This window comes from Clostridium sp. E02 (assembly GCF_003833015.1).
In the GTDB taxonomy this organism is placed as follows: Bacteria; Bacillota; Clostridia; order Lachnospirales; family Lachnospiraceae; genus Lacrimispora.
Window position 1 is genome coordinate 56,283 of the sequence record NZ_RJLQ01000009.1, and the last position, 57,671, is coordinate 113,953.

51 protein-coding genes and 1 pseudogene (2 of these 52 cut by a window edge) are annotated in these 57,671 nt (G+C 39.0%); 8 read left to right on the forward strand and 44 right to left on the reverse strand.

The annotated features are described in order from the left end of the window. Positions 1 to 133, reverse strand: partial view of a tyrosine-type recombinase/integrase gene (locus EFT72_RS08260; RefSeq protein ID WP_124066443.1) — the start only. 923 nt of this gene lie to the left of the window's left edge; only the first 133 of its 1,056 coding nucleotides appear in the window; it begins with the start codon at positions 131 to 133; the stop codon falls past the left edge of the window. A 980-nt stretch (positions 134 to 1,113) separates the two neighbouring features. Between EFT72_RS08260 and EFT72_RS08265 the strand changes: the two genes are divergently transcribed. Further along, positions 1,114 to 1,629 (forward strand): GNAT family N-acetyltransferase, encoded by a 516-nt coding sequence (locus tag EFT72_RS08265; RefSeq protein WP_124066444.1) that lies wholly within the window; start codon positions 1,114 to 1,116, stop codon positions 1,627 to 1,629. Positions 1,630 to 2,294: 665 nt separating this feature from the next. After that, positions 2,295 to 3,083 (forward strand): methyltransferase domain-containing protein, encoded by a 789-nt coding sequence (locus tag EFT72_RS08275; RefSeq protein ID WP_124066445.1) that lies wholly within the window; start codon positions 2,295 to 2,297, stop codon positions 3,081 to 3,083. Here the strand turns inward: EFT72_RS08275 and EFT72_RS08280 are convergent. From EFT72_RS08280 to EFT72_RS08300, 6 genes and pseudogenes are all read right to left on the reverse strand, one after another. Then, complete coding sequence (locus tag EFT72_RS08280) at positions 3,074 to 3,274, reverse strand: HAD hydrolase family protein (protein ID WP_124066446.1); 201 nt, start codon at positions 3,272 to 3,274, stop codon at positions 3,074 to 3,076. The two genes, EFT72_RS08275 and EFT72_RS08280, sit on opposite strands and share 10 nt — an antisense overlap. 64 nt (positions 3,275 to 3,338) lie before the next feature. Beyond that, positions 3,339 to 3,764, reverse strand: a complete 426-nt coding sequence (locus EFT72_RS08285) for a VOC family protein (RefSeq protein WP_124066447.1) — start codon at positions 3,762 to 3,764, stop codon at positions 3,339 to 3,341. 135 nt (positions 3,765 to 3,899) lie between these two features. Beyond that, positions 3,900 to 4,502, reverse strand: a complete 603-nt coding sequence (locus EFT72_RS19655) for a YHYH domain-containing protein (protein WP_243109974.1) — start codon at positions 4,500 to 4,502, stop codon at positions 3,900 to 3,902. 201 nt (positions 4,503 to 4,703) lie between these two features. Further along, positions 4,704 to 6,560, reverse strand: a complete 1,857-nt coding sequence (locus tag EFT72_RS08295) for a glycoside hydrolase family 9 protein (RefSeq protein ID WP_124066448.1) — start codon at positions 6,558 to 6,560, stop codon at positions 4,704 to 4,706. Positions 6,561 to 6,594: 34 nt separating this feature from the next. Further along, on the reverse strand, positions 6,595 to 7,374 hold the full coding sequence (locus EFT72_RS19905) for a X2-like carbohydrate binding domain-containing protein (RefSeq protein WP_347561861.1): 780 nt from the start codon (positions 7,372 to 7,374) through the stop codon (positions 6,595 to 6,597). Continuing rightward, positions 7,360 to 9,237 (reverse strand): annotated as a pseudogene (locus tag EFT72_RS08300) (glycoside hydrolase family 48 protein); the annotation flags it as partial. The gene EFT72_RS19905 and the pseudogene EFT72_RS08300, both read right to left, overlap by 15 nt. 513 nt (positions 9,238 to 9,750) lie before the next feature. Between EFT72_RS08300 and EFT72_RS08305 the strand changes: the two are divergent. Further along, positions 9,751 to 12,036: a xyloglucanase gene (locus tag EFT72_RS08305; protein WP_124066450.1), complete on the forward strand. Its 2,286-nt coding sequence runs from the start codon at positions 9,751 to 9,753 to the stop codon at positions 12,034 to 12,036. 27 nt (positions 12,037 to 12,063) lie between these two features. Next, a complete protein-coding gene (locus EFT72_RS08310) occupies positions 12,064 to 13,500 on the forward strand; it encodes a glycosyl hydrolase (protein ID WP_124066451.1) in 1,437 nt (478 codons plus the stop codon). Between the two features lie 71 nt (positions 13,501 to 13,571). On the opposite strand, the gene EFT72_RS08315 is transcribed toward EFT72_RS08310, so the two are convergent. The 7 genes from EFT72_RS08315 to ugpC form a co-directional block, all read right to left on the reverse strand. Then, entirely contained in the window at positions 13,572 to 14,978 is a 1,407-nt protein-coding gene (locus tag EFT72_RS08315; RefSeq protein ID WP_124066452.1) for an LCP family protein, read from the reverse strand. A 248-nt stretch (positions 14,979 to 15,226) separates the two neighbouring features. Then, a complete protein-coding gene (locus tag EFT72_RS08320; protein ID WP_124066453.1) occupies positions 15,227 to 16,081 on the reverse strand; it encodes an HAD family hydrolase in 855 nt (284 codons plus the stop codon). Further along, positions 16,081 to 16,821, reverse strand: coding sequence for a glycerophosphodiester phosphodiesterase (locus EFT72_RS08325; RefSeq protein ID WP_124066454.1), 741 nt, complete (start codon positions 16,819 to 16,821; stop codon positions 16,081 to 16,083). The genes EFT72_RS08320 and EFT72_RS08325 overlap by 1 nt, the downstream gene beginning before the upstream one ends. A gap of 24 nt (positions 16,822 to 16,845) precedes the next feature. Then, positions 16,846 to 18,237: an ABC transporter substrate-binding protein gene (locus EFT72_RS08330; protein WP_124066455.1), complete on the reverse strand. Its 1,392-nt coding sequence runs from the start codon at positions 18,235 to 18,237 to the stop codon at positions 16,846 to 16,848. Between the two features lie 43 nt (positions 18,238 to 18,280). Continuing rightward, on the reverse strand, positions 18,281 to 19,189 hold the full coding sequence (locus tag EFT72_RS08335) for a carbohydrate ABC transporter permease (protein ID WP_124066456.1): 909 nt from the start codon (positions 19,187 to 19,189) through the stop codon (positions 18,281 to 18,283). Next, positions 19,189 to 20,055 carry a sugar ABC transporter permease gene (locus tag EFT72_RS08340; RefSeq protein WP_124066457.1) on the reverse strand — a complete coding sequence of 289 codons (867 nt, stop codon included), beginning with the start codon at positions 20,053 to 20,055 and terminating at the stop codon, positions 19,189 to 19,191. Before EFT72_RS08340 ends, EFT72_RS08335 begins: the two co-directional genes overlap by 1 nt. Positions 20,056 to 20,065: 10 nt before the next feature. Then, on the reverse strand, positions 20,066 to 21,166 hold the full coding sequence (gene ugpC / locus EFT72_RS08345; protein WP_124066458.1) for a sn-glycerol-3-phosphate ABC transporter ATP-binding protein UgpC: 1,101 nt from the start codon (positions 21,164 to 21,166) through the stop codon (positions 20,066 to 20,068). 453 nt (positions 21,167 to 21,619) lie between these two features. Between ugpC and glmS the strand changes: the two genes are divergently transcribed. The 4 genes from glmS (at position 21,620) to wecB (ending at position 27,808) form a co-directional block, all read left to right on the forward strand. Continuing rightward, positions 21,620 to 23,437 (forward strand): glutamine--fructose-6-phosphate transaminase (isomerizing), encoded by a 1,818-nt coding sequence (glmS, locus tag EFT72_RS08350; protein WP_124066459.1) that lies wholly within the window; start codon positions 21,620 to 21,622, stop codon positions 23,435 to 23,437. Between the two features lie 335 nt (positions 23,438 to 23,772). Beyond that, positions 23,773 to 25,389, forward strand: coding sequence for a glycosyltransferase (locus EFT72_RS08355; protein WP_347561857.1), 1,617 nt, complete (start codon positions 23,773 to 23,775; stop codon positions 25,387 to 25,389). Further along, entirely contained in the window at positions 25,386 to 26,639 is a 1,254-nt protein-coding gene (locus EFT72_RS08360) for a hypothetical protein (RefSeq protein WP_124066461.1), read from the forward strand. Before EFT72_RS08355 ends, EFT72_RS08360 begins: the two co-directional genes overlap by 4 nt. Positions 26,640 to 26,701: 62 nt before the next feature. Next, complete coding sequence (gene wecB / locus EFT72_RS08365; RefSeq protein ID WP_124066462.1) at positions 26,702 to 27,808, forward strand: UDP-N-acetylglucosamine 2-epimerase (non-hydrolyzing); 1,107 nt, start codon at positions 26,702 to 26,704, stop codon at positions 27,806 to 27,808. 83 nt (positions 27,809 to 27,891) lie between these two features. On the opposite strand, the gene EFT72_RS08370 is transcribed toward wecB, so the two are convergent. The 30 genes from EFT72_RS08370 to EFT72_RS08515 all read right to left on the reverse strand — a co-directional run. Next, on the reverse strand, positions 27,892 to 28,530 hold the full coding sequence (locus EFT72_RS08370; RefSeq protein ID WP_124066463.1) for a cytidylate kinase-like family protein: 639 nt from the start codon (positions 28,528 to 28,530) through the stop codon (positions 27,892 to 27,894). A 93-nt stretch (positions 28,531 to 28,623) separates the two neighbouring features. Continuing rightward, a complete protein-coding gene (locus EFT72_RS08375) occupies positions 28,624 to 29,538 on the reverse strand; it encodes an RluA family pseudouridine synthase (RefSeq protein WP_124066464.1) in 915 nt (304 codons plus the stop codon). Next, positions 29,535 to 30,053, reverse strand: coding sequence for a signal peptidase II (gene lspA / locus EFT72_RS08380; RefSeq protein WP_124066465.1), 519 nt, complete (start codon positions 30,051 to 30,053; stop codon positions 29,535 to 29,537). Before lspA ends, EFT72_RS08375 begins: the two co-directional genes overlap by 4 nt. A 10-nt stretch (positions 30,054 to 30,063) precedes the next feature. Continuing rightward, positions 30,064 to 31,152 (reverse strand): 3-dehydroquinate synthase, encoded by a 1,089-nt coding sequence (gene aroB / locus EFT72_RS08385; RefSeq protein WP_124066466.1) that lies wholly within the window; start codon positions 31,150 to 31,152, stop codon positions 30,064 to 30,066. Positions 31,153 to 31,309: 157 nt separating this feature from the next. Continuing rightward, on the reverse strand, positions 31,310 to 31,831 hold the full coding sequence (locus EFT72_RS08390; protein ID WP_124066467.1) for a cell division protein SepF: 522 nt from the start codon (positions 31,829 to 31,831) through the stop codon (positions 31,310 to 31,312). Next, positions 31,828 to 32,532 carry a YggS family pyridoxal phosphate-dependent enzyme gene (locus EFT72_RS08395; protein WP_124066468.1) on the reverse strand — a complete coding sequence of 235 codons (705 nt, stop codon included), beginning with the start codon at positions 32,530 to 32,532 and terminating at the stop codon, positions 31,828 to 31,830. The genes EFT72_RS08390 and EFT72_RS08395 overlap by 4 nt, the downstream gene beginning before the upstream one ends. A 12-nt stretch (positions 32,533 to 32,544) precedes the next feature. Continuing rightward, complete coding sequence (locus EFT72_RS08400) at positions 32,545 to 33,984, reverse strand: HlyD family efflux transporter periplasmic adaptor subunit (RefSeq protein ID WP_124066469.1); 1,440 nt, start codon at positions 33,982 to 33,984, stop codon at positions 32,545 to 32,547. A gap of 179 nt (positions 33,985 to 34,163) precedes the next feature. Then, positions 34,164 to 34,583 (reverse strand): twitching motility protein PilT, encoded by a 420-nt coding sequence (locus EFT72_RS08405; RefSeq protein ID WP_124066470.1) that lies wholly within the window; start codon positions 34,581 to 34,583, stop codon positions 34,164 to 34,166. A gap of 89 nt (positions 34,584 to 34,672) precedes the next feature. Next, positions 34,673 to 35,638, reverse strand: coding sequence for a D-alanyl-D-alanine carboxypeptidase (locus EFT72_RS08410; protein WP_124066541.1), 966 nt, complete (start codon positions 35,636 to 35,638; stop codon positions 34,673 to 34,675). Between the two features lie 17 nt (positions 35,639 to 35,655). Continuing rightward, entirely contained in the window at positions 35,656 to 36,051 is a 396-nt protein-coding gene (locus tag EFT72_RS08415) for a methylglyoxal synthase (RefSeq protein WP_124066471.1), read from the reverse strand. Positions 36,052 to 36,067: 16 nt separating this feature from the next. Then, positions 36,068 to 37,192, reverse strand: coding sequence for an FtsW/RodA/SpoVE family cell cycle protein (locus tag EFT72_RS08420; protein WP_124066472.1), 1,125 nt, complete (start codon positions 37,190 to 37,192; stop codon positions 36,068 to 36,070). 2 nt (positions 37,193 to 37,194) lie between these two features. After that, positions 37,195 to 37,473 (reverse strand): cell division topological specificity factor MinE, encoded by a 279-nt coding sequence (gene minE / locus EFT72_RS08425; protein WP_124066473.1) that lies wholly within the window; start codon positions 37,471 to 37,473, stop codon positions 37,195 to 37,197. Between the two features lie 11 nt (positions 37,474 to 37,484). Then, entirely contained in the window at positions 37,485 to 38,276 is a 792-nt protein-coding gene (gene minD / locus EFT72_RS08430; protein WP_124066474.1) for a septum site-determining protein MinD, read from the reverse strand. Between the two features lie 35 nt (positions 38,277 to 38,311). Next, entirely contained in the window at positions 38,312 to 38,980 is a 669-nt protein-coding gene (locus tag EFT72_RS08435; RefSeq protein WP_347561858.1) for a septum site-determining protein MinC, read from the reverse strand. A gap of 17 nt (positions 38,981 to 38,997) precedes the next feature. Next, a complete protein-coding gene (locus EFT72_RS08440) occupies positions 38,998 to 41,874 on the reverse strand; it encodes a penicillin-binding transpeptidase domain-containing protein (protein ID WP_347561859.1) in 2,877 nt (958 codons plus the stop codon). Continuing rightward, positions 41,855 to 42,373, reverse strand: a complete 519-nt coding sequence (mreD, locus tag EFT72_RS08445; protein ID WP_124066475.1) for a rod shape-determining protein MreD — start codon at positions 42,371 to 42,373, stop codon at positions 41,855 to 41,857. The genes EFT72_RS08440 and mreD overlap by 20 nt, the downstream gene beginning before the upstream one ends. A gap of 14 nt (positions 42,374 to 42,387) precedes the next feature. Next, positions 42,388 to 43,293, reverse strand: coding sequence for a rod shape-determining protein MreC (mreC, locus tag EFT72_RS08450; protein ID WP_124066476.1), 906 nt, complete (start codon positions 43,291 to 43,293; stop codon positions 42,388 to 42,390). Next, positions 43,294 to 43,989, reverse strand: coding sequence for a DNA repair protein RadC (gene radC, locus EFT72_RS08455; protein ID WP_124066477.1), 696 nt, complete (start codon positions 43,987 to 43,989; stop codon positions 43,294 to 43,296). Positions 43,990 to 44,038: 49 nt separating this feature from the next. Next, positions 44,039 to 44,290, reverse strand: coding sequence for a DUF4321 domain-containing protein (locus EFT72_RS08460; RefSeq protein WP_124066478.1), 252 nt, complete (start codon positions 44,288 to 44,290; stop codon positions 44,039 to 44,041). Between the two features lie 89 nt (positions 44,291 to 44,379). Next, positions 44,380 to 45,660: a methionine gamma-lyase family protein gene (locus tag EFT72_RS08465; RefSeq protein WP_124066479.1), complete on the reverse strand. Its 1,281-nt coding sequence runs from the start codon at positions 45,658 to 45,660 to the stop codon at positions 44,380 to 44,382. Continuing rightward, positions 45,651 to 46,613, reverse strand: a complete 963-nt coding sequence (gene miaA, locus EFT72_RS08470; RefSeq protein WP_124066480.1) for a tRNA (adenosine(37)-N6)-dimethylallyltransferase MiaA — start codon at positions 46,611 to 46,613, stop codon at positions 45,651 to 45,653. The genes EFT72_RS08465 and miaA overlap by 10 nt, the downstream gene beginning before the upstream one ends. Continuing rightward, positions 46,610 to 48,538 (reverse strand): DNA mismatch repair endonuclease MutL, encoded by a 1,929-nt coding sequence (gene mutL, locus EFT72_RS08475; protein ID WP_124066481.1) that lies wholly within the window; start codon positions 48,536 to 48,538, stop codon positions 46,610 to 46,612. Before mutL ends, miaA begins: the two co-directional genes overlap by 4 nt. A gap of 18 nt (positions 48,539 to 48,556) precedes the next feature. Further along, positions 48,557 to 51,211 carry a DNA mismatch repair protein MutS gene (gene mutS / locus EFT72_RS08480; RefSeq protein ID WP_124066482.1) on the reverse strand — a complete coding sequence of 885 codons (2,655 nt, stop codon included), beginning with the start codon at positions 51,209 to 51,211 and terminating at the stop codon, positions 48,557 to 48,559. 29 nt (positions 51,212 to 51,240) lie between these two features. Next, complete coding sequence (miaB, locus tag EFT72_RS08485; protein WP_124066483.1) at positions 51,241 to 52,686, reverse strand: tRNA (N6-isopentenyl adenosine(37)-C2)-methylthiotransferase MiaB; 1,446 nt, start codon at positions 52,684 to 52,686, stop codon at positions 51,241 to 51,243. A gap of 39 nt (positions 52,687 to 52,725) precedes the next feature. Then, the gene (gene abc-f / locus EFT72_RS08490) at positions 52,726 to 54,264 is read right to left on the reverse strand and encodes a ribosomal protection-like ABC-F family protein (protein WP_124066484.1); all 1,539 of its coding nucleotides are present in this window, start codon (positions 54,262 to 54,264) and stop codon (positions 52,726 to 52,728) included. A gap of 327 nt (positions 54,265 to 54,591) precedes the next feature. Next, positions 54,592 to 55,836 carry a glutamate-5-semialdehyde dehydrogenase gene (locus EFT72_RS08495; protein ID WP_124066485.1) on the reverse strand — a complete coding sequence of 415 codons (1,245 nt, stop codon included), beginning with the start codon at positions 55,834 to 55,836 and terminating at the stop codon, positions 54,592 to 54,594. 20 nt (positions 55,837 to 55,856) lie between these two features. Beyond that, positions 55,857 to 56,399: a 5-formyltetrahydrofolate cyclo-ligase gene (locus tag EFT72_RS08500; protein ID WP_124066486.1), complete on the reverse strand. Its 543-nt coding sequence runs from the start codon at positions 56,397 to 56,399 to the stop codon at positions 55,857 to 55,859. Beyond that, entirely contained in the window at positions 56,377 to 56,598 is a 222-nt protein-coding gene (locus EFT72_RS08505; RefSeq protein WP_124066487.1) for a DUF896 domain-containing protein, read from the reverse strand. The genes EFT72_RS08500 and EFT72_RS08505 overlap by 23 nt, the downstream gene beginning before the upstream one ends. Before the next feature lie 10 nt (positions 56,599 to 56,608). Then, on the reverse strand, positions 56,609 to 57,472 hold the full coding sequence (gene proB / locus EFT72_RS08510; protein ID WP_124066544.1) for a glutamate 5-kinase: 864 nt from the start codon (positions 57,470 to 57,472) through the stop codon (positions 56,609 to 56,611). Positions 57,473 to 57,542: 70 nt separating this feature from the next. Then, positions 57,543 to 57,671: the end of an FAD-dependent protein gene (locus tag EFT72_RS08515; protein ID WP_124066488.1), read on the reverse strand. It continues 1,461 nt past the right edge of the window; only the last 129 of its 1,590 coding nucleotides appear in the window; its start codon lies off the right edge, out of view; the stop codon is at positions 57,543 to 57,545.

Genomic DNA, 57,671 nt, shown 5'->3' on the forward strand with positions numbered 1-57,671 from the left:
TGCGAGAGGAGGTTCTAGGTTCAATCCCTCTGAAAAAATCACCACAAAAGCGGGGAAGCTCATGTACGAGTTGACGAAGATGTTTTACGTTTTCTATGTCTTTTTGTTGATGGTAGGAGAGTGACGTTCCCATAATAATACCTCATTTCTATTCTTAATCTATTAATTTCAGGATATATATGATCCCAAGGTTCGTTCTGAATACGTTCATATGTGAAATTGGAATTATTAATCTAAATTTTGTTATATATTTAACATATAAAGGGGAGAGATTAATGTACGGAACTGTATGCATAGTATATTTTACCAAAATACAATCGATATCACAAGACTTAGCATTTTTATCATATTTAGGCATCGTTAAAGGAATCAACAACGAATGGACCAAAGAGACAAGTTATAGCAAGGCATACATAGAGTAAGCTAGAAAGGAAAATGAGAGGTTCATAACGCATGGTAAATCCATTTAGCTTGTAAATAGTTTTTTCTTTGTGTAACTATTCGTTAAACTAGACTTTCGCGAATAGTTAAAACCGTCACTTACTTTTAAACCGCCATACATAATTATATCACAATTCCAACAACTTGTAAAAGATGTTGGAATTGTGATATTCGGGAGGAAATTTATATGCAGTCTTATATCGCTACTGCTTCGGACGCAGACTCTTTTGGTCTTGAATTTGAATCAATTTATGCGGATTAGGAAGTGTTGCCGGCTCTGATCTCCTGCTCGTATTCGCCACCTGCGTTTTCACCTGGACAACGGTTAATCTGGCGGTTACTACCCTTTACTTAATGACTTAGGGGGCGTTTGTTAAGATCATTATTGCTCTTTATATATCTACATTTACACATGCTTTATGTATTTATAGTGATTACTTGGAGTATAAAAAATTAGGGTGTGACAGAGAAAATAACCCGTTTTATGTTCCATGGATTCTTGTATTTATTTGTTGATTGTTACATTTGGGGTTTTATTTTCAGTTTTTTGGTATTAGTTAAATTAGAATTTAACGTATTAGAGCACATTGGAAACTTAATATTGATAGTTAGCGAAATAAAGAGTATTCTATTAATTATAATTATTTATAAAAACTTAGGAGAGACATAAAAATGAGATTATTCTTTAGACAATGCACACAAGAAGATATTTGTACGCTTCGAGAGTTTTCTTACAAGACATATAATGAAACCTTTGAAGAAACGAATACTCCTTCCAATATGAAAGCTTATCTGGATAAGTCATTTGATATAGAAAGACTACGTGTGGAATTATTAAATGGTAATTCAATGTTTTACTTTCTGTATTCAGATGGGGAATTGTCCGGCTATTTAAAGCTAAATGAGGCTCCTGCTCAAACAGATATTAACGATGGGCGGTCATTGGAAATTGAAAGAATATACATAGCAAAAGAATTTCAAGGTAAAGGCTTAGGCACCGAATTAATGGATAGAGCAATCGATTTAGCAAATATGCGAAAGAAACTATATGTTTGGCTTGGTGTCTGGGAAGAAAATGAAAAGGCCGTACTTTTTTATAAAAAGAATGGATTTTATCAAATAGGATCGCATTCTTTTTTCATGGGAGATGATGAACAAACGGATTATATTATGCGTAAAAATTTATAGCTATTGCGCTACTATCAGTATTGATATGATACCTCTTAAGTTAATTCGTAAAACTAAAAAAATGAGGTGTTGTGGTCTTCCGCACATTTGGAAAAAGTCTACCAAACATTACCCAAATAATCTTCTATAATATTATCGGGATCAATAAAGAGCCAGTTACCAATATCCACTCCTTCATCATGTCAACATGCAATACTTTAAAAGAGGTTTTTCCCCGTATAGCTTCTCTTCCATTACAATAGGGACAGATCGCGTTCCCATCTATTCGATCTTTTATTATTTTGAATAGGACTTATTATATTTTTATCATTTCCTTCTTCCAGAATAAATGCATTACCAGTTTTATCAGCAATAATAGTATGTATCTCTAAATAAAACTTGTACACATTTTAGTACCTCCTCTTCCATATTGCTTCTTTTTAATTTTATGGGTTTTGTTTATTTTTGAAATATTTGCAATAAAACCCGCGTCAGATAATGATCTGCTCTTCTACTCTTCCGGATAACTGTCTGCGCATTTATGGATATAGATCTAAGCATATACACATTGAAGACTTAATATTGATAGTAGGGAAAATATAGGCTATAATAAAATTATTATTAATAAATAGGTAAAATACAGGAAATTATCTCATATAAATTTCTTGAAAACAAAGGAGAGAGATATGAACTTTATATCAAAAAACAAAGAAGCTTGGGAAGAGGCTTTTGATCACAAACATTCGAATTGGGGAGAAGATAATTATAAGCGACTCCTTAATGAACATCTTCCGTTTTTCTGTTCTGATTTGGCATTCGAATTAACTAATATTGATTTTAAAGGAAAAGAAGTGGCGCAATTTTGCTGTAATAATGGCCGGGAGCTTTTATCTCTCATGCAATTAGGCGCTAAATCAGGGATTGGCTTTGATATTGCTGAAAATATTGTGAAGCAAGCAGAAGATACTGCTCAAAAAGCGGGTATTGATAATTGTAAATTTGTTGCAAGTAATATTTTAGAAATTCCTAAAGAATACCATAATTCTTTTGATTTTATTATGTTCACTGTTGGTGCAATTACTTGGTTTGAGGATTTGAATACTCTATTTCGTAAAGTATCAGATTGCTTAAAGCCAGGAGGAATCATTTTGATCCACGATTCTCATCCCTTTATGAATATGCTACCGATGCCAGGAGAACCTTATTATGATGGGCAACATTTAGACAGGGTAACGTATTCTTACTTTCGAAAGGAACCATGGATTGAAAATGAGGGTATGGAGTATATATCAGGACAATATAGCTCAAAAACTTTTACAAGTTTTTCACATACAATATCTGATATCATTAATTCAATTATTCAAACTCCTATGAGATTGAGTAAAATAAAAGAATTTAATTATGATGTGGGTTTATCTGATATATATAATGAAAAAGGATTCCCATTATCTTATATACTCATAGCTCATAAATAGTAATCAATTAAAATAATAACTTTTCTGCCAGCAGGTAATCTGCTGGCGGTTACGAATGAACGTGCGGTTGCATAGGTAAAGTTCATTCCTTTTTCAACTAGATTATTCATGATTTCAATACTATTCTTGTTTATTGTATCTTGCTTATTTAATAATGTCCCGTCTAAGTCTGTGACATATAGTGTCTTCATCTGATTTACCTCCAGAATGTTAGATTAAAAACCACACGGCTCCCTGCCTTAAGTAAATCAGATACTATAATAACCCCAAATGGTCACTCTCGATAATTGATTTCATTTGACATAAGCAAAAAGGATGTCCAGCGGGGTCAAACATAACTCTCCAATTATCGGAAAATTGCTTATTTGCGATGGTTGCACCACATTGCATTGCATATTGAACTGATTTTTCTAAATCATTAACGGCAAAATCCAAATGTGCCATTTGCTGTTGAGCTTCCGATTCTTCTGGCCACACAGGCGGTTTATACGCAGGGTTTTGTTGAAACAAGATACAAGGATAAGATCCCTGATTGGTTCCCGTAGCGTATACACATGCCCAGCCTTCATCGACGGACATTATTTCCCATTTGAGTAAAGCTGCATAAAATTTTGCTAATTCATATGGGTCGATACAATCCACCGTAAATGAGTACATTTTAATTTTCAATTCATACTCCATATTGCGAATACCTCCTAAATTAAACAATTGTTCTAGTTCTCTCTCATCATAAGAATAGAATCATCTGATTTACTAAGATAAGCGCAAGAATTAACCTCAGTATAAGATTAAAGACTTGCGCTTTATTACTACTTTTTAATTATGTATTCGATTTTCATTATATCCGCTGTTCCTATAATGTTCATAATATTTTTTCAAATCATCTCCATACGCTGTTTCCAAATCTGTGTTACTGCTTTTATATATCATTACATCAAAGTCACTGCAGCCTTTACGTCCCTCTGCCATACCAAAATTGACAAAATGATCAAGTAATCTTTGTTCGTCGTTTCCCACCGTTGACTGCAGATCTTCATTATTGGTGTAATAGAATGTTGAATCAAAAATCAATTTAAAATCTTCTGCTTTTAGAGCAGGCGCTTCTATCTTATCGGATGTTGAACTTGATGTCTGCTCAGAAGAAGATCCACCGTACCCATAAGGACATACTCCATTTGGATGTAAATGAGCTTTTTGACCATGATGGTAATGATAACTGCCCAAACCACTTTTGTTTTTATAATCATGATGTCCGCCTTGAGAATCGGTTCGTCCCGAATGCGCCTCAACAACCAAAACACCACCAAGATGACTTGTCCCCATAGACCCAATGATCAGAATCGCTACAACAAATATTGCAATCTTTTTAATCCTTTTTGTTAAAAAATCCGACTTTTTGCTTATCGCTTTTTTATTCATAGATTCCTCCCCCATATATTTAATTTAAAGACATAATACCATAATATAGTTTATATTACAATTATTGGTTACAACTTTTCTTCTCTCTTTTCTTATGCTTGTATGGGGAGGGATTTTCTCTAATTTGCATCAAAATAGCCCCCTCTTAAGTACAAGTAAGTAATAAAACTTGATTTAAGAGGGGGTTGAAAGAAGTGCTATTTAGGATTTCTCTGGCTCATGGCCAAATACTTTTACCCCTGCGTCGTACACCGGAATATAGGTCGTCTTAACAAGATTTCCGGAAGTTGTGCCGTTTAATTCAGTAAAAGAATAATCATTGGAGCTATCAAAGGAGTTTTGATTCGCCGGCCCGGCAATCCGAAACTGTATTTCTTTTTTGTATGCGGATTGACCTCCTGGATATATCTTGGTTCCTGTAAAATCAACATTTATATAATAAATATTGTTTGCTTCATCCCATGGGATAAGTTTCGATACCGTCGCTCCTTGATTGTAATTGGTAGTTATTGTGAAATCGTTGGCGGAATACCCTGCATTTACAGCTTCTTTTATATTTATGAAATATCGAAAAGATAACTGATCCCCTATTTTAGCAGGCCATCCAGAACAATTATTTAGTAATGCTTTAATTTCTGTAAAATTATTGCCCGAGGCGTTAATTCCTGCCTCTACAAAGAATTCATCGTTTGTTACTTCTTCGATTGCCTTAAATCCTGGAATCGGATCTCCACCATATTCTCCATACAGTTTTGCAAGAGCTCCAACAAAGCCAGCATTGTAATCACAGGCAACCTCATTATTAACATAATTGTTAATATCATCTGTGTAATTATCGTTTCTATCCGGTCCACCTACCAAAGCCCCATAAAGGATGTGCCTGTGGTATGCTGGTACGGTCATACTGTTAGCCCAGGAACTGTGTGCGGTTCGATGGTGCGGTTTTTTGGGAGAATTCGTTCCAAACCCAACCAGAAAACTACGCCCGCTGCTTCCCAGCGCATAATCGATCTGTTGCTTCGCAAATGCCCTGTAGGTTTTGACTTTTCCCTTACTGCATCCCGTCCAGTCTGCATAAACACTGGCTAAAAAGGCTGTAGTGGTAGCATATCTTAGTGATCCCCAGGAATCCAACCATGCAAGACCTTTGGGAGTATAGGCAACACGGCTTCCGTTATATCCAGTTGTCCAGTAATCCAGATACATTTCCGTACTGTTCTTGTAAATTTTTTTACCAGTTATTTTGGCCAGCAACAAGGCAGAACCGTAATGGACATCATCCCAACTCTGCGTCCATTTATAGGAATCTTTCGCTACATAAGTTTCTGCTTTATTTAGATAAAAGGAATCTTTAGTAGCTAGATAAAGCCAAACGCCCGCCCAGGACAGCTCGTCAAAGTAACCGCTGTTAGAGGTGTAAAACCCGTTTGCTGCAGTATATCCACTATCACTCTTTGTTGTGTCCGCAAATGAGAAGAGCTCTTTTGCATGTTGGATGCAGGTTGCGGCATAATCAGGATCACGATCTGCGTAAATAACTCCCGTTGCTGCAAGAGCTGCTGCAGCTCCTGCGGAAACAGTAGAACCTGGGTTATTTATATCCACCTTATAAGCTGGTCGACTCATTTGCATTGCTTCTGCCGGTCCCCACCAGGAATGATCTGTATTCCCATTTCCAACCTGATAATAAAAGACATTTGCAGATGGGTGACACTTTATAAAGTAATCCGTTGCATATTTGATTTCATTTAACAAGTAATCGAACTGTCCACTTTTCTTTAACTCCTCCTCTGCTTCATATACACACCATGCCAGCATGGATGCCGAATATGCCATTGGGAGATTAAATTTCACATGGTCTCCAGCATCATACCATCCACCAGTTAGATCAATGTCCACATCGGAACCATCGGAAAGCCCAGAATCTCCCCTCCAATTATTCCGAATCGTAACAGGCAGCTTCCCGGAACGTTGAAATTCATAAAACATAATTGCTTTTTGTAATGCTTCTCCATAATTATAATTTGTTTCTGCGTTGACAACTGTCATCTTACTCATATCAATCCCCTCCTTAATTAATTGATCAGATTTCTTACGGTTCCATCCCCCATTTTAGGCTATCAGAGATATATCCTGTGATTTTTGTCCAGTCTGCAAACCCATTGCCAGACTTTGAAAAGGAATAGTCCCCCGTCTGTGTGTAACTACTATAATCAGATTTGGAAAATCTTGAGTGAACTTCAATGGACTGTCCTGCTGCCAATTCACCAGCACCTGAGGTAAATCCAATTTCCAGGTAATAATCTGCGCCAGTCATTGCTTTTGGCGTTTTTACAAACGTTCCAGTTACATTATCGCTATTAACTGTGGACCAATCACACCAGTAGTTTTGATTCTTTTCTCCGTCTATGGTGTAATAATATCTAAGCTTTAAATCAGTTAATGGAATACTGGTTTCCCCCATGTTATAGAGTTTGATTTTCGGAACAATTTGACTTGACTTGGCCGAGGTATCTCCATTAAACATCTGTACTTTGATGTCTCCCTCTGCAACTGAACTATCTTTTACTGTTAGAGCAAGTACAGGATCTGTACCAGAACTAAAATCAAATACCATTTTGTAGGTTCCTCTATCAAGTGTATTCAGATAATTTTTTAACAACGTCACGGTATGGTCGCTCAAGGTATAATCTACACCTTCTGTTAAATCATGGCTGCCCTCTTTGATGCCAATAAAGGTATTTCCATTTAAAGTAAGAGTTACTGTAATGTCTTTTTGATTCTCCATCATTTTATCAAAAGTTGCTGATGTTGGTGTGATAGAAGAACTTTTTACGGGATCTCCTCCTTCTCCAAACAGAATGGAATATATCCCATTCGCAAGAGCAACATCACACTGAGCCCAGAAGCGATGGTAATTAAACTCTGGATCAATCCCCTGATTATAAGCGTCTTCAAGCTTTTGATAATCCGGATCCTCTTTATATTTTGATCGGATATCTAAGAATTTGATTCCCTCTTTAAGTTCATCTCCGTTTGGCATCGTTCCAGTCCAACCTTCCGGTACATAAACATCCTGTTCAAAGAAACGATTATAATCGACTCTCTTTTCTGGTACACAAACACCTTTGTCATCTCGATATAGCTTCCAAATACGGTCGAGTAATTCTTTGGCAAGTACTCTAGCTCCATCATCACCGGATGCTTTACTATAATATAGTAACGTGTTTGCTAGGGAACCTGTTACACCAAGGTCAGATCCATAATTGACGATTGATACATGAAGGTTGGAATTGCCGGTATAGGTCCCTGTCCAAGTATCGGGCTGACCGGACCATTCGATTGTATTGGGAATTTCATAAGTTCCATCCTCATTTAATTTTACTACCTCTTTAATCCACCCTACCCATTTTTCCAGTAAGGCTTTTGATTTGGGTTCATTTGTCTTATAATAATATTCCGCTACACGCTGCATCGACCATGCCTGGAATCCAAACCAGGTATTGCTTCCTGGATCAGCATATACTGGATTTTCGATATAACCCATTCCATAAAAAGTCGCAGTTTTTGCAGGCCAGTTTTCATAACGCCCTTTATTGGAATTGCTGGCTCCACCTGCAATACCACCTTCTGCAGACTGCAGCCACTGATAGAATTCTAATTGCCGGTCTAAACTCTTCTCCCAGTCTCTTGCGCCGTTTTTAGAAAGTGGTTTGAAGTCATCCTCTTGTGATAATATCCAAGCGGCCATGGGATTCTGATATCCAAAATGGCTATGACTACAGCCAATTTTCCAGGACCAGTTTGCACCGATGCCACCACCCCATGCATAATACCAGGAAAGTAGATAATGCGCTGCGTCATACCCCGTACCGGCAGTTGATGAAGATCCAATTTTACGGAAATATTTATCAAACATGGCATATCTTAAATAATCGCCCATCTTACTGGCTTTGCTTATATAATCACCAAGGTCTACACCACTTTCATTCGCCCATTGATCTGCCCAGTAAGCAGCTTGTATTGCACGGGAATCTGCATCCGGAGCATTGGTATACTTAAATTGTTTTGAGTAACTACTGTCTCCGGTAAACAAATCAAGATATCCATTCTTACCACCGAAATTCATATTATCCCAACATGGTTGTGGAATTGTTTCCCAGGTAGATTCCTGTTCTCCTCTTTGGAATGTATTGAAATAGACCGGGGTAGACACACCGTCTCCTCGACTGCCATACCCATACCAGTTATCGACATCTAGTAACCAGTGCATGCCATAAATCGTTGAAGTACCATAGGTGGATACCAATTCTTCATGGATTGGATCGGTTCCTGATACCGCATTAGGATCCAATTTTGATGGATATAAACTTGGAAGTTCCCATTCAGGTGCATAGGTTGCCGGCTTATTGGCTTTATACTGACTCATGCTTTCATTTGGTTGATCTTTATCCGTTGGAATCATATACGTTTCCGCGATATCCCAAGCCTTTTTAAATTCAGCAAAGTCGCCAGTGAATTTCCCATACATTGCCTCAAGCCATATATAATAGCTCATGGCTTCACTGGTAGTTACATGTCCATAATCGGGTGCTTCCACGATTAGAGTTTCAATGGTATGATAAGGAATTCCCTGTGGACTGAAATATCCATTTTCAGTATCATGCAGATCATTCCATAGTTCTAGAAATCTTTCCTGATAGGTGTCTGCACCTTTTTTTGTAGCTGCTACAGTACTCTTGCATTTTGATGACTCTTTGCATATCATAATAAATCCCCCTTTTAATTTGGCGGTGCCAAGCTTGGCACTCATTGAACGTTGCATTTCCTATCGGTTACATAATTTTAAAGGAACCATTGGAACCACTCCCTTCTCAAATCAATACGTTTATAGTTATGATTATGCTTGTACTTTAACATATGCGCTGATTTAATAAATGACAACCTAGGTTCCAAAATTGTACACGTTAAGTGCCAAAATTTGCATTGAAATCCTGTTAAAGTCATTCATAAGTAAAATAAATGATAACTTATCAGCTATTTATCAAGATAAAATGATATATGCAAAGAAATACTTATATAATTTAACTTATAACTTACAACTTGCAAATATTGGAACTAAACACGTATAATTTTGGCACATGGGTTGAATTTTTTTTGTGAGAGGATTATGCTGAAATCGCTAAAAGGTATGTCTTTATCAATGGAACTGTAACTAAAAATCTTTATTAACAAGGGGGTAACATTTATGTCAGAAAAATTATTTGTGAAAGGTGACATTCCATCTCAGGTTTACAATTGGAAGAATGTCAAAATTACTGCAGGGGGTTATGTGGACAATATTGTTTTTAATCCTGGAGAAAAAGATTTGATCTATGCACGTACCGATATGGGCGGTGCTTATCGCTATGATTTAAAGAACCAAACCTGGATTCCTTTGACGGATTGGATTGGCTGGGATGACTGGAATAATCTGGGGTGCGAAAGCCTTGCAGTAGATCCGGTTGAAACCAACCGGGTGTACATTGCAGCGGGGACCTATACAAATGAATGGACCAGTGAGAATGGGGTTATCCTGCGTTCAAATGATTACGGAAAAACCTGGGAACAATCAGAATTGCCTTTCAAAAATGGAGCAAATATGTTAGGACGATCCATGGGAGAACGTCTAATTGTTGATCCAAATAACAACCATGTCCTTTATTTTGGAACACGCAGTGGGTATGGATTATGGAAAAGCACCGATTACGGTAAGACTTGGAATCAAGTAAGCAGCTTTCCTTACGTAGGAAATTATGCGCCATCAGAAGATGATCCCACATCATATGATAGTACACTTACCGGAGTTGTATGGGTTACTCCGGATCCTTCATCTAGTACAAAAGGAAATCCTTGCCAGATAATCTATATCGGTGTCGTCAATAAAAAAGGGGAAGATATGGTATACCGAACCCTCGATGGTGGTGCCACTTGGTCAGCCATAGAAGGGCAACCCCATACTATTGTAGTTCCAGATATTAATAATCCGTCAAAAACCACAGGACTCTTTCCTCATCATGGAATTCTTGCTTCCAATGGGATTCTCTATATATCCTATAGTGATGGCGTAGGCCCCTACGATGGACACAAAGGTGAAGTATGGAAATATAATACAAATACAGAGGTTTGGACAGACATTACTCCAATCCCCACCTCAAGTAACGATAATTATTTTGGTTATGGCGGTTTAGGGGTGGATGCAAACAACCCTGAGTCCATAATTGTAGCAACCCTAAATTCTTGGTGGCCGGATGCAAACTTTTTTAGAAGTACAGACGGCGGAAAAACTTGGATCCGTTTCTGGGATTGGAACGGATATCCGAACAGAACCCTGCGCTATACCTTGGATATAACTACAACCCCATGGCTGACTTTTGGTAAAAATCCACAGCCTCCGGAGCCAGCGGCTAAGCTAGGTTGGATGATTGGGAATATCTCCATTGATCCATTTAATTCTGACCGGATGATATATGGGACAGGTGCTACCGTTTATGGAACAAATAACCTTACAGATATTGATACGGGTGGCATTGTCCACTTGTCTGTTGTTGCGGATGGAATCGAACAGATCGCAGCACAGACCCTCGTAAGTCCAACCACTGGTACGGCTCACCTAATCAGCGGAATGTACGATCTAGGAGGCTTTGTACATAATGACCTGGACAAAGTCCCTTCTATGATGCTGCTGACACCCTTTCTTGCGAATACTTCAATTGATTATGCAGAACTAAATCCGACTAGAGTTGTGCGTGTGGGGAAAGTCGACGCTGGGAGCAGCTCTAGAATCGGCTTATCATACGATATCGGAAATAACTGGTTTTCACTTAACAATCCCTGGCAGTCTGGCGAATCAGATACCACCGAAGGGGGAACGGTTGCAATGTCTGCGGATGGCAATACTATTGTTTGGGCACCCAAAGGACAAATGGTTTATTATTCCACAAATACAGGCTCCACATTTCGTCAAAGTGAAGGACTTCCTGCCGGTGCTGTCATTGCCTCAGACAGATCTAATTCCAATAAATTTTATGGATTTTATAATGGCACATTTTATGTAAGCACAAATAAAGGAGCCACTTTTACAGCTACAGTAACAACCGGACTTCCCTCTTCCGCTATGATAAAAGCAATGCCTTTCGTGGAGGGTGATGTATGGCTTTCAGGTGACTCAGGAGAAAGCGGTTTGTTCCATACCACAAATTCAGGTGAAAGTTTTATGAAAATAAAAGAGGTTGAAAATGCCTCTACCATAGGCTTTGGTAAAGCTGCACCTGGCCAGACATATATGGCCCTCTATACTTCCGCAGTTATAAATGGAATACGTGGGCTCTTTCGCTCCGATGACAGGGGGATAAGTTGGATTCGAATAAATGATGATGACCATCAATATGGCATTACGAATGCCTGTATTACAGGAGATCCCAGGATTTACGGACGTGTTTATCTGGCTACAAACGGCAGGGGAATCCTATATGCAGACATAAAAAAGATTTGATTGACACAGAAAAGGAGAAAAAAAAGAATGAATAATTTTGAGCAGAAAGCATCTAGTCCTGCATTAACGCATATTGAGGCTGAAAATGCAGCAATGGCAGGGGATATTACAGCAGCTACCACAAGAGCTGGGTTCAGTGGAACCGGCTATGCTACCGGTTTTACACAGAGAGAAGGAAATTCCTGGTCCGTACATGCAGAGATTTCCCAATCCGGTCACTATACCTTTACTGTGCGATCAGCTGCAGACAGCTACAAAGAAAATTATCTTACGATTAACGGCAAACAGGCTGGAACTATTTACAGCAATGGGGATGGAAACTGGCATGATACAAAAATAGCCAGTGTCTGGCTAGAAGCAGGAACCGTTACCCTATCCATAAAAGAGAATTGGGGCTGGTTTGATCTGGACTATATTACAATTGAGGAAGATTCCGGTGTAAATGATTCCGTATATTCCTCTGCGACCTTCACTCTGGTAAATCCAAATGCGAACAAAAGGACTGTGAACATCCAAAAGTATTTAAAAAGCATATATGGACAAAAAACCTTGTCCGGCCAGTGTTGTTCTCTGAATAAGAGTACGGAGATTGAAGCAATTCATAATTTAACCGGAAAGTATCCGGCGATCCGTATGCTGGATTTTATCTTCTGCGACACTGCCAGTGATTATCAGTCCTCGGAAGAAGTTAATCTCGCTCTAAATTGGGATAAAACCGGTGGTCTTACTACATTTCAATGGCATTGGCATGCACCGAAGGGAGGAGCCTCCTTCTATTCAAAAGATACGACTTTTGATTTGTCAAAAGCGGTTACAGATGTTGATATTAGTCAGCGGTCCCTAGAAGATATAAAAGTCTTATATCAAGAGAACAAAATTTCTGAGGAATGCTATCTGATTGTCCGCGATATTGATGTGATATCCGAGTATCTGGATAAACTGCAACAGGCAAACGTAACCGTACTTTGGAGACCTCTCCATGAAGCCAGCGGTGGATGGTTCTGGTGGGGTGCAAAAGGTGCACCCGCATACCAATGGCTTTATAAATTAATGTTTGTACGTCAGACCTATTACCATAAGTTAAATAATTTAATCTGGGTTTGGAACGGGCAAAACAAAGACTGGTATCCTGGAGATGAACACTGTGATATAGCAGGAACGGATATTTATGCAGAAAAACATTCCTATCGTGCCCATACCGATCAGTTCATGAAAACCGTCAATTATTCCGGCGGTTCTAAGATGGCGGCTCTAAGCGAAAATGGAGTGATGATAGATCCGGATCTTTTCGTAAGGGATAATACCTATTGGCTGTATTTTGCAGTCTGGTATGGAGACTTTATCATAGATTCCAACGGACAAATAGGCAATTCCTATACGGAAAGCTCTATGGTAAATAAGGTCTATAACAGTGACGTAGTGATTACCCGGGATGAACTTCCTGATTTTGATGATCTGGGATAATTTAATAAACTAACAGGATAATAAATCTCTCAAGCCACAATATTTTTAAGGGCTTGAGAGATTATCTCAATCTAAGGTTCTCTTTCTTCTATCTTCGCGCCAGGTCCAACGAGACTTCCATCTTCATTGGTAGGTGCTTCATCTGGTTGCGTTGTATTGGGTACTACTTCTATTGTCGTCTCTTCTATTGTCGTTTCCTCTGTCGCAGCTTCTGTGACGGGCTCTGTTTCCTGAGGAAGGACTTCCTGTTTTTTTTGTGCAGACTTTTTCTTTGAGTTTCCACTAGATTTTGAGTCGGAAGGAGATTTTTTACCAGGGTCTGTAATTCCACTCTCCTTAGCAATGCTGTCACTGATTTTTTTCACCGACAAAGAGGGTATGTAATTCTCCTGATCATAAAGGAATTGGTGGAGCTGTATGACATTGCTTTCCAAAGTGGTTGCAATTACGCAATCCATCCGCCCCATTTTCTTTGTTGTACGCGAAAATGGAAATCCCGCAGTTTCACCAATATGATACTTTTTGATTCCACTTGCTATGGATATAAGATCCTTTAAGCCAACACTCGTAGATATCTGAGGAAAGACGGAAGAGATCAGTGCTTTACGTGTAGAAAAATTTGCATTCTTGGCTTTTTCCATGGCTAGATTCACTACTTTTCTCTGCCGTTCTGTACGTTTAAAATCCGTATCCATCAGTCGTAATCGGGCATAAGCAACTGCTTGTACCCCATCTAAATGATTCATTCCTGCATGCTTTAGCTGATAAGAACCAACTCCTGTAGAATTAACTGTTTCTGTAATAAAACCATTTATGTAGGCATATTCCGAATCAGAAATTTCCAAATCAATTCCACCAAGTATATTTATGCCATTCGCAACCGCTTTCCAGTTAAAGGTCGCATAATCATCAATGTTTAAGTCCAGATTTTCATTCAGTGCTTCAATTCCCTGCTTATGTCCCCCTTTGAAATAAGCTTCGTTAATCTTATGATACGTTCCCTTCTTATTTATCTTCAAATACGTGTCCCGGTATACAGATACCAGTTTAATTTCTCCGGTCGCCTTATTGATATTGCATACCATCACCACATCGGAAAGTCCACCTTTTTCCAGATTCCCATCTCTGGAGTCTACACCAAAGACAGCAATGGTCCAAAATCCTTTTTGATGAGTACGTTGTTGAAAGAAGAAAAATCCCACAAGGAGTAAAGCAACCAGAAAGAATACTTTTAGAAACCCTTTGTGCTTTCTTTTTCGCTTCTTTTTCCCCTTGTGGTTTGAGTGATTTTGTTGTTCTGTGTAGCGAACACGGGGATTGCGTCCCTCTCCCACACTGTAATAGGTCCTTCCCCCTCGGTCACTAAAAGCATGTCCCTTATTTTCCGAATTCGTTCTTTTTTTTATATGTCCTGTACCATTGGATTTATTTCTTCTTTTCCTTGCTCGCATTCGATCTAATTCATCTTCATATTCCATGACCTCACTTCAGTCCTTTCCTATCCTTTAAAACCCCCATACATTTTAACAGAAAGTCCATCGTAATACATTGCTTTTCTCTTAATTTTCTCAGTCAATGAAATTTTAATGGGAAGCCTGTTTTTGTTTTACAGAAAGAATTAGAAAACAAAAGAAGCGGGTACAGTTTCTCACTGTCCGCTTTCTATTCTGTGTAAGAGATCGTATCCTGTTGTCCAAAGAATCCTGCATGGATTTAAGAAGAGGGATTAACCAACGGCTGCGTCAGTTAAGATCAGACTATGGATTGCATAGGCCACTCCGTGTTCTTGATTCGACCGGGTAATCAAACGGGCACTGCTTTTTACGATTTCAGAGGCATTTTCCATTGCAATTGTATAACCAAGGGGAAGTTCTAACATCGAGAGATCATTTTCGCTGTCCCCTACTGCCAGGATTTCTCTTGGTCGTATTTTATTATTGACTGCATATTCAAGAAGTGCAGTTCCTTTTTCAGCTCTTCTATGAGTTATTTCTAGATTGGTTGGTGCAGAGGAAGCAATAGATATTCCTTCCACGTTCTCCAATCGTTTACGGATTTGTTTGAGTTTATTGGTATCTTCGTGAATCACCGATATTTTATAGATAGTCATGTTCGATTGCAGTAAAAATTCTTCTGAGGTAAAATGAAAGCGTTCTACAATGCGATCAAAGGTGTGCTCTTCTGCACCCATTGGAAGAAACGTATTATTTTCAAAACTCTTTTTAAATTCTTCACGACTTACCGTTGTGTAACTGCCTTCGTCTGACATAAAATCAAAGAGAACAGAATCGGGGCGACAGAGGGTAAGAATGTGGTTAATTTGACTCAAAAGCAATGGCTGTTTGCGTAACTGCTTTCCACTCCCATCAAAAACAGCAGCGCCGTTCATACAGATGATATCACAAGAAATTCCAGCCTCCATTAATGGTTCAACGGCATCCTTATAGTTTCTGCCAGTACAAACCATAAATCCTATATTTTTTTGTTCCAAAGCTTTTATAGCTGCACAATTTGTAGCGGACACTTTACCAGAACGGTCTAACAGTGTTCCATCCATATCTGAAGCGACTAATTTTATCATTACGTACCTGTTTCCTTTCTGTCAATAATCCTTCTGGCAATATCAGGATAATTGGTTATAATTGCTCCAATCTTTTCTCTTACCAGGGATTCCATAATAGGTTTCTCATTTACTGTCCATACATGAAGCGGTAAATTTCTTTTCCTTGCTTCTAGAATTAATTTTTCGGATCTCATGAGATGAAAGGAGGGATGAAGTGCATCTGCTCCAATCAGTTTTGCATATCCTAAAACATTAATCCAACCATCTGAGTATAACATACCTGTCAATGCATTGGGGTTTAACTTTTTGATTTTTATAATACTGGGGTGATGGAAGGAAGAATAAATGATCCGATCTTTAAACCCCATGGATTCTACCAGCCTCATTGCTTTTTCTTCCAATCCTTTATACCGGAAAACCCCTGTTTTCAATTCGATATTGACGGTTAATCCAGTAGGTTTTAAAAGATCTAGAACCTCTTTTAGTTCAGGGATAACCGCAGATGGATATTCGGGATGGGTACGATTGCAGTGAAAATTTTTCAATTCTTTCATGGTGAAATTCGTTACAAATCCAACGCCATCACACGTACGGTCAATGGTTTCATCATGAATCACCGCCATTTTCCCGTCTTTTGTAAGCTGTACATCTAACTCTATCCCATCCGCCTTTTGTTTTATCGCCAGTTCAAACGCTTCCAATGTATTTTCCGGTGCATAAGCGGAAGCTCCCCGGTGTGCCCAAACTTTTGTTGTCATCTGCGATTATCCTTTCTGAATTATTTAGTCATTTAACAAGTTATAATCCGCAATGGATTTATTAATACTTTTAGCCATATTAGCTGCAGCATCTTCTGGTGTTTTGTTGTTGTTAAGCATTGTTTCAATTTCTGTTTCAACCGTCTGTCTTGCTTCTGGGAATACACTTAATAATGCACCTGCAGACTGAGGAGTAGAATCATGAAGCTGGTCGATTGCAGTCTTAAATTGAGGAAAATTCTTAATGTTATCTTGAAAGACTTCTTCCTCATGAGCCTTAACCGTTACTGGGAAATATCCAGTCTGAGAATTCCAGTATGCCTGGCTTTCAGGAGAAACAAGGAACTTAACAAATTCCCATACTGCCTTTTCCTTTGCCGCATCCTCATTCTTTAATGCCCATAAAGATCCGCCTCCAATGGAAACTCCGCCTTTATCATCCGCATTTACTTTAGGAAAATATGCAGTTCCAACTTCAAATTTACCATTCACGTCAGTTAAAATCTGTTTTAAAGATGCAGTTGAACCTAATGTCATTGCTGATTTTCCTGCGCTGAAATCGGCAAGACCTGCGTCTCCTCCTCTTCCTACATTAGGAGCGTAACCTTTATCCGTTAACTCTTTCCAAGCCGTTAAGGTTTTCACTGCAGAACCATTCTGATCAAAATCCACTGCAGTAGCTGCTGCTTCTCTCCCATTGCCATTATCCGCGTAAAAGGCCTGTTGTTTGCAACCGAACTGCTCAAAGAACCAACCGTAAATCCCAAGTGAGATTACCTCACCAGCTCCCCCCTTTTGAGTCAGTTCGTCCCCTATTTTAGCAATTCCGGGAAGACTGTCTGGAATCTTCGTAATTCCTGCTTTTTCAAACATATCTTTGTTGTAATAAAGGATCGGTGTAGAGGAATTAAATGGCATGGAATACAATGTTTTATCTACGGTATAATATGCAGCAATATTAGGTTCGATCTGATTGGAGTCCCATTTATCTTCATCAATTAGTGTTTGCATCGGGGTTATCCAGCCAGAGTCAATCATAAATCGGGTTCCTATGTCATAGATCTGAACCAGATCCGCCCCCATATTGCCAATTTGTGCACTTTTCAATTTATTGATCGCATCATCATAGCTGCCTTGATATTGTGCCTCAACCGTAATTCCAACCGTGTTTTCTTTATTAAATTTTTCAACAAGTGTATCAATTGCTTCTCCATTCACACCTCCCATAGAGTGCCAAAATGTTATGGTTGTTTTATCCGTTTGATTTGTTTCACTGGTAGACTTAGACTCTGCTACCGTTTGACTGGTCTCCGTAACTTCAGCTGTTTTGTTTGTTTTTGTTTGTGTGGAGCAACCCAAAAGCAGTCCTGCGGCCGTAACAGCGGTTAAGCCTAAGGCCAATGTTCTTTTTCTCATATCAAACCTCCAAAGTTTTATGTAATATTTATTCTGAACCAGATTAACCTTTTATGGCACCTGAGAACATTCCTCGAATCAGTTGTTTTTGCCCTATTATAAATATGGATATGGATGGAGCAATGATCATAACCACTCCTGCAATCATCATAGAAATCGATTGAGAATCTACGCTGTCTAACATTCCAATTCCAATCTGAACCGTCCTCATCTGATCCGAACCGGTCACAAGGAGAGGCCACATATACATGTTCCATGCATTAATAAATGTATAAACAGCCATGGCGCCAATCGCAGATTTTGTAAGTGGCATTAAGATGCTCATAATAAATCTGAGATTCGAGCATCCGTCAATCGTAGCAGATTCGTATAATGAGATAGGAAATGATTTATAAAACTGACGGAACAAAAAAATACCCATGGCAGAGGTTAGATAAGGAACAATCAAAACACGGTAGCTGTCAAGCCAATGGAACCCGCTCACAGTCAAATAGTTGGAAAGAATGGTTGCTTCTCCTGGAATCATCATCGTTGCCATTACAATCATAAATAACAGGTTCTTTCCTTTAAACTCCAAAAAAGAGAAAGAAAAGGCAGCGAAGGAGCAAGATACAATCTGCCCAATGGTAATACAACCTGCCACTAGAAATGAATTAACAATAAAGCGGGTCAGTGGTATTTTTGTCAATGCCTGAGTAAAATTATTCATTGTTGGTGCCGAAGGAAGTATGTTCATACGCATTGTGAACAGTTCACTAGAAGGCATAAATGCGATACTAATCGCATAAAGCAAAGGAAGAAGTACAAACACTGTCATAAATAGATTCCCAATTACAAGTGCCATCCTACCTGCTCTTCTTCGGAATAAGGCCTTTTTAAGTGCTTCTTGCTTCCGTTTCTCAATTTCTTTTGAATTGTTGTTTTTTACAGAGGATTGTATTATGGATTCCATTAATAATTTACCCCCCTTTTTTCCATGCGGAACATAAACAATGTAAGTGTCATGATCATGATAAATAAGATTACAGACTGTGCCGCAGCGCTTCCAAACCGGTAGTTAAAAAATGCATCTCGGTAAATGGAATATACAATTAAATTGGTCGATTCACCCGGCCCCCCCTGTGTCAACACCTTTACTTGCCCGAAGGACTGGAATGCCTGAATGATATTAACTACAAGCGTATAAAATATAATGGGACTTAAACCGGGAAGCGACAGTCTGAAAAATTGTTGAAATGAATTGGCTCCATCTACAGAAGCTCTTTCATATATGGTTTCATCAATATTACTTAGACCTGCACTAAAATAAAGAAAATTAATTCCACTATTGAGCCACGCAGTTAATAAGGCCACGCAGATGAGTGCATATTTCGGTTCACTAATCCAGTTAATATTTAAATTCAACAGCTTGTTAACGATTCCAATAGAAGGATGAAGCATGATTTTAAATATCATAGCTGCAGAACTGGAAGCAATCGCCATTGGCATTGCATAAGCTGTACTGAAAATGCGGATTCCGGGAAATGTCCGGTTACATAATAAAGCTGTAATTAGTCCCAACAGCATGCTTACTACTACTACAATTAAAACAAATACGATGGTTACGAGAAGACTGTTATAAAAAGACTTAGACTGAAATAAATCCCGATAATTCCCCAAGCCAACAAATAACTTTGCCTGCCCCATTTTATTCGTCTTATAAAGACTTAGATAGATGGTTTTTATAAATGGATAAAAAAGAAACAGAACAAAGATAGCCATTGCGGGAATCAGGTATGCATATGGACCGATTTTTTTCGTTACATTTTTTAAGTTCATAGAATACTCCTTAGACATATAGTAAATTTTCTTCCGTATCCATATCAAATAGCTGGATATGCTCCACATCTATATAAATTGGAAACCTATCGCCAGGTAATGCACTTTTGTCGGCATTTGTTTTTACACATACTTCTACCCTGCCAATTCGCCCATGATAAAGAACTTCCGAACCCAAAGCCTCTTTTAAATCTACCTCTAGGGTAAGCATTTGCTCTTCTTTCCCCGTTACATGAAAATCTTCGGGGCGTATTCCCATATAGACCCTACGTCCTAAATAACCACCTTTTAGCAATCGATTGGCGCAAGTACCATTGACAAATAATCTGTTTTTAGAAAATTCCAGACATATTGTATCTTCTCTTCGTTCCACCCAAACTGGAATAAAGTTCATAGATGGGGTTCCGATGAACCCTGCTACGAATTTGTTGATCGGATTTCGATAAAGATCTACAGGTGTCGCTACCTGTTGTATTTTTCCAGAATCCATAACGACGATCCTGGTACCTAACGTCATAGCCTCCACCTGATCGTGTGTCACATAAATAATTGTTGCACCTAATTTTTTCTGGAGTTTTGAAAGCTCCACCCGCATTTGAGTTCGTAATTTCGCATCCAGGTTAGACAAAGGCTCATCCATTAAATAGGCTTTGGGCTGGCGTACAATGACACTGCCTATGGCGACTCTTTGTTTTTGTCCTCCAGATAATGAATAAGGTTTCCGATCCAATAAATGTCCGATGCACAGGATATCTGCAGCTTGCTTTATTCTTTGATCTGTCTCTTCCTTTGGAATCTTATGTGCCTTTAGGCCAAATGCCATATTCTGATAGACCGTTAAATGAGGATAAAGAGCATAGGACTGAAAAACCATAGATAAATCCCGTTTTTGCGGACTTGTCATATTCATAAGTTTTCCATCAATCCACAATTCCCCAGAGGATATATCCTCAAGACCGGCAATCATTCGAAGAGTCGTAGTCTTTCCACATCCAGAAGGTCCTACTAGAATTAAAAATTCCTTATCCTTAACATCAAGATTAAAATTCTTCACAGCAAATTGGCCATTTTTATAAGTTTTACATACATTTACTAACGATAAACTTGCCATTCATTCCTCATTCCTTTCTGCGTATCTTAACTCCATTCTATCGGTTGGATGTAAAATGCAAAAGAATCTTTTGGTAAAATAGTTGTAAATCATGGTATTGACTCACAATCAAAGAAAAGTTATAATAAACTAAATTTATGAAGGAGGCATAGATTTTAATAGCAAAGCTAAGCGCCAGGTACCTACTGATACGATCGTGAACGTTTTTAACGGTATCAAAGGTTAACGAGGAGAAGAGTGATCGAAAGTTCGGCGGATGCTCTTCCATGCCCTCCAGGCGTGTATCTTGTATGAAATATGCAGGTAACTGCAAAACAACCATGCAGGAACTGGAGAAGATACTATACTGACATTGAGATGCTGTCTATCAAAAAGAGAATTTCAGACAGCTTGTTTTTGTCTGCAATTTTATTTCGGAATGTAAACTAAAAATGATCATTAAGGAGATATATTATGTGTGGAATTATAGGATATACCGGACCATTGGATTCAAAGAAAATTATACTAGAGGGACTCTCCCAGTTGGAGTATCGAGGATATGACAGTGCAGGCATGGCACTATGCCTAGAAGATTCAAAAACACGCCTCATCCGACATACGGGTAAAGTCTCTAATTTAAAAGAAGGATGCAAAGAGATTGATGAAGTTTCCCATTGTGGGCTTGGACATACCAGATGGGCCACTCATGGGGGCGTAACGCTTCCAAATACACATCCCCACTGTGCCGGACGGGTTATATTGGTTCATAACGGTATTATTGAAAATTATCATCAGTTGACCAATGAATTTAAACTTCAGAATAAACTTCTATCCGAAACAGATTCAGAAGTTGCCGCTTGGGTGTTAGACAGTGTCTATGAAGGCGATCCCATCGAAGCGATCACAAAGCTAGTCTCCTATTTAGAAGGCTCTTATAGCTTCTGTATGATGTTTAAAGATCATCCAGGTGAAGTATATGCCATTCGCAATGTAAGTCCGCTGGTAGCTGCATATACACATTCAGGATCCTTTGTAGCTTCTGATTTAACTGCACTGATCCCTTATACAAAACAATACTTTGTAGTTCCTGAAAATCACATTCTAAAACTCACTTCATATAATGTATCTCTATATGATTTAAAAGGAAACGAGATTCAACCGGATATCATGGAAGTAAACTGGAATATGGATGCGGCAATGAAAAACGGATACCCTCACTTTATGTTAAAAGAGATCCACGAACAGCCGACGGCATTGAAAAACACAATTTTACCCCGTCTTACAAAGGGACTTCCTGATTTTACCGATGATCAAATTCCCGACGAAGTGTTTAAAAACTGCAGTCAGGTTCATATCGTGGCATGTGGGACTGCAATGCACGCAGGGATTGCGGCAAGGGCTTTGATGGAACCACTCCTTCGAATCCCAGTGACAGTCTCCATTGCATCGGAATTCCGATACGAAGATCCACTTGTTGACGAAAAGACTTTGGTTGTTATCATCTCTCAGTCGGGGGAAACCATAGACACTTTGGCAGCTATGCGTCTTGCCAAAAGCTATGGCGCGCCCACCCTCTCTATTGTTAATGTAAAAGGATCTACCATAGCCAGAGAAAGTGACTATGTGTTCTATACGCATGCAGGTCCTGAGATTGCAGTTGCCAGTACAAAAGCCTACTCCGTACAGCTTGCAGCTCTTTACATGGTTTGCTGTCGTATGGCATTTGTCCGTGAAAAATACAGTCAAAATCAAGCAGAAGAATTTATGATAAGACTTCTGGATGTGATTCCTGCGATGGAAACGATGATAGAGAAAAAGGATGAAGTAAAAGCAATGGTAACTCACCTGATTCAGAAACCAGATGCTTTCTTTATTGGGCGTGGTTTGGATTACGCTTTTTCATTGGAAGGGGCTTTGAAATTAAAGGAAATCTCGTACATTCATGCAGAGGCCTATGCGGCTGGAGAGCTAAAACACGGTACGATCGCACTTATAACAAACGAGGTACCTGTTATTGCCATTGCAACGCAGGAAAAGGTTTTAACAAAAACGATCTCCAATATTCGGGAAGTCAAAGCAAGAGGGGCATTTGTTATCTTACTTACCAAAGAAAATGCGAACATTGCTACAGGAGTCGCAGATATCCAGATTAATATTCCTGAGATCGGCGACATGTTTACTGTTTTCCCGATTGCAGTTGTCCTTCAATTAATTGCATATTATGCTTCTGTTGGTAAAAATTTAGATGTGGATCAGCCAAGGAATTTGGCAAAATCTGTCACGGTAGAATAAGAATAATTCGATTTTTATAATTTAAGATTAAAGACCAGGATAGGGCCTAGATGTTATAGTCTGGGTACCCTCTCCTAGTCTTTTTATTAAATCATACCGATTCTCTAGAGATTAGAGGCTTACTTGACATCAGATTGATATTATGATACATTGGATATTATCGGCACTCATCAATCTCGAGTGCTAATAATATAAAAATGAATAGAGCTATTAAAAGTCACTTTTTATTAAAGTGGCTTTTGTTGTTTTTTTACTTATTATGTAATATTATCACGTTTACAATCGGTTATGTTAATCTTAAAAATACAAAAGAAAAAAGAGGTGATTTCAAATGGGTGACAAAAAAGTACCAGCAAAAAAAACGAAGAAAAAATAATAAAACAAAACGAAAGCGAGATGATCAATTGCAAAAGAAAAGGGTATTAATTGGCAGTCCGATTTATCAAAAGAAAGAGATTTTAGATGCATTTTTAAGGTCATTAAAAAACCTCAGAAGGAATACTATCACAATTGATTATATGTTTGTTGATGACAATGTCGATGATACATCCAGTCGTCTGTTAGCTGACTTTGAAAGAGAAGAATCAGATGTGATTATTATTCGTGGCAAGGGTTTGGGAATTTATGAGTGTAATGAAGATTCCCATCTATGGAACGATGACTTAATGTTTAAAGTGGCAAATTATAAAAATCATATTATTCAGTATGCAATCGATAACAACTATGATTATTTGTTTTTTGTGGATTCCGATCTGATTTTGCATCCTAATTTGATTGAGCATCTAAAGGCGAAAAATAAGGATATAATTTCTGAAATATTTTGGTCTCAATGGCATAAAGACAGACCTTTTGAGCCAAATGTTTGGCTGTTTGATGAATATGATTTAGTTCCCAAGAGACTCGGGGAAGTCTTAAGTGATAACGAGAAGGAAATACGGCAAACTAAGTTTTTAAATCAGCTTAGGATACCAGGTGTATATGAAGTAGGTGGTTTGGGAGCTTGCACATTATTAAGCATAGCTTCATTGGTAAAAGGCGTAAGCTTTAAGTTAATAAAAAATCTGACCATACATGGGGAAGACAGGTTTTTCTGTATACGTGCAGCGGTACTTGGCGTGGACCTTTTTGTTGATACGTCTTATCCAGCCTACCATATTTATAGAGAGCAAGACTTGGCTGGAGTTCAAGATTATGTAGATGACTGCGAAGCTGACCTTGCCTTCGTACGTCGATATAAAGAAGAGGGAAATAAAATCACTCTTTCCATGATAGTGAAAAACGAAGCCGGACGTTATTTGAAACAGGTTTTAGAAAGTTTAATCGGTTTTATTGATGAGGCTGTGATCATAGATGATGCAAGCTGTGATGATACGATTGATATGTGTAGAACTATATTAAAAGATGTCCCAGTGCATATTATTCAAAATGATAATTCCATGTTTGCGAGTGAGGTAGAACTCAGAAAAAAACAATGGAATGAAACTGTAAAGACAAACCCTGATTGGATTTTAAACCTTGATGCTGATGAGATAATAGAAAAGCGTTTTTGGCAAGACGCACAAAAGCTCATCAATAACCCGGACTATGATTTTTATTGCTTTCGACTATATGATATGTGGAATAAAACTCATTATAGAGAGGATGAATATTGGAATGCGCATAGTATTTATAGGCCCTTTTTAATGAGATATCAACCTGATTTTAAATATATATGGAATGAAACAGCACAACATTGCGGAAGATTTCCTATCAATACGTTTTCCTTTCCAAATGCAACATTAGAATTTAGAGTAAAACATCTTGGATGGGCAACGACAGCTGACCGAGAAGAAAAGTATAAACGGTATCAGCTGTTAGATCCAGGTGCAATATTTGGAAATAAGGAACAGTATGATTCAATCCTAGATATCAACCCGAATCTTGTGAAATGGGATGAGGATCAAAAGATATGAAAATAGAAAAAAAGAAGATAAATGTTGGCGTTGGTTTTGTAACAGGAAGAAAGAATTTTAAAAATGTAGTAAAAACATATATCGATAACTGGAATGAGTCTGGACTCATAGACAATAAAAAAATAGCGGTTAACCTGTTTGTTGCCTACGACCTAAAGTATTACAGGACAAAAGTGAGTGATTATAAAATCACTGACGATGAAATACTAACATTGGTGGATTCCGCTTATTATTTAGGAAATTCAGCAATAACAAATGAAGTGCAGGATTTGGTCGAAAAAGGTGTTATCACTTTAAAAGAGGCGAAACTGATCTTTGGTGAAGGTTATGCGATGAAAAGAAATGCGGTATTATATTTTGCTTTAAAAAACAAAATGGACTATCTCATTTTCCTTGATGATGATGAATATCCGATCGCTACGATTAAAATCAATAACAGCATTGTTTGGAAAGGCCAGGAGGTCTTATCAACGCATATTAACAATATTAAATATGCGGATATGACACATGGATACCATTGTGGTTATATTTCCCCGATTCCTCAGTTTGAATTTAACGAAAAGCTTTCTGAAGATGAGTTTAGAATATTTATTGAGTCCATAAGCAATGATATTATTAATTGGAATTCTATAAAAGAAAAGATAAAGGATGGCGGTGTTACTTATGCTGACCTTGATGTTATTAATAACAATACGGTTGAAATGGTGAAGGAAGTAAACGGAATGAAATTTATTTCGGGTGCTAATCTGGGCTTCAACCTTAAAAATCTCGACAAATTATTTCCGTTTTATAACCCACCGGGTGCAAGAGGCGAAGATACTTTCTTAAGTACCTGCATTGGTGTATGTAATATCAGAAAAGTACCTTGCTATACCTTCCATGATGGTTTTTCTAATTATGAGCATTTACTTCTAGGAGTTCTTCCTAATAAATTAAAGGCTTTGAAAGCGGATTCAGGTGTTGTTACAACAAGATTTTTAAAAGCTGCAAAGGGCTGGATTAGATATAAGCCGCTTTTGCTTTATATTACACAAAGAGATAATTATGAATCTGAAATCAAAAAAATGAAAGAAGACTTGTCTTTCGTTATTCCAAAAATCTGTAATTATTTTGGTAATGAGGAATTTAAAAGTATATTAGATGAGCTTGAATTTTATCATACACATGTAGAACAACATTATAGAGATTTTGAAAATACAAAAGCTGCATGGTTGAAGATAATTAAGTACCTAAAGATGAAAGAAATATAACGAAAAACAAATCAGATTTAAGTGACATATGATCTGACAATTTAAAAGGAGCGAATAGTAGAATGAAAACTATCATGCTGGTTTTTGGTACACGCCCGGAGGCAATTAAGATGTGCACTTTGGTCAATGAATTGAAATCACGAAAGAATATTAAAATAATCGTTTGTGTAACGGGCCAGCATCGCCAGATGCTGGATCAAGTATTGACGGTTTTTAATGTAATACCTGATTATGATTTATCGATTATGCAGGATAATCAGACACTATTTGATATAACAAACAACATTCTAGATCGTATTAAAGGTATTTTAGAAGAAGTCAATCCTGATGTTGTATTAGTTCATGGTGACACATCTACTACTTTTGCAACTGCCCTGGCCTGCTATTATTTGCAGATTCCAGTTGGGCATATTGAGGCGGGACTTCGGACTTATAATATTTTCTCACCATATCCTGAAGAATTTAATCGTCAGGCAGTCGGGATAATAGCAATGTATCATTTTGCACCGACAGAATTATCTAAAAATAACTTGATTCAGGAAGGCAAAGCCCCATCAACAGTTTATGTGACTGGAAACACGGCGATTGATGCACTCAATACAACGGTGAATGAGGACTATACTCATGAACAGCTTACATGGGCAAAAAACAGCAGACTCATCTTGTTGACTGCTCATCGAAGGGAAAATCTTGGAGAACCACTTAACAACATGTTCAGAGCAATAAAAAGAATTGTTGATGAGACGCCAGATATCAAGGTACTTTATCCAATACACATGAATCCAGTGGTAAGGGAAACTGCCAATTCGATTTTGGGCAATCATGATAGAATAAGAATAATTGAACCATTCGAAGTTTTAGATTTTCACAATTTTCTTTCAAGATGTTATTTAATCTTAACGGATAGTGGTGGGATACAAGAAGAAGCTCCCAGTCTTGGTAAGCCTGTTCTGGTTATGCGTGATACAACAGAACGACCCGAGGGGATAGCCGCCGGCACTTTAAAACTGGTGGGAACAGATGAAGAAGTAATCTATAAGACATTTAAACAGCTCCTTGATGATAAAGCAGAGTACGAAAAAATGAGTCAATCAAGTAATCCATATGGTGATGGGCATGCAAGTAAAAAAATAGCTGATATCCTGGAGCATATATTGGGCATTACGTAAAAAAGACTAAATCTTTATTAAGGAACTTATAGCAAAGAAGATATCTTCAATTGAAGATACCTTCTCTTAACCTTTGTTTATTATTAATTTTGCTTTTTCCACTCCATCTTTGCTTCTGCAAATGCTTTAAGGAGGGACGCTGCATTCTCAATGCCGACTGAGCTTCGGTTAATACACACATCATAACTTTTTACATCGCCCCATTTTTTACTGGAGTAATAGTTATAGTAGTTGGAACGCTTTTTATCCGTCTTTCCCATAAGTTCTTTTGCTTTTGCATCATTAATCTGATAGAGATCTTTTAAAGATTTTATTTTATCTTCTTCCTCTGCACTAATAAAAACAGATATCAAATTAGGATATTCAGCCAGTGCATAGTCCGCACACCTACCCACGATTACGCAAGATTCCTGATCCGCCAGTTGTTTAATTGTATCAAACTGTGCCAAAAATATCTTATGGTCGATTGGCATATCTAACGCTCCCGAACCTGACAATCCTACGGAATATGTATCCATTACCAGAGAATATAAAAAGCTATTTGTTGGTCTTTCATCATGTGTTTGGAATAACTCTTCGGATAAACCGCTGTTTTTTGCTGCAAGTGTCAGTAATTCCTTATCGTAACATTTTACTCCGAGTCGTTCTGCTAACTTTTGTCCAATGACCTTTCCAGAACTCCCACATTGTCTTCCTATGGCAATCACTAAGTTTCCACTCATTCCGATCGCTCCTTCCAATTATCTTATATCTCTATTATACAACCAATTGTCAGAAAAATCCACAAAAAAGAGTCTGACATTCTAGACATTTGTCTAGGTAGTTCGTAATTTTCTTAAAAGGTCCGAAAAATATTCTGGCAAAGGAGCATGAAATTCCATATACTCTCCACTCCGGGGATGGATAATACCCAATACTCCTGCATGGAGGGTTTGACCGGTCAGATGATACGGAGACTTCATGGGACCATAGACGGCATCTCCCAGAAGGGGATGTCCAATGCTCGCCATGTGAACGCGAATCTGATGGGTCCTTCCTGTTTCCAACTGACATTCTACATAGGTAAACTGTTTTAAGTATTCCAAAACCCGATAATGAGTGATGGCATTCTTGCCATTTTTCTGATTGATACTCATTTTTTTACGATCTACTGGGTGACGCCCAATGGGAGCATCAACGATTCCCTCCTCGCACTTCACAACTCCGTGTACAATAGCATAATACTTTCGGGTAATGGTATGTTCTTTTAACTGGTTTGCAATGGATTGGTGTGACATGTCATTTTTACATACAATAAGAACGCCGGTAGTATCCATATCAATTCGATGGACAATTCCCGGTCGCATGACTCCATTTATTCCTGACAAATCACCTCTGCAATGATCCATTAAACCATTCACTAATGTACCAGTGTAGTGTCCTGCGGCCGGATGAACCACCATACGTTTTGGTTTATTAATCAGAATAATATCTTTATCTTCATACAGGATATCTAACTTCATCTCCTCCGGTTCAATCTCCGGCTCCCTGGCTTTTGGAATGGTAACCTGTATCCGATTCCCAGTCGTTACTTTATAATTGCTTTTTACAGGAAGACCATCTACCAGGATCTCTTCTTCCTTCAACAGTTTTTGAAAATAGGAGCGTGATATATCTGCGCAGCGTTCTGACAAATAACGATCAATGCGGATACCCGTATCTTCTGCTTCAACGATATATTCCTGACTCAATCCATTCCCTCCTTCTTCTTAAAAGACAAATAGGCAAGATCCTCTTCTTTGTAGTAAAATAGAAACATAAAGAGAAAAACTGTCATGGAAATCGTAACATAGCAGTCTGCTACATTAAAGATGGGGAAATCAATTAGTTTAAAATATAAAAAATCAACGACATATCCTCTTATAAAACGGTCAATCATATTTCCTACAGCACCAGCAGATAAAAACATAGCAATTAGGTGAAGAGGCATGTACTTACGATTTGCAGGCATTCTTATCACTGCGAATACTGCCGCTGATAAAACTACAATCGCAACGAAAAGAAAAAAGAATTGTTTTCCCTGCAGCATTCCAAATGCTGCTCCTCTATTTTCAGAATAATAAAATTCAAACACATCTTTCACCACTGGCTGAGGTGACTGGCCCATTAAATGTTTAACTGCAAGTAATTTGGTCCACTGATCCAATAAAATGGCAACTAAAAAACCAATCAAAAGACCAAATGTTAGTTTTGCTTTTTGTTTCATGTAATTCTCCTTAAGTTAAAATATAGGAAAGCCCGTTCTTCATCTCTTCCTCTGTAACAGTATGGTCGATACAAGCGCATCCAATCTGCTCTAAGAGTATGAAGCGAATGGTTCCAGCTTCCATCTTTTTGTCATTTTTTGTTGCATCAATAATTTCTTCTAAAACCAACCCGGATACCGTAACGGGCATTTCGAACTGTTTCATCACAGTGGTAAGAATTGTAAGCTCTTTTTCTGAGATCACCCCTCTATGAACAGAGATTGACATGGCAGCAAGCATTCCAAGTCCAACACAGTGTCCGTGCATAAGTGAAAAGTTTGAAAGTTTTTCAACTGCATGTCCCAACGTATGACCGAAATTTAACAGGGCACGTTCTCCCTGCTCGGTCGGGTCTTTTTCAACAACATCCTTTTTAATATGATTGCTGATCATAACCATCTCACCCAAAGTTTCCAAATCCCGGCTTTTAATCTGGTCTACATGATCCAGTAACCACTGATAATAAGAAGCATCTTTAATTAATCCATGTTTTATGATTTCACCCATACCAGATGAGAACTGCGGATTGGAAAGGGTTTTTAATGCGGATATATTGGAGTATACTAATTGTGGCATATGAAAGGCTCCAACCATATTTTTATAAGAATCAAAATCAACTCCAGTTTTCCCCCCTATGCTCGAATCAACCTGAGATAAAAGAGTGGTTGGAACCTGGATAAAGGATACCCCTCGAAGATAAGTGGCAGCTGCATATCCACAGAGATCACCAACAACCCCTCCACCCAAAGCCAATAAATAATCATGTCGGTCATATTTCTTCTGAATGAGTGCTTCATACACATTTCGTACCGTGTCCAGATTTTTACTTTCTTCTCCTGCCGAAAATACAAAATGATCGATCTGAAAGAAACAACTAGAGACTGCCTTTTCCACCTGTTCCAGATAAAGAGGAGCTACATTGGAATCGGTAATGATTAAAACTTTATGTTTCCCGGAAACTTTTTTTTTGATTTCCTCTATTAGAGGATCAAATGATCGTTCTATCACGATATCATAAAGAAAAGCACCATCTTTTTGAACTGCGATTCTATTTTCCATGATGTTTATCCTCCCGTGTTTTTGAATTCTCCTTATTATGGAAGAAAGCAAACAGTTTTCCACTCTCCTCCCGCAACACATCAGCAGGAGAAGATTAAATAGGAAAAACTGTCTGCTTGTACCATTTTAAAAAACTTATTCCCTTAAAACCGTTTCTTTACAGGCGCAAATTCATTCCACCCATATCCAGACTGCCACTGTTTAATAAATCCTGAAAATCACCGGATAATTCTACGGATTCAGGCGTTGCAATAAATATGTAGTTTGATATTTTCTGCAAATTGCCGTTCATAGAATAGGTTGCTCCAGACGTGAAATCAATAATTCTCTGAGCCACTTCCGTATGGATTCCTTCCATATTTAAAACAACCGCTTTCCCAGCCAGCATATGATCGCATATTTCCTTTGCATCTTCAATGGAAGTTGGCTTTATCATCGAAACCTCCATACCACGGTTCTGCTTCATCGGTACAACCTTGGGAGAACGTGACAGGAATCGAGGTTTTTGCTGATAATCGTCTTCTTCATCGTAATATTCATCTTCTGTCCGTTTTGAAAAGAAGGGTTTCTTTGCGGTTTTGTCGTTATCCTCTTCATAATCGTCATCCAAATAGTAGTCGTCATCGTCATCTGTATCATTCAAGCGCATGCTATCCATCAGTTTGCCTAAAATGCTCATACTTCATTCTCTCCAATCTTATATCTTGTACCGAAAATACCGGTACCGACTCTTACTAGAGTAGAACCTTCTTCTATTGCAACTTCATAGTCTCCAGTCATACCCATTGAGAGCGTATCCATACTAACATTATCAATGTTTTTTGGTTGCATGTCAACATAAAATTGATTTAATTTTTTAAAAATATAACGATTTTCTTCCGCTTTTTCTACAAATGGTGCAATTGTCATGAGACCTTTTATCCGAATATGAGGAAATATGGCGATTTGACGGATAGCTTCCTCTACCTCTGACAATCGAAAACCGAATTTACTCTCCTCTTCCGCTACATTAACTTCTAGAAGAATATTTACTACCATATCTTTTTTCGCCGCTTCTTCTTCAATCTGGGAAGCCAGACGGAGAGAATCAACACTATGAATCAAAGAAACTTTATCGATTACCTGCTTCACTTTATTCCTTTGAAGATGTCCAATCATGTGAAAATGGATGTCAGAAGGAAGGATTTGATGCTTTTCGCAGAGTTCCTTTACTTTATTTTCACCAAAGTCACGAACCCCTTCTTCATAGGCTTCTGTTATCATAGCCGCCGGTTTCGTCTTGCTTACTGCAATCAGTGTTACTTCCTTCGGATCCCGCTCAGATCTCTGACATGCAGCTAACATACGGCGTCTAACTTCTCTCAAATTTTCATTTACCAAGTCATTCACCTCTTATTGATAGATTAACTCGCCTTCACTGACTGCTTCTGCATTCATTACGATGTGATCATACACACACAGTCCGTAGGGCATATTCTTTTTTACCGTATAGTATTCGTCATTCGACTTTAATATATCAATCTGTTTAAAGAGTGCATACCCTTTATTTATATTATATACCCCCTGTAGCGATTTACTTTCCCCAATTTGGTATCGATCAGTGGAATCAGGTTTTACAATATAATCACCGGCTTTTAATCCATTCTCCTTATTCATCTCAATATAATAATAGTCTCCCTCCGAATAATAGATTTCAGACGGAACAAATAAAACCGAAGTTCCAGAATCTGAATAAACTTCTTTGTTAAAGCCTTTATTCGAACTATCTCCACCCTGGGTCAGATAATCCATCGGAACCAAAAAAAAGTCTTTCTTTGTCACTGCTGTTGCAGGAATCTTTAGTCCCTCAACCCGATTAGATACAATCTCAAAATCGATATACCGCTCGGAAGCAAACTGTACCATATATTTATCAAACACTATTTCACCAAATGTTTTCCCATCCGTACCTTTCAAAGTAGAAAAATCACCGGAAGCTTTTAAATCATGACCTGAAAAATCCACCTTAAGTCTTGTTTTATCTTTATACTCTTCTATCTCCTCATCTGTCATAGGAAACAAGACGGACCACTTGTCAGATGTAATCACCTTATATACAGGAACCCCTTTTTCAATTAGTTTTCCAGAATTTATTATGCTTTTCTTATAGCTGCTTCGGTCGAATACAGCTTCGGAAATGGCAGAGGGATCAAATGTTTCATATGAATCCATTCCATATGAGATAACTCCTGCCTGATCTGACTTGACCTGTTTAAAATCAAGACCTTCCTGCCCCATTAGATCTTCTAAGTTGTCCAGAGCATTAAAATTCATATATTCCATAATCTGTGCTTCCAACGAATTCTTTGTATCATAGACAGATCGAAACTGATTGTTATCATAAGTAAGGCTGAATACGGTCAGCTGTTTTTTCAATTCTGAAAGATTTTCCGGATTTAATGACACACTGTCTTTTGAATGTTCTGCCAGAAATGAAGTAAAATCCCCCGTCTCATCGATGGAATAAATTCTGGTACCAAACGCGGCCCGCTTCCCTTCTCTGACGTAACAATTCACATAACCGGAGCGGTCTGCTGTCTTTACATCCTCCTGTCTTAGTATGATCCCAGTGTAATCTTTGTTATTTACAATACTGCCTTCTTGAACCTCATAAAACTGCACATTATCTTTGCGTAAATATGTAATCACACTAAACAGCATATAGACAAAAATCAGTGCAAAGATAATCATTCCAACATTGATATTAAGGGGCCGGCGATACCGGATAATCTTTTTGTTCTTTTTTTTAGGTACAGCCTTTTTACTTGGCTGCGGTGCCTTCTTTTTAGCCAACCTCACGCCTCCTTTCCCTTCTAAATATTATAAAAGGAAAACTCAAAAAATTCAAGCACAACAAAGAGCGTTATGATACTTTTGCATCTCCTGAAGCACTTATTATATAACAGGAATTTTGGAGGATGTTCTTGTTATATAAGAAAAGGGACTGTTTATCAGTCCCCGTAAATCTATGTTTATAATGAAACAATCACATCGGCCTTTGTTTTCTCAGGCAGATTCTCTGCATCCATAGAAACACTGAGAACAAAAGTTATATGATACTTTTCACCGATATTTTTCAAAGTTGCAATGGCATCAGAAATATCTTCCCCCTCAAGGCAGGCTAGCTTTAAAAAACTGTCAAAAAACATCATCTCCAAATCATGATCTTGAGATATGATACCACAGATAAAACCAATAAATCCTCCGCTAGATGCCAACGGATACTCATTCACATTGATGAGACGGACCTTGTTGCTCAATTCATACATATGCTTTGAGCTTTTATCCAAATACACGATAGAGCCTTTTGACTCTTTTACAGCGGAATTCGCTCTGTCTAACAGATGCTTTGTTTTCCCTTTTCCCTTTTTCCCTGCAATTATCTGCACCATAGCACTTTCCTCCTTGCGTTATACAATTTGTATAAAAAGTCTATTCATATCAATATAATAATAGTACAAATTCATAACAAAGGCAATAACTATTCTACAATTTTGTTCAGGATATTTGACATATTACGATACAACCCGTCATGGTTCGGAGCTTTTAATACAACCGAAATATATTCACGATTGGATGCGTCTAAACTTCCCATAATAAGACAGCTTCCCGCAGCCTGTGTGGTACCTGTTTTTCCACCCATCACGGTAAGTCCATTAGGTATTTGCCATTCACCAGTCAAATACCAGTTGGTATCTTTCCAAACGGCATTTATTTCTTTTCCTGAAGCATCCAGATAAACTGCATCGTATTTAGCAGTTCCAATGATTTTACGAAATTCCGGATACTTTAATGCTTCATTAAAAATCAAATATAAGTCGTAAGCAGTTGTATAATGATCCTCATCGTGAAGTCCGTGAGGATTCATAAAATGAGTCCCAGTCGCTCCAAGTTTAACGGCCTCTTCATTCATCAATTTCGCAAAGGGCTCTTCTCCTCCTGCGATGGAAACAGCGATCGCTGCTCCTGCATCATTCCCAGAAGGCAATAACAAACCATATAGAAGTTGTTCTAACGTAAGCTCATCCCCTGGTTTGATCCCACATAAACTAGCCCCTGACTCTGTAATGACAGCATCTTTCGTGACCGTAACCGTATCTGTCAGCTTCCCATACTTTAACGCCAAAAGCGCAGTCATAACCTTGGTAATACTCGCTGGATACAGTCGTTCAAATGGCTTTTCCACAAATAAGACAGTCTTATCTGAACGGTCAAATACCGCAGCAGCTTCTGCGGTTACTGTTAGATCTTGGTCCACGTTATCTTCAGTCACCACGCATAAATCGTGCGCAAAGGGTTCTGATTTACCAGCCGTTGTTGTAGACTGGTAAAGGGCAGTCCTTTTTGAGAATTCATAAGGATTATCAAGTTTATGCAGACCAGAGCAGCCCGTCAAGAATACTGTAAGTAAAATTATGCAGTCTGAGATTACAAAAACTTTTTTCATCACTGAATTTACCTCTGTTATTTATACATTTCGCGCCACTCTAAATCGCCTCGTTCTAAGGATTTGATTAACAATTCGGCCGTTGCCAAATTTGTAGCAAGCGGAATGTTATGCATATCACAAGTACTCATAATATTCACAACATCTGGTTCATGTATTTTTGGGGACAGCGGATCTCTTAGAAAAATAACCAGATCAATTTCGTTGTGTTCAATCTGCGATCCTAACTGCTGTTCTCCTCCTAAATGGCCGGCCAGATATTTGTGAACATTTAAATTCGTCACTTCTTCAATCAAACGACCTGTTGTACCTGTTGCATATAGCATATGTTTACTTAATACACCTCTGTACGCAATGCAGAAATTCTGCATGAGTTTTTTCTTGGAATCATGTGCAACTAATCCAACATTCATAATGATATACCTCCTTTTAATTACCGATTTTGCGTTGCAGTCCTACATTCAGCACCAGTCCCATACCTATAAAAATACTAACGAGAGAACTGGTTCCTGAACTAATAAACGGAAGTGGCAGGCCAGTGTTTGGGAATATTTGTGTAGCCACTGCTATATTAGCAAAAGCCTGAAATCCGATTAAAGCTGCCATACCGGTACAGATCAGTTTCCCGGACATATCTTTGGCTTTGGACGCCATATATAGACATTCAAATACAACCAGACCAATAAGAAGAATTACAATAACACTGCCTCGAAATCCCATTTCTTCACCGATAATTGCGAAGATAAAATCAGTTTGACCGGCCGATAAGAAATTCCCATCTTTGACCGAAGCTATCGTTGTATTAAAAAGTCCCTTCCCTTGAAGCTGTCCGGAACTGATTGCCATAATGGAGTTTTTTTGCTGATAAAGATTTTCCGCATACTGATCTGCATGGGGATAAATCCACGCCAGAATACGTCGTGCCTGATAGCCATGTATAAATGGAATGAGTCCTTTGGTCAGTAAATAGATGAAAAGGATACCGACTGGAACTGCAATCGCTAAAACACCGCCAATCCATCGGTAACTAATGCCAGCCGAGTATACCATACACAATATAATAACGGTAACGACAAGACTGGTAGATAGATTCGGTTCTGCTAAAATCAAGGCAATCGGGAAGGCTGCAAGACATGCAGCCACACCGACCATAACCGGTCTATTTATGTTTTCCTGATACTTGTTCCAAAACCAGGAAAAGAAAACGATCAATCCAATTTTCGCAAACTCAGATGGCTGTATTTGACCAATACCAGGTAGCTTAATCCATCTAGTTGCCCCTCCAGCCGTATGTCCCATTACTAATACTGCTCCAAGTAAAAGCAGACAAACTGCATAATCTAAGGCATAAAGTTTAACAATTTTACGATAGTCAATGAAGGAGCAACCAATTGCAACGGCAAAGCCCACCACGACACCGATAATCTGTTTCGTCACAGCATTAGAATTTTGGTTGGAGGCACTTGCCACCACCAAAACTCCGATTACGGATAGTGTAATCATATACAGCACTAATCGGTAATTATAAAATTTAAAATTGTAATCAGAAAACATAATTAGTATATCCCCTTGTCAGGTACATCACGAATTGGTATGTTCGCATAAAGTACCGGTGTAAAGCGCTCACAATCCGGCTGCTTCATCTTCTTCATCTGTATTTCTATTCTATCGGAATCAATATCCATGTATCTTGAGAATACACGAATCATATCGTCTTTTATCATCTGCATGATTTCAGGAGAACAGTCAGCCTTGTCCGCAACCAGCAAAAGTTTCAGACGATTTCTTGCAATTTCTCCTGAATTCTTCTTGCGGAAAATAGGAAACAAGCTCATATCAGCCCCCCCTATGCTCTCTTTAAGAGATGCGAAATTTTAAAAAGGAGGCCTTCTCGCACAGCGGGATTCTGTATTGGAATATTTTCTCCAACGATCCGCCTGCATACGTCCATATAAGCTTCTCCTGCCGGAGTGCCCATTCCAACAAGTGGTTCCCCCTGATTGGTGGAAATCACAATATCCTCATCATCTGGAATGGCGCCAACAATGTCTATGGCGAGTATATCCATAACATCATCCAATGACATCATATCTCCTCGCTTGACCATGTCTGCACGGATCCGGTTAACAATTAGCTCAATACTCCCCATGTCAGCCGCTTCCAAAAGACCAATGATCCGGTCCGCATCTCGAATCGCTGAAACTTCAGGTGTCGTAACTACGATGGCTCTGTCCGCACCTGCGATTGCGTTTTGAAAACCTTGTTCAATTCCCGCTGGGCAATCCAAAAGAATATAATCAAAATCTTCTCTTAAATCTTCCACCAGTTTGACCATCTGTCCCGGGGTGACGGCTGTCTTGTCCCTCGTTTGGGCGGATGGCAATAAAAATAAGTTTGGGTATCTTTTGTCTTTTATCAGGGCCTGCTTCATACGGCAGTTACCTTCAACTACATCTACTAAATTGTAGACAATGCGGTTTTCTAAACCCATCACAACATCTAGGTTTCTCAGTCCGATATCAGTATCAATCAGAACTACTTTTTTCCCCAGTATTGCCAGGCCTGTACCAACATTAGCTGAAGTTGTCGTCTTGCCAACCCCGCCTTTTCCAGAAGTGATTACGATAATCTCACTCATACCATATCCTCCTGATTTTTATACCTTATACCATTTTACCTTAATTTTCGGAATATTTCCACACTTTTTTTCATTGGTTTAATTAAGACTTTATTACGATCAAAAAAAGCTTTCATCGGACCACGTCCCAAACGCTTTCCGCGTCCGTCAAGACCAGAGGTACAATCAGCAATTCTTAGCTGGGTCGGAGCCATATCAAGAGCAGTTATCAAAGCTCCCGTATTCCCTGCCACACCCGCACAAACTGTGCCGGATAATTTTCCAAGGACAATGACATTTCCTTTTGCCAGTACCTTTGCTCCTTTTTGAACATCTCCAATGATTACAATACTTGCTTCTGATTCTAAAGTCTCTCCGCTTTGTAAATTACCCTTAAAAAACTGCCCGGTTTGGCTGGACAATTCCATTAGTTTTTCATTCAGTGCTTTTTCACAACGTTCGATCCGATTCACATCTGTATCGACCAGACAGATAATCTCAACATTGGAATTTTCCGTAATCTGGTTAATAATTGCTAATTCTTCTTCGGAAGTCACTTCCCTGCCTTCTAGAGTCAGAGTCATTTGTGCAGATCCCCAGAATTTCGAATGATCCCCAAATTTTTTCCCAATATTAGATAGAAGCTCAGGGAAAGGGATATCCGGATCCAGGATGACAGTCATACCTGCTCGATTGCTTTTAATGACTACAGTATTATGCATCATATCACCTCTTATCCTCGTTAATCGCGAATATTGACCTTCGCCGCATCCAGAGCCCCCGCATTTACAATCGATTTTAAGTCAATATAGCCGTAATAATATTTGTAGACATTTTTTGCTATATTGGCTGCATTGGAAGATGAATAGCCATACGGTATATTCACAGTAACACAGATCTCCGGATTGTCATATGGCGCATAAGAAATAAAGAACGCATGATTGGGTTTATTACGAGCTTCTTGGGCGGTGCCCGTCTTACCTGCAATCTCCACTTCAAGGTCTGTAAACAGCCTTTTTGTTGAACCATTTGCAATCACTTTTCTCATTCCCTGTTGTACAGTATCCCACGTTAATTCCGTCGCGTCAATATGAGAAGAAATCTTAGGGGTATAATCTTTGATCAGATTGCCTTCAGAATCCGTTGTTTTATCCAAAAGACTGAGTTCAAATACAGTCCCTCTGTTGGCGATTGCCGCCACATACCTGGACAACTGGACATTCGTATAAGCATGACTCCCCTGTCCCATAGCAGAACGTTCCGGTGCTTCCTTTGAAATCTGTGGATCCAGCTCCGGTATCTCCACTCCAGACTTATGATCCAGTCCAAACATAGCTGCGTATTTACGCAATGATTTCAGACCCAAATCCGGAGAGTATCCCCCTGTTCCATCTGTGGAAAGACGATGCCCTAAGTCTGCGAAAAAATAATTACAAGAATTTTCAATCCCCTCAGTAATCGTTAAAGGACCGTGTTGGCCAGAATAGATCCAACATTTGATTGGCGGTTCTACATCCATATAAATTCCTGTACAATCTATTTTTTCATCCACAGCTATGGCATGTTCTTCTAATGCGGCTACCGCAGTAATCGGCTTAAATGTTGATCCTGGTGCTTTCCTTGTCTGCGTTGCATTATTATAAAGAGGAAGGGATAAATCAGCTTGCAGCTGGCTGAAATAGGTCCCCTCACCAATCCGGTTACTATCATAGCCCGGGTAAGATACAAGGGCAAGAACTTCTCCTGTTTTGTCATTGGTTACCACCACTCCAGCATTGCAAGGTGGAAGAGCTAATTGTGCTGGAGTTATCTCTAAAGTAGATAATTTTTTTAAGAGAAAAGAATAGGCATCACCGGTTGCTCTTAGTCGTGCTGCATCCCGATCCTCACCGCTTAATACCCCCTGATCATATAATGCAAGACAAAGCTCCTGACCTGTTATCACATCATTATTGATCAAATATCGATATATCTTTTTTGTAAAATCTCTGTCCTTCTCCAACTGATCAAGCGTATATTGTACCAACGCTTCAAAGGTATCATCTGCACTCGTGTACTTGGTGTTGGTTTCAAACTTAGTCGTGTTCACCCAGCCACTTGCAATCCCATAATAAAAATAATCTCTCAGACTAATCTCATCTGTTTTCCACGCCTGATAGTAGGGACTTGATGTATCAATGGCATCTTCTTTTACAACCCCAACCGTAGGACTAGACAAATAACTATAGATAAAAAACATATATGCTTTCTTATCTTCTGGAAGATCCTTCATACGAGTGGAATGAGCGTTCATTAACTCATTACGCAGATCAGAGAAAATCTGTTTTTTAGAATCCAGATATTTCCGGTATATTAGTTTCTCCATTTGTGATGCATCCTCTGATTCAATTTCTTTTAGAGACAACACATTATTATTAATAAGTTGGAAGTACGCATCTTTAACAGGAATTTTCATTTTAGAGCCGTCTGTGGTTCCATTTGCCTTTTCGTCACTATTCACAATGGTTTTAATTAGAATTCCTGCTAACGATTGCTCTATCAAATGATAAACTCCTTTTTGCAGATCTAAATCCAGAGTCAGATATACATCATTCCCAGCTCGAGAATCCCTTTCAGCCTTCGTTTCCCGAATTCTGCCTACATTATCTTTGTAAATTGTCTTACTGCCCTTATACCCCTGCAGTTCCAGCTCCATCGTCGATTCGATTCCTGTTCTTCCAATGATATCGTTTATAACATAATCGTCTCTACGCTCTTTTAGACTCTCAAGCTGATCCTCTGGCACTCTTCCAGTATAACCAATGACTGGAGCAAATGGTATGCTGTCATTATACGCCCGAATTGTTGTTTCCTCTACATTAACACCCTGTATCTCACCAATATGCTCTAGAATATCAGCAACGGTTTCATCCGTTACTTGAGACGCAATTGTAGTGGCTTCGTATTTACGGTAAAACATGAGTTTCAAAGCATATTTGATATTAATAATATCCAGCGCTTCCTGATCTGTAAGAGAGAGGGGATGTCCATTCAAATCCTTAAATTCAGTCAAACCATTTTTCTCACAAGCTTGATCAAATAATTCTTTTGCACGAATATTAGAAGGATATTTTCCACTCTCATCGTCTAGATCTTCTACTCTTTTCAGTCCATAGTAATCCCTTAAGAAACGTTTTCTGGATAATTCCGAAGAAGAGGTATATACCATATCTCCGTTTGGATCCAGTGCAATTTCAAATTTCCCCTCTACGCTCTCCCCATGTTTTTCCAAAATCTGAACTAGTTTTAAAATCATATTATTTTTTTCAATGGGACTGTTATATTCACCCATATCCTGTATGGTGACGGAATATGCCAACTTATTATAAGCCAGAATCTTTCCATCCCTATCGTAAATATTCCCTCTGGTACCTGCTGTAGTAATTGTTTTTTCTGTAAGCTGAAGGTAATCATTCTGTGCCTTTTCCCCGTTGATAATCTGCATATCAAAAAGTTTGTGGATCAATCCTGAATACAAAAACAAACAGATAATTCCAAGAATCATTAGTCTTGAAGAAAGGGTCTTGTTCATTAACTCTTTCATGATTTCCAATAAATCCTTAAACAATAGTAGAGTCACCCCTTTTTTCTTTCTCCTCCAAATGACGGTTTGCAATTAAAAACAATCGATATAGGAGAAGCGTTATCACAATAGTAAAAATAATCTCTGGCAAAACTAAGTTTATAAAATAATATCCAATATTCAGTTTTTGACGAATCAGGAACCGGAATATATAGATATACAGATTGTAGGCCAGTTCATTCACTACACTTAATATAAGAGGCAGAGTAATATAGTCTTCATAATAATATTTAGAACAGATTCCATTGACATAACCAACATAAACAAAAATTAAAGTGTAAAACCCAAAAGGTCCGCTGTAAAAAAGATCCATTAACAATCCGGATAACAGTCCATAGTACATTCCAGATTCTTTTCCATAAATAAATCCAAAAGAAAAGGTAAGGATCAAAAGCAGATTCGGAGCCGCCGAAAGAAATGGTAGCAGCGGAAATATACAGTTTTGTATGGTAAATGCCAGAACAATCAGCAATACATTGAATACAATCCGTTTCATATGACTCCTTTTCGTTATTGAGTAACGCTTTCATTCTCAGAGGTTTTCGTCTGTTCCCCTTGTGCTTTATCCGAAGAATCCTCTTCTGTCATCGTGTCTGCTTTTAACTGAGTAATCACAAGCACTTCCTGAAGACTGTCAAATTGAGCAGCTGGAATCAAATATCCAGATTTCGTTACATTATTTGAATCATTGGTAATATCGGCCGCATAGCCAACCAAAATTCCAGGAAGAAATACGGAACTGATATTGGAGGTTACGATTTTATCTCCATCTTTTAGATCACTCTCTTTTAATACATTGGTAATACGCAGTCTTCCTTCTTTAAAAAGAGTCAAATCTCCGGCTATAATACAACTATCACCAGATTGCATAGCCATCCCACTGACACGACTAGAATCGTCAATAATGGAACGAACCGTAGCATAATTTGCACCTACATCGGTAACAATACCAACCAAGCCTCCACCTGCCACTACATTCATATCAACCGCAATTCCATCTTTGGAACCTTTGTCAATTCGAAATATTTGGAACCAGTTACTGGAATCATTGGCAATTACGCGGGCACCCACTTTTTGATAATGACTATAATCCTGATCCAAATTATAAAGTTCCCGTAGTCGCTTTAATTCAAATTCTTCTGACTGAAGTCTTGTGTTTTCTTCTGTCAACTGTGTGATGATATCCTTCATCTCTTTGTTTTCATCCAATGCATTTTTCAGTTTTGAATAATCAATGATTTCATCATAAATGGCCGATCCGACTGAATTAACCCCTGATTGTACTGGGATTAAAAAATATCCAACTCCAGTCCGCAAGGGTGCCAGCCATTCATCATGAATCGAAGTTAGTCCGATTAACAGGACACAAAATACGGTTAAAGCAATAAGAACATATTTACTGCGCTTTGATTCCATCTATAAGATTCCCCGTTCTTTTAAACTAATATAGGTATTATCTCCTATAATTATATGATCCAGTAACTGGATTCCAATTAAGTCTCCGGCTTCTTTGACCCTTTGAGTAAGGCACAGATCTGCCCTGCTCGGCGAAGGATCTCCGCTGGGATGATTATGAACAAGTACCAGGCTTACCGCATGATATTTTACAGCCTCAATAAAAATCTCTCTGGGCGAAACTACAGAAGTATTCACCGTTCCCTGAGAGATTAACACATCTCGGATCATCGCCCCTTTCGTATTCAAAAGCATAATATAGACAAGCTCCTGTTCCTTATGGCGGATCTCTTCAATGTAATAATTAGCAATATCGAGCGGGCAGGTAAAGGTTGCAAAATCCACACGTGCCATTCGTCTCCAGATTCGTCTGGAAAGTTCTCCAACGCATAAAAGCTGCGCCCCTTTCACCCTTCCTATGCCTTTCACCTCCATAAGTTCCTGCATGGAAAGATGCAAAAGCCCTAAAATACCCTCCTGGGGATAGTTTAAGGCCAGTATCTTATGTGCCAATGCCAAAGAATTGTCCTCTCTGGAACCCGTGCGGATCACAACAGACAAAAGTTCCGCATCACTGAGACCACCCGGTCCATCCTTTAAACATTTTTCACATGGGCGTTCCTCTAATGGAATATCTTTCATTGTTATACGTTCCATATGCCTCCTACCGTTACTCTCCAGATACGAATAAAGGCATATGTATGGATCAAATAAATCGATACGTTATGAGAGCTGCAGCAACCCCTATGATACCGGCCATCGTGATTTTAATATGAATGCCGAATGTTAGAACCAAAATCCCCAGGTTGACGACCAACGGGGTATCAAAGCCAAATGACTGTCCCTTATTTAACCAGGACAACCAGGCAATTCCACTGGTCAAATCTCCGACAAAACCTCCAATCACTACGCCAGCAAGCATAAGAAGAAGCAGTACCCAGCCATTTTTGTTTCTCATCTGTCAGCTACTCCTTTTTGATTCCTGGTAAGATTGTCCATACCTATCAAAATATTTTAGCATAGTTTTCCAATTGTGTACACCATTTTTTACAATTGGATGAAATCCGCTTCTAAAAGTTTTTGGACTGACTTTAAAATTCCAAGCTTTGCATGATACCAGGTAAGTCCTCCCTGAAAATAAACGGCATAAGGAGGTTTAATGGGTCCATCCGCACTTAATTCTATGGACGCTCCCTGCACAAAAGCACCTGCCGCCATAATAACTGGAGCATCATAACCAGGCATATCCCAAGGCTCTGGTGTAACAAAGCTATCCACAGGCGCGGCTGCCTGTATTCCTTTACAAAAAGCAATGACACCTTCTGGTTTTCCGAAGGTAATTGCCTGTATGATATCATGGCGGGACTCCGTTGCGTTTGGCACCACTGCAAAACCAAGTTTTTCATACAAATTAGCCGCATATACCGCTCCTTTTAAAGCACCAGCGACTACCGTTGGAGATAAAAACAATCCCTGAAAGAAAGCTTGATTTAGTCCCAGACTAGCCCCAACTTCCTTTCCAAGGCCAGGCGCAGTCAGCCGATAAGAAGCCCGGTCAATGCATTCTGTTGTACCTGCAATGTATCCGCCGATTGGAGCAAGTCCACCTCCTGGATTTTTAATCAGGGAACCTACAATCATATCAGCACCTACATCGGAAGGTTCGTTCCGTTCAACAAACTCCCCATAGCAGTTGTCTACCATACAGATTACGTCCGGCTTTATTTTTTTAGCAAAAGCGATTAATTCACCAATCTGGGAAACAGAAAAAGTGGGTCTGGTGTCATATCCTTTGGAACGTTGTATGGTAATCAGCTTTGTTTTTTCATTGATTGCTTTACCAATGGATTCATAATCAAACGTGCCATTCGAAAGCAGATCCACCTGCCGATAAACAACCCCATATTCTTTCAGGGATCCCACACTGTCACGGATTCCAATGACTTCTTCTAACGTGTCATAAGGTTTTCCGGCAGGGGATAGCAATTCATCTCCTGGGCGTAGATTTCCAGATAGTGCAATGGCAAGTGCATGGGTTCCGCTGATAAGATTGGGTCTTACAAGGGCGCTTTCTGTATGAAATACACTTGCATAGACATCTTCTAATGTATCACGGCCCAAATCGTTGTAGCCATATCCTGTGGTGGCTGCAAAGTGTATGTCACTGACCCGGTTATCTTGCATGGCTTTTATAACTTTCATTTGATTGAATTCAGCATTTGCATCAATTTCTTCAAACCGTTCCTTTAGAGATTCTTCCACATTCTTTCCATATTCAATCACAATGGGGCTGATTCCCAGACTTTCATACATTGCATTTATTTCCATTTCTTTTTCTCCATTCCGTATAAATCATTGATATCCAATAAGATCCGTTGCAATACCTTATCTTGACTATTATCATAATCTGGTAAATAAAGATTTCGAACTTCTCTCTCTCGTTTAAACCAGGTAATCTGCCGCTTTGCAAAATGTCTGGTATTCTGTTTCAGTTGTTCTACCGCTTCTTCAAGAGAACACGTTCCATTTAGGTAAGAAAGAATCTCTTTGTAGCCAATTCCCTGCATGGAAACCATATCTTTCGTACACCCCATTGCTTTTAATTCTTCCACCTCTGAAACAAGTCCCTGTAAAAGCATTTGATCTACCCGCTTATTTATTCGCTGATATAAAAAATCACGGTCTGTCTGAATTACATAATAGAGAAAGTCATAAGGAGATTCCTTTTGCCTTTCCCGTTTGTTATGTTCGGAGATCTTTTCTCCCGTCTGACGAAAATATTCAATCGCCCGAATCACTCGTTTCCGGTTATTTTGATGAATCTCTTTTGCAGAGACAGGATCAATTTTCTCAAGAATATCATGGAGATATTGGGAACCTTTTTCATCAAAAAGGCATTCTAATTCCTTTCGAATGGATGTATCTTCTCCCTGATCGGTAAAATCAATGTCGAAAATAAGTGCCTGAATATAGAATCCGGTGCCTCCAGTAACAATGGGAATATTTCCATTGGAATAGATCGTCTCTACCGCTTCCCTTGCCATCTTTTGAAACACAGTTACATTAAATTCCTCGCCAGGGTTCAGAACATCAATCAGATGGTGGGGAATTCCATCCATCTCTTCTTTTGTGATTTTAGCAGAGCCAATATCCATGTGCCGATACACCTGCATGGAGTCTGCACTTATAATCTCTCCCCCAATGGCTTTGGCCAGTCGGATGGAAAGGTCCGTCTTACCCACAGCGGTTGGTCCTGTTAAAATAATCAGTGGTTTCATCAAACAATCCTCTTAAATTTCTTTTCCAATTCGTATTTACTCATGGATATTATTGTGGGTCTGCCATGGGGACAGGCATAAGGGTTTTCAAGTTTCAAGAGTTGATCTATTAGTTCATTGGCTTCTGCAAAGGAAAGTGCATGACCGCCCTTAACGGCAGCTTTGCATGACATGGATGCGACTTTTTCGTAAATAATATCTGGGTTATGAACAGACGTTTCATCGGATAAGCCATCGATCATCTCAATCAATAAATCCTTTTTTGCAATGGAGAATAGATTAGCAGGAACCCCACGTACTGCATATTCTCGTCCTCCAAACGGCTCGATCTCAAATCCCATATCATGGAAATATACCAGATGACGTTCTAATAAAATCTCTTCATTGCGGTTTAAAGTGAGTATAATTGGTGGATTAACAAGCTGGGATGTGTACTCTCTGCTTTTAAGTGTTGCCATTGTTTTCTCATATAAAACTTTTTCATGCGCCGCATGTTGATCAATGATATAAAGATGCTCGTTAAATTCCACCAACCAATAGGTATCGAAAATTTGACCAATCAGCTTATGTTTTAAACGAGATTCTGGTTTTAGTAATTTCTCAACAAACAAATCCAGCTGTTCTGGTTTCTGTTCTGGTTTCACTTCTGCCAGCGGTGGCAATTCCATATTTATTTCCGGTTTCACGCTCTCCTCTTGCTTATGGTTTAACCAGTTCTCAGATAATGTGTCCTCTTCTTTTACCCGGTCAGCCGTGGCTTTATTTGGAACTATCAGCCGTTTGGGTACAGACAGGACAGGCATTGAATCCCGATCCTTTGCTGCCGCTTGCTGTTTCATTGCCATGAGCCGTTGTTTTTCAAATGGTTCTGGTAAAGAGTTTGACTCCTTTTGTCTTTTATCGTCCTTTCTCTTTTCCAGTTCCACTTCTGGAATTAGTTCTTTATGAGCAAGTGCACCAGAGATTGCATGGTAAACCATATGATAAACTTTTTCCCCATCTCGGAAACGCAGTTCCATCTTCGTGGGATGGACATTCACATCTAGCAGTTCCGGTTCAATTGTAAAATGCAGCATCGTAAATGGGTACTTATGTTGCATCATAAACGGCTTATAGGCTTCTTCAATTGCCCTGGATATTATACTGCTTTTGATAAAACGTCCGTTGATAAAATAATTTTCATAATTCCGGTTTCCTCTGGCAATCACTGGTTTCCCGATAAAACCTAAAATGGAGATTTCAGTTTTCTGCTCCTCCACCTTTAACAGATTGGAAGAAATCTCCCGTCCAAAAACGGTATAAATCATATCTTTTAAGTTGTGATTGCCGGAAGTATGGAGTTTATTCTGATTATTCTGAATAAAACGTATGGACACTTCTGGATGGGACAAAGCCAGTCTTTCTACAAGGTCTGCTACATGAGCGCCTTCTGTGGAAGGGGTTTTTAAGAAGTTTTTTCGGGCCGGTGTATTAAAAAATAAATTTCTGGCAATAAAAGTGGTTCCTTCCGGAGCTCCAATCTCTTCCAGGGAACGTTCCTCTCCACCTTCCATTTGGTATCGAATACCGGTAAGACCTATGCTTGTTTTTGTAATAAGTTCCACTTGGGAAACCGCAGCGATGCTTGCCAGTGCCTCTCCTCGAAATCCAAGAGAAGATACCGTAAACAAATCTTCCACGGATTTAATCTTACTTGTTGCATGACGCAGAAAAGCCAGAGGAACCTCTTCCTTTGTGATTCCACAGCCATTGTCTGTCACTCGTATAAAGGTGGTTCCCCCTTCTTTGATCTCTACGGTAATGGCAGTTGCCTTTGCATCAATCGCATTCTCTAACAACTCTTTTACAACAGAGGCAGGACGTTCAATCACTTCCCCTGCCGCTATTTTGTTGATGGTATTTTGATCTAGTACGGTTATATTCGCCATGGCACAAGCTCCTTTTTCCTATTGCCAGCGGTTTTTCAGTTTCGTCTGCAATCGGTATAATGTATTTAAGGCATCTATTGGAGTCATATTTCCAAGTTCCAAATCCCCCAGTTCCTTAATGATATCATCATCCTTAACGGTATCAAAAAGTGACATTTGCAGCAAATCAACCTCATCCGGTCTAGGAACAGACTTATGCTGTCCTTTACTTGCATTTCCTTCTGCAATTTCTTTGGCTTTAGCTGTAATATCTGCATCACTCAATTCTAATAATAACTGCTTGGCTCTAATAATAACTGAATCGGGAACACCTGCAAGTTTTGCTACTTGTATCCCATAGCTTTTATCCGCCCCGCCTCTTACAATTTTCCTTAGGAATACAATATCATCGCCTTGTTCTTTTACTGCGATACAATAATTATATACCCCACTAATCGTTCCTTCCAGTTCCGTCAATTCATGGTAATGAGTTGCAAAAAGAGTCTTTGCTCCCAGAAGCTTTAGACTGCTGATGTGCTCTACAACCGCCCAAGCAATGCTTAATCCGTCAAAGGTACTTGTACCTCGTCCAATCTCATCTAAAACAATGAGACTGTTCTTGGTGGCATTTCTTAATATATTAGCAACTTCTGTCATCTCAACCATGAATGTACTTTGTCCAGATGCCAGATCATCGGATGCACCAACGCGAGTAAAGATTCGATCACAAATCCCGATATTGGCATTATCTGCCGGGACAAAGCAACCGATCTGTGCCATCAAAACGATAAGAGCCGTCTGCCTCATATAGGTAGATTTACCTGCCATGTTGGGGCCAGTTATGATAGAAAGACGATTTTTCGTATTATCAAGATAGGTATCATTGGAAACGAACAAATCGTCTCGCAGCATTTTCTCTACCACTGGGTGCCGCCCATTTTTAATATCAATCATTCCCTTTTCATTGATCTCTGGTTTCACATAGTTGTTTTTAGTGGCAACCGAAGAAAGGGAAGTCAAAACATCGATCCCTGCTATGGCTCGGGCTGTCTGCTGGATCCGAAGTACTTCTCCTGCAACCCCATCTCGGACTTCATTAAATAACTGATATTCCAGGGAAAACAGCTTGTCCTCTGCCCCCATAATAATATCTTCCAATTCTTTTAGTTCATCCGTTGTATAACGTTCTGCATTGGCAAGAGTCTGTTTTCTCACAAAATACTCTGGTACCAGCTCTTTAAAGGAGTTGGTAACTTCAAAATAGTATCCAAATACTTTATTGAATTTTACTTTCAGATTCTTAATTCCGGTCTTTTCTTTCTCTCTAGATTCCAGTTGTGCCAGCCAGCTCTTTCCTTCTGTTTTGGCACTGCGGAGTTTGTCAGCCTCTTCATGAAATCCTTCTTTGATGATTCCGCCTTCTCGTATGGTAATAGGTGGATCCTCAAGGATGGCCCGATCAATGTAATCTTTAAGATCTTCCAGTGAATCTAATTTACCTTCAAGTTCCTTTAATAAATCAGAATTAAATTCTTTTAAAATGTTTTTTATGTATGGAAGCATTTCCAAAGAGTTTTTAAATGAAATCAAATCTCTTGGATTTGCTGTTTTGTAACTGATTCTTCCAATGATCCGCTCCAGGTCGTAGATTGGATTTAGATATTCACAAATCTCTTCTCTGGATATGTAATTCATATTTAATTCTTCAATGGCATCTTGACGTTTTATGATCTCATTCTTTTGAATCAACGGCTGTTCTATATAGGTTCGGAGCATTCTGGCTCCCATGGCAGTTTTGGTTTTATCCAGAACCCATAAAAGGCTGCCTCTTTTCTGCTTCTCCCTCAGTGTTTCCAAAAGTTCCAAGTTCCTTCTGGTGGAGGTATCAATGATCATATACTGCCCGGTGGAATAAGGGGTGATGGTCGTGATATGGGACAGGCTGTTTTTCTGAGTCTCATACATATACTCCATGACAGCTCCGGCAGCAATGACCCCGGTGTCATAATCCTCAAGACCAAGACCAGTCAGCGTTCCCACCTTATAGTGTTCTTTTAGAACTTTCCGGCAGGCTTCGTCGGAAAAGAAATGATGATCCAGAGATGAAACAACGGTATGATAACGGTGCTTTATTTCTTCAACATCTACTCCTGAAACATAAAATGCTTCGTTACAGATAATCTCTGATGGGGCAAATTTGTTGATCTCATCGGTTAATTCCCGTTCCGATTCTACCTGAGTTACTAAAAAATCCCCCGTACTAATATCGGTAACCGCAACTCCATAAGTTTCACCCAGATAAACAATCCCCATCAAGTAATTGTTTCTCGTCTCATCTAGAGCCTGGGCACTGGTTATGGTTCCTGGAGTTACGACCCGAATCACTTCTCTTTTCACCAGACCTTTTGCTTGCTTTGGATCTTCCATCTGTTCAGCAATAGCCACTTTGAACCCTTTTTGAACCAGCCGGTTTAAATAAGTTTCAATGGCATGATGAGGAACGCCGCACATAGGTGCCCGTTCCTCTAATCCACATTCTTTTCCAGTTAATGTAATTTCTAGTTCCCTTGATACGGTGACTGCATCTTCAAAGAACATCTCATAAAAGTCTCCCAGTCTGTATAATAAGATACAATCTGGATATTCTTTTTTCGTTTCTAAGTAATGGGCCATCATTGGAGATAATCCAGCCATGTTTATTTCTTCCCCTTTTCTTTCGTTTGTTATCTTAATGTTCCCATGTAATAGAAGCCTTTTGACTCATCCAAATACACATCTACAATCGTTCCGATCAGAGAGGGGTCTCCCTTAAAATGCACCGTCGTGTTATTGCTCATTCGTCCGGTCAGAAAACCTTCTGTATGTTCATTTATTTCTTCTACCAGAACTCGTTGAACTGTATGTTCTTCTCGTCCGCAAACTTCAGAAGATATCGTCTGTACCAGAGTAAGAAGACGGTCGAAACGATCCGTTATTTCTTCTTTTGATATCTGGTCTTCCATCTTTGCAGCCGGTGTCCCTGTTCGTTTGGAATAAATGAAAGTGAAAGCACTGTCAAATCGTACGCTTTGTACCACATCTAGTGTCTCTTTAAAGTCCTCTTCTGTTTCCCCTGGAAAACCAACGATAATATCGGTAGTCAGGGAGATATCTGGCATAGCAGTACGAATCTTATCCACTAATTCTAAATACTTTTCTTTTGTATAATTCCGATTCATGATCTTTAAGATCCGACTGCTTCCTGACTGCAAGGGCAAATGAAGGTGACGACATACTTTATCTGAATTTTTCATTGCCTCAATCAATTCATCCGACAAATCCTTTGGATGAGACGTCATGAAACGAATTCGTTCCAGCCCTTTTATCTCATTCACCATGGTAAGCAGTTTAGCAAAACTAACTGGTTCCTCCAGTGTCTTTCCATACGAATTGACATTTTGTCCTAACAGCATGATCTCCCGGACACCGTCCTTAACCAGACCTTCGATTTCATTAATAATATCCTTCGCGCTTCGGCTTCGTTCCCTGCCTCTTACATAAGGAACAATACAATAACTACAAAAATTATTGCACCCATACATAATATTAACCCCTGATTTAAAAGAATATTTCCGCTCGGCGGGAAGATCTTCAACCACACGGTCGGTACCGTTCCAGATATCGACAACCATATTCTTTTCATCCAGACGTTCTGCCAACAATTCTGCAAGTTTAAAAATGTTATGAGTTCCAAATATAATATCTACAAAACGGTAACTTTTTTTTATCTTTGCAACCACTTCCTCTTCCTGCATCATACATCCGCAAAGAGCGATCATCATGTGTGGGTTTTTCTTTTTCAAACTATTTAAATGACCAAGACGTCCATAGACTCTTTGATTGGCATTTTCTCTTACCGTGCAGGTATTATAAAGAACGAAATCGGCCTCTTCCGTATCGGTTTCCACAAACCCTACCGTTTCTAAGATTCCCTGTAGTTTTTCCGAATCCCTGGTATTCATCTGACAGCCAAACGTAGCGATGTGAAAGGTAAAGGACTCCTTACCAGCAATTTCTTTTCTTTTGTTTAAAATTTCACGACAGCGGTCCATAAAAAAATACTGTCTGGCAGGTTCATCCAAAGGGGCATATTGTAAAGCTTCCTTGTAAGTCATATTGATGTTATTCATTTGTTTAACCTCTTGTTTCTCTTCGATTTCCCCATTATATCATAAATCGTTTTTATTGCAAACACCTAAATAGGACGATTCAACCTGAAAAACAGACGTATTTGTATGCGCTTTAAAAGTCTCATCATGTTCCACCAGTAGCAGGGTTGGCTTAAATTCCAAGATTAATTTTTCAATCTGAATTCTCGAATAAACATCGATAAAGTTAAGAGGTTCATCCCAAATATATAAGTGTGCCTGCTCGCAAAGACTTCTGGCAATCAAAACTTTCTTTTTCTGTCCTTCGCTGTAAGTTTCTAAGGGCTTTGCAAATTGTTCCCTGGAAAAATCTAGTTTACGAAGCAGTGTTTTAAATAAAGTATCATCCACTCCGGCTGTCGCACCATATTCTGTTAAGTCTCCCTTTAAAAACGAGGTATCCTGAGAAACGTAAGATACGGTGAGCCCTTTTGCCACTTCTATCATTCCTTCATAAGAAATGGAAGGGGTATTATATCGCTCATTTAAGATCAGCTTAATGATACTAGACTTTCCGCAGCCATTTTTTCCTTGCAAAAATATGCGGTCTCCCTCTTTTAATATCAAATTAACCGGCTTGCAAACAGGATGATCGTAAATAGGAACCAGATCTTTTAAAGTCAAGTACCTTTGGGAATGATGTTTTAGAGGGAACAACTTTAAAGAATCGGCGGATTCAACATTCTTTAACAGTGTTTTTTTCTCTTCAATCGCCTGGTTCTGTCGCTTTTCTAAATTTTTTCGTCTCTTTTGCATCCGTCTTGATTTCTCCCCCACAAACGCACGGGTATCAATGGATTTTTCGTAAATCATTGATTTTTTACCAATTTTTGTAGACTCCACCTGATCGGCCCATTCCCCTGACTGTCTGGCTGCCGACTCCAAGCGATGAATGCTTTTTTTCAGCCGTTCTTGTTCGGTTCGTTCAAAATGCTCTTGTTTCTGACGGTTTTCATGCCAAGAAGAAAAATTCCCCTTTTGGACTTCTAGATCCGTCTTATTTATGGATAATATATGATCGACCGCACCATCTAAAAACGTTCGGTCGTGGGAAACCAGGATAAATCCCTTTTTGCCGTTTAGATACTTGCTTACCAATTCTCTGCCTTCCTGATCGAGATGATTGGTTGGTTCATCAATCAAAAGAAAGCAATTTTCCTTTAAAAACAGAGCCGCCAGTAGAACTTTAGTCCTTTCCCCATTGGATAATGTATCAAATGGGCGGTTAAGTACCTCTTCTTCCACCTGTAATTTCGATAATTCTCGCTTTAATTCCCATTGTTCATAGGAAGGGAGCAAGGAGTTAACGACCTCATATGTTATCTCTTCCTCATGGATCACTGGAAATGGAAAATATTCAAATTCCACATCGCAGATGATTTTCCCTGTGTACTCTAATTTCTTTTGAAGAAGGTTTAAGAAGGTTGTTTTCCCTCTTCCATTTCTACCAATAAAGCCAAGCTTCCAGTCTGTATCAATCTGAAACGTCACACGTTCAAATACCGGTTCACTGCTTCCCTCATAGGTAAATGACAAATCTTTTACTTGTATCATCGACATAAATAACCTCCATTTCTTCAGAAATACCACATTCTGAATCAGAAGTTTTTCATCTGATCTTGCAGACAAAAAACAGCTGCAAGAATCTTATTCTCACAGCCGCATGCAACAAAAACAGCCTTGGGGCTGTTTGCTGCTTCTTTTATTCAAAAACAAAAGAGGGGTACGAGAATGAATTAAGATCCTTGCAAAACATGCACAAGAAAGGATACCATGTATCCCAGTTCTATCATGCAGTTACTTTAGCAAGAAATCATCAATTCATTCTTTCACCCCTCTCAAAATTAATCTAGTTAAATTTTAACATACCCATAATTGAAAGTCAAGCTATGGACGGATCTGGCCAGATCCATAAATAATATACTTGGTGGTTGTTAATTCTTTTAAACCCATCGGCCCTCTGGCATGAAGCTTTTGTGTGCTGATGCCAATCTCTGCTCCAAATCCAAATTCATATCCATCGGTAAACCGGGTGGATGCGTTCACGTAAACTGCTGCTGCCTCTATCTCGTTTAAGAACTTTTGTGCATTGGCATAATCCGAAGTTATAATGGCTTCTGAATGTTTCGTGTTGTAACGATTGATGTGGGTAATGGCTTCTTCGATGGAAGTAACTAATTTTAGGGAGAGTATCAAGTCCAGATATTCTTTTCCCCAGTCCTCTTCCGTTGCTGGAATAAAACCATCAACCATAGCACAGGATTCTTCATCTGCCCGTATTTCTACAGATTTAGGGGAAAGCTTTTCTTTTAATAGAGGAAGGAACTTAGATGCGATATTCCGGTGAATCACCAATGACTCACAAGCATTACACACTCCAGTTCTTTGTGTTTTTGCATTCAGTATTATATCCAGTGCCATCTCAAAATCTGCTGATTCGTCTACAAAAATGTGACAATTCCCAGTTCCTGTCTCAATCACCGGAATGGTACTATTTTCTACTACCGTTTTAATTAATCCAGCACCTCCGCGAGGAATTAAAACATCCACATAATCCCGAAAACGCATAAACTCTCTTGTCACTTTCCTGCTTGTATCCGTAATCAGCTGAATGGCATATTCTGGTAAGCCGGCATCCTTTAGTCCCATCTGGATCCACTTTACGATAGCCTTATTGGATTCCAGTGCATCGCTTCCCCCTTTTAATATAACTGCATTGCCTGACTTAAAACACAGACCGAAAGCATCTGCGGTTACATTGGGTCTGGCTTCATAAATAATACCCACCACTCCCATGGGAACCCGCTTTTGGCCGATGGTAAGTCCGTTGGGGCGGACTTTCATCGATACGACCTCTCCAACCGGGTCTTCCAGTGCAGCCACGGATAATAGTCCTTCCGCCATCGCTTTGATCCGTTCCTTGGTCAGTTTCAATCGATCCACAAGGGAAGGACTCATTCCGTTATTCATTGCACCTCGTACATCCACTTCATTGGCAGAAAGGATTTCACCAACACCTTCTAGCAGAGAGGCTGCGGCGGCTTTCAATCCCAGATTTTTTTTATCTGAGCTTAGGGTTCCCATAATTCCGGTCATTTCTTTTGCATGTTTCCCCATTTCCAATATAGTCATAAAAGATTCCTCCGTCCTGTCTATGGAATAATAACCCGATCCACTGGTACATCATGAGAATTGGCTTTAATTTGTTCCATTATTTGAAATTCATAGGCAATAGCAATCCGGTAATGATCCGGTTCCCGCTGAAAGAAACGATCATAATATCCACCTCCATACCCAATCCGGTTTCCCTCATGATCAAAAGCCAGACCCGGAACAATCACTGGAGCATTGGGATCATGAACTTTTAAACAAGATGCCTTCGGTTCCATGATACCCATAACGCCTTCTTCCAGATCCATCTTCCCAGATATGATATAAAATTCTAATTCTTTCCCTGTCACTTTGGGTATTGCCACGAATTTCTCTTGCCGGATCAGTTCCTCCATGAATTTCCAGGTACCTGCTTCCTTATGGAAAGATGCATAACAATAGATACAAAATGCCTTACGGATCTCCGATAGTTCTAACAGTTTGCTGCATATAGATACATTCCACAATAACTCCGTAGTAGAATCCACGGCTTTACGCTCTTTTTTGATCCCTGCCCGGATCTTATTCTTCTCCGACATTTCCATGTTTTTTTCCAAGGTCTGTTATTGAGCCATCTTCTTCCTTTATGGAAATGTTGTCTAAATTTCCTCTTAAGCTGCTTCGTATGGACATGATGTATTCATTTCTCAATAATTTCTGTTCTTCTTTCTCTTCTTCTGTGAGTCCGGTTGCTTTCGCTTTGTGATAAAGTGTATTGATTCTGTCTATTTTATCCTGATTCATGAAATTCTCCTTAATACTCGTGATTAATATAGTCCATCAGATCAAAATCCTGATTTGGATGAGCCAAAAATAAAGTACCTATTTCAACTCCTTTTAAAATCTGATCAATGACTTCTACTTGTTTCCCATTTGCTACAATCATATCAGAGCCACTGTCTGTCGCAATCCGGGCTGCGGCCAGTTTCGCAGCCATCCCACCAGTTCCCACATCGCTTCCTGACGTGGATTTTCCCATCTCCATAAGTGCTGGTGTAATCTGTCTGACTAAATTAATGAATTGGGCATCTGGATTACATCTAGGATCATCGGAATAAAGGCCATCAATATCTGATAACAGAATCAATAGGTCTGCACCGATTAATGCAGCAACAATGGCAGAAAGGCGGTCGTTGTCGCCAAAATAATCCACCAAAGGAATCTCAAACGTGGAAACGGTATCGTTTTCATTGACAATGGGTATGGTCCCTAGTTTTAAAAGCTCATCAAATGTGTTCTGGGCATTGAAACGGCTGATCTCTTTCACCATGGTGTTTTTCGTCAAAAGGACCTGGGCAGCGATTTGATTGTATTCTGCAAAAAGTTTCTGATATACCATCATCAATCTAGCCTGCCCTACGGCAGCAAATGCTTGTTTTTCAGAGAGAGTATCTGGTCTTTTGTGCCGTCCAAGAGCCTGTCTCCCAGCTGCAATCGCACCAGAAGATACGAGTACTACATCCTTACCCTGTGCCTTTAAATCACAGATCACACGAACCAGGCGTTCCATCTTGATTAGATTTAAATCACCGGTATGAGTATGGGTTAAGGATGAAGAACCAATTTTTATTACAATTCTTTTTTTGTTTTTTAATTTTGCTCGTTCCTCAACGTACATATTCTTCATTCGCTTTCTGATTTCTTTTGTTTCATATCTTACATCATTTTATGCAATTCGTCAATTTAGATTAAAACTTATGATAACGGGAAGCAATGGCCTCCGCAACTTTCAGTCCATCCATTGCAGCGGAAGTGATCCCTCCAGCGTAACCAGCGCCTTCTCCACAGGGATACACCCCTTTCATATGGCTTTCAAA

Bases quoted from the DNA above. Each gene is read 5' to 3' on its own strand.
- EFT72_RS08265 (WP_124066444.1), top strand. From the start codon at position 1,114: ATGAGATTATTCTTTAGACAATGCACACAAGAAGATATTTGTACGCTT.
- EFT72_RS08275 (WP_124066445.1), top strand. From the start codon at position 2,295: ATGAACTTTATATCAAAAAACAAAGAAGCTTGGGAAGAGGCTTTTGAT.
- EFT72_RS08280 (WP_124066446.1), bottom strand. From the start codon at position 3,274: ATGAAGACACTATATGTCACAGACTTAGACGGGACATTATTAAATAAG.
- EFT72_RS08285 (WP_124066447.1), bottom strand. From the start codon at position 3,764: ATGGAGTATGAATTGAAAATTAAAATGTACTCATTTACGGTGGATTGT.
- EFT72_RS19655 (WP_243109974.1), bottom strand. From the start codon at position 4,502: ATGAATAAAAAAGCGATAAGCAAAAAGTCGGATTTTTTAACAAAAAGG.
- EFT72_RS08295 (WP_124066448.1), bottom strand. From the start codon at position 6,560: ATGAGTAAGATGACAGTTGTCAACGCAGAAACAAATTATAATTATGGA.
- EFT72_RS08305 (WP_124066450.1), top strand. From the start codon at position 9,751: ATGTCAGAAAAATTATTTGTGAAAGGTGACATTCCATCTCAGGTTTAC.
- EFT72_RS08310 (WP_124066451.1), top strand. From the start codon at position 12,064: ATGAATAATTTTGAGCAGAAAGCATCTAGTCCTGCATTAACGCATATT.
- EFT72_RS08315 (WP_124066452.1), bottom strand. From the start codon at position 14,978: ATGGAATATGAAGATGAATTAGATCGAATGCGAGCAAGGAAAAGAAGA.
- EFT72_RS08320 (WP_124066453.1), bottom strand. From the start codon at position 16,081: ATGATAAAATTAGTCGCTTCAGATATGGATGGAACACTGTTAGACCGT.
- EFT72_RS08325 (WP_124066454.1), bottom strand. From the start codon at position 16,821: ATGACAACAAAAGTTTGGGCACACCGGGGAGCTTCCGCTTATGCACCG.
- EFT72_RS08330 (WP_124066455.1), bottom strand. From the start codon at position 18,237: ATGAGAAAAAGAACATTGGCCTTAGGCTTAACCGCTGTTACGGCCGCA.
- EFT72_RS08335 (WP_124066456.1), bottom strand. From the start codon at position 19,189: ATGGAATCCATAATACAATCCTCTGTAAAAAACAACAATTCAAAAGAA.
- EFT72_RS08340 (WP_124066457.1), bottom strand. From the start codon at position 20,055: ATGAACTTAAAAAATGTAACGAAAAAAATCGGTCCATATGCATACCTG.
- ugpC (WP_124066458.1), bottom strand. From the start codon at position 21,166: ATGGCAAGTTTATCGTTAGTAAATGTATGTAAAACTTATAAAAATGGC.
- glmS (WP_124066459.1), top strand. From the start codon at position 21,620: ATGTGTGGAATTATAGGATATACCGGACCATTGGATTCAAAGAAAATT.
- EFT72_RS08360 (WP_124066461.1), top strand. From the start codon at position 25,386: ATGAAAATAGAAAAAAAGAAGATAAATGTTGGCGTTGGTTTTGTAACA.
- wecB (WP_124066462.1), top strand. From the start codon at position 26,702: ATGAAAACTATCATGCTGGTTTTTGGTACACGCCCGGAGGCAATTAAG.
- EFT72_RS08370 (WP_124066463.1), bottom strand. From the start codon at position 28,530: ATGAGTGGAAACTTAGTGATTGCCATAGGAAGACAATGTGGGAGTTCT.
- lspA (WP_124066465.1), bottom strand. From the start codon at position 30,053: ATGAAACAAAAAGCAAAACTAACATTTGGTCTTTTGATTGGTTTTTTA.
- aroB (WP_124066466.1), bottom strand. From the start codon at position 31,152: ATGGAAAATAGAATCGCAGTTCAAAAAGATGGTGCTTTTCTTTATGAT.
- EFT72_RS08390 (WP_124066467.1), bottom strand. From the start codon at position 31,831: ATGAGCATTTTAGGCAAACTGATGGATAGCATGCGCTTGAATGATACA.
- EFT72_RS08405 (WP_124066470.1), bottom strand. From the start codon at position 34,583: ATGGTGCAGATAATTGCAGGGAAAAAGGGAAAAGGGAAAACAAAGCAT.
- EFT72_RS08410 (WP_124066541.1), bottom strand. From the start codon at position 35,638: ATGAAAAAAGTTTTTGTAATCTCAGACTGCATAATTTTACTTACAGTA.
- EFT72_RS08415 (WP_124066471.1), bottom strand. From the start codon at position 36,051: ATGAATGTTGGATTAGTTGCACATGATTCCAAGAAAAAACTCATGCAG.
- EFT72_RS08420 (WP_124066472.1), bottom strand. From the start codon at position 37,192: ATGTTTTCTGATTACAATTTTAAATTTTATAATTACCGATTAGTGCTG.
- minE (WP_124066473.1), bottom strand. From the start codon at position 37,473: ATGAGCTTGTTTCCTATTTTCCGCAAGAAGAATTCAGGAGAAATTGCA.
- minD (WP_124066474.1), bottom strand. From the start codon at position 38,276: ATGAGTGAGATTATCGTAATCACTTCTGGAAAAGGCGGGGTTGGCAAG.
- EFT72_RS08435 (WP_347561858.1), bottom strand. From the start codon at position 38,980: ATGATGCATAATACTGTAGTCATTAAAAGCAATCGAGCAGGTATGACT.
- mreD (WP_124066475.1), bottom strand. From the start codon at position 42,373: ATGAAACGGATTGTATTCAATGTATTGCTGATTGTTCTGGCATTTACC.
- mreC (WP_124066476.1), bottom strand. From the start codon at position 43,293: ATGGAATCAAAGCGCAGTAAATATGTTCTTATTGCTTTAACCGTATTT.
- radC (WP_124066477.1), bottom strand. From the start codon at position 43,989: ATGGAACGTATAACAATGAAAGATATTCCATTAGAGGAACGCCCATGT.
- EFT72_RS08460 (WP_124066478.1), bottom strand. From the start codon at position 44,290: ATGAGAAACAAAAATGGCTGGGTACTGCTTCTTCTTATGCTTGCTGGC.
- EFT72_RS08465 (WP_124066479.1), bottom strand. From the start codon at position 45,660: ATGGAAATAAATGCAATGTATGAAAGTCTGGGAATCAGCCCCATTGTG.
- mutL (WP_124066481.1), bottom strand. From the start codon at position 48,538: ATGGCGAATATAACCGTACTAGATCAAAATACCATCAACAAAATAGCG.
- mutS (WP_124066482.1), bottom strand. From the start codon at position 51,211: ATGGCTGGATTATCTCCAATGATGGCCCATTACTTAGAAACGAAAAAA.
- miaB (WP_124066483.1), bottom strand. From the start codon at position 52,686: ATGAATAACATCAATATGACTTACAAGGAAGCTTTACAATATGCCCCT.
- abc-f (WP_124066484.1), bottom strand. From the start codon at position 54,264: ATGTCGATGATACAAGTAAAAGATTTGTCATTTACCTATGAGGGAAGC.
- EFT72_RS08495 (WP_124066485.1), bottom strand. From the start codon at position 55,836: ATGACTATATTGGAAATGGGGAAACATGCAAAAGAAATGACCGGAATT.
- EFT72_RS08500 (WP_124066486.1), bottom strand. From the start codon at position 56,399: ATGGAAATGTCGGAGAAGAATAAGATCCGGGCAGGGATCAAAAAAGAG.
- EFT72_RS08505 (WP_124066487.1), bottom strand. From the start codon at position 56,598: ATGAATCAGGATAAAATAGACAGAATCAATACACTTTATCACAAAGCG.
- proB (WP_124066544.1), bottom strand. From the start codon at position 57,472: ATGTACGTTGAGGAACGAGCAAAATTAAAAAACAAAAAAAGAATTGTA.